Source organism: Desulfovermiculus halophilus DSM 18834, assembly GCF_000620765.1.
Lineage (GTDB): Bacteria > Desulfobacterota > Desulfovibrionia > Desulfovibrionales > Desulfothermaceae > Desulfovermiculus > Desulfovermiculus halophilus.
In genome coordinates this window covers 227,971-271,220 of the sequence record NZ_JIAK01000004.1, presented here as the reverse complement: position 1 = coordinate 271,220, position 43,250 = coordinate 227,971, and the positions used below count along the sequence as shown (strand labels likewise).

The following is a 43,250-nucleotide window of genomic DNA, read 5'->3' as shown; positions in this document are numbered from 1 at the left end:
GGGCTTGGTCCGTGGCCACGATTTTGGCCGACGCATCCAAGGCTCGCTCCGGGCGCTCGGCCCTCACTGCATTATGACCGCGGCTGACTGCTTGTTTGGGGGCTCTTGAATTTGTGAGGACCGACCGCTTATCCTCCACTTCGCCAGGAAGCGTTACCGGCCGTAAATCGAAAGGCTACGGACCAATACCCGGCTTCGACCAAGAGACTCTGCGAGTTCAGGAAAATGTCGCTGTAAAGGGAGAATTCTTTCGAGAATCGGGGTGAGTTTTTATTGACAGGACAGTTTATATCCCACTACATTTTTGTCGATATTCGAATCAGTTGGTTGTGTTCACGAGATCATGATGACCGGGAGGATGAAACGTATGGTGGTTGTTGGCCCGGCTTGTCCGGAAGCTTTCCCTTCGTATCTCATGGAAGACGAGAATGAAGCCTATCGGCTGGAGCAAAAGACAGATTTTGAATCTCTCAAGCAACAGGCCGTTTGGGCTGGTCTGACTCCGGGGATGCGGGTTCTGGATCTCGGCTGCGGCTGCGGCGTCACTTCCAGCATGCTCAAGCAGCTAGTCGGACCGTGCGGAGAGGTGGTGGGCATGGACATTTCATCCCAACGGATTGCCCATGCCGAAGCAAACTACGGGCAAAGCTGGCTCAGCTTTGTGTGTAAGGATGTATATTCACAGCTGGATTCTTTGGGCAGCTTTGACTTCATATGGGCCCGTTTTTTTCTGGAGTATCATGCGCAAAAGGCGCCAGACATTGTAGAAGGGCTGCGATCGCTTCTTGTGCCCGGAGGCATTCTCTGCCTTGCAGACCTGGACAACAATTGTCGCATTCATTATCAGTTGCCGGATCGGTTGGAAAGTTCTCTACAAGACATCCTGGGTATTCTGGCCCAGGATCACGATTTTGATCCTTATATTGGGAGAAAGCTGTATGCGTACATGTTTGATGCAGACTATACGGATATTTCTGTGCAGGTACATGCCCATCACTTGATATACGGCCAGCTGTCAGAAAAAGATGCGTACAATTGGAGCAGAAAGCTGGAAGTGGCTGTGCGGTCCTGCAGGTATGATTTCCCATGCTATCCTGGTGGATTTGATGAATTTAAAAAGGAGTTTATTCATTTTTTCACCGATCCCAGAAGGTTTACATATACACCCCTTGTGCTTTGCCGCGGCAGAACACAAGAGGCAACCAGTTAGAGGCAGACACCGGCAGAGGCGCACGTGGCTTGTTCTCCGATTCGGTTTGCTGCCTGAAAAATATGGTTCTTCGACCTAGCCTGTGGATTTTTTGAGTTTGCCATCTCTTCTGTATGCCCACTTTCGGCCCGGTATTTTCTAAGTCCCGCCAAAGGGGGGATCCCTGCCCCCTCCCGGCTACTCACGTGCAGGTCACTGCTTTGTGTGTGACTGAGCTTATTATACACGTGAGTGCCGGGTGGCGGGACCAAGAAAATGTGCGGGCCTGCCGCTTACGGCACACAGAAGAGACGGCAAACTCTTATATATGCAACTCCACTTTCTGTGTCGAAGAGCCCCAAATATACGGCAAGCTCCTGTCATCCCCAGGCAACATCGAGGTCCCTGCTCTTGGCCAGATAGGCCTTCAAGGCATCAACGATTTCTTCGTCAAAGAGGACATCCTTGCGTTCTTCGAGCATATGCAGGGCCTCCTGCACAGCAATGGGCTCCCGGTACGGACGTTTGGCCGTTATGGCTTCAAAAAAGTCGGCTACGGCGATAATCCTTGCCGGATACGGAATTTCTTCACCCCGCAGGCCTTGGGGGTATCCGGAGCCATCCAGGCGTTCGTGATGTGCCGCAGCGATATCCGGTACATGGGAAAATACACCCTCAAAGTGTATCTGCTGTAAGATGACCCTGGTCTGCTCGGCATGCAGCTGAACGCTTGCATATTCTTCAGCGGTGAGCGGTCCGGGTTTTTTCAGGATGGAATCGGGGACGGCCAGCTTGCCGTAGTCGTGCAGGAGGGCGGCCACTTGGATCATTTCTTGGGTGTCTGGGGGGATATTAAGTTCGGAGCAGATCCCCATACTGTAAAACGCAACCTGTTCGGAATGCCCGGCAGTGTTTGGGTCGCGGGCATCTATGCTGGCTGCGAGGGTCTGGATCAATGACTTGAATTGCTTTTCTTTCGATTCCAATAGATGGGTATTGTGTAGGCTAACTCCAATAAAATGGGCTATACCCATCAAAAAAGACATGTCCCGTTCCACAAGAGGGCGTTTAGATACCTTGTTGTCGACAGCTAGGATGCCGAGAGCTTGCGATTCATACAGAATCGGACAGCAAATAAAGGAACGCGTGCCCAGCTTATGCGCTATCTCCAGGCTGTGTGCCGACAGGTCGTCCTTTATGTCCTGCAGATCGTTCACCAGAATCGGTTCATGGTTGCGAAATGCAAGTACAAAAACTCCTCTGGAGCTTATATTCTGCAAGTTAAAGCTTGACTCTTCTAGAAGGGTGAACTCCTGATCAGTGTACCCAAAGCCAGCCTGAAAGATGAGTCGCCTATGCTGTGTATCCGCCAGCAGGACCAAGCCCCGATCATAATCCAGCCTGCTTTCAAGCAGCTCCATAACCTTGTTCAATATCTCCTGGACCCGGGTCTGCTTGGTGACTGCTGCGCCGATTTCGTATGTAAGAAGACAGTTGCGGTAGTTGATGTCCACCTGTTCAAGCAATTGGTCTCCGGTGTACTGCAGGATATCGATATTGGCCTTTAACTCATTGTTTTCTTGGGCAAGGGCAAGGAGCTTGAGAAGGGATACTGTAAGTACAGATCCCGCAAGATGCCAAGAAACATAACCGGGAAGCCATGCCAGGACTGCGGGGAGTGTGGCGAGAGAAAGAAGCCCCGCACCCAATATCAGCCGCTTGGGGACAGCCTTTCGAGAACTTTTCCAGGATATAAGATACCTGCATTGCCCATCCCCTCTGAAAAGACATTCCGGGTGCTCGATTCGATGTAAATAGCAGCCAAACAAGGAAACTATGGCTTCGAAGAAACCAATCCTGTTTTCGCATTGAAAGGGTTTTTCCTGCACGCCCGGATGCGGGGTGACAGTGATCTCAACCTTCGCACCTGCGATTATATTGGCTTCATACCTGGCAGATCTGGTAAAGATAGAGCTGGCTTTATTCAAAACCCGAAAGACGCTACCCGGAGATAAAAGGCCAAGGGTCCAGTACTTGACTATGCCCAGGGCATTGGCTGAGGCTGCATACCTTCCAGCCTCCCTGGCCAGGTTCTTGTTTTGCGTGAGTTGAACTGCCTTTTCGTAGAAGTCGTCTATTTGCTGTTGGGTGAACCAATGTCCGGGGTCGTTTACCTCGTGGAGCTTCATGCCTCCCCCCAGCAGCATCTCCTTGAGGTTGATATCTGGATGATGTTTCTTTATGTATTTGATATAGATATCGATGATTTTACTGTTGTATAAGTGTCTATTATCCATATAAAATAGCCTTAGAATTTACCAAAAAGTCTGGTGCAGTACTGAAAATACTCGTCGAGATACTTGAGATTGAGTATCCATAAGGTATATCTTTTTTCAGACTTAATGTTCATATGCTTTGCTAAGCATTCGGGGAACAGCATGAGGCTTGTGTCCTTTGCGTTTTCTTTTTGTAATATGTCTAGGACACATTTGTTGATGAGATCTTTATCAATCTCGTTATATTGAATTGCGAAAAAGTACATGCAATGTGTTACGTCAGACATGTTTAAGCCGACATCGGACATAAGCAGCAAGACAATGGCAGCTGGCCCGTTTTCTGTCTGCAGGACGTAGGTCTTCAGGCTCCGATTCAAGTCGTTTGATGCATACGATTGAAACAGTTCGTCGGATTCAATGAAATTGAACGTATGCGGCAAAAGTCCATTCGAGATTTGTTTGTAGATGTGAAAAAAGTCTTCGATATCCTCGGGGTGCGCAATATCGACCCAATATTTCCGCCCTATCGGTCCAGGGTGCATGCCATGTATTGAGGAGATATAGGTAAAGGTGTCCAGGCTGCACTTGTGGCTGTTTCGTAGCTTTCGGGCCACACCTCCAAAAACCCGGGCAGGAAACTTGTTGTCCGGTCGGTAGAAACACATGACGTAGTCCATTTTTGCCGATTCGAAGGTATGGACTTCGTTCACGTAGCGGCTGATTTGACTTAATACTTTTACTCCAGCCAAGCGGGAAGATGCCTTGTCCGCAGCATGGTGATGGATAAGCCAGGAGCGATCAAATATGCGGAGCATGGAAATATGGGCCAAGATATCCCCGTGCTCTTGGTAGGTAAAGTGTTTTGTAATGGTGGGTGTGCCTGAGTAGAGCTTTGCATAAAGCGTTTTCAGCTCTTGGGCATGATTGGACATATGATAATATTTCTGGGGGTATATGAATCCTGTGGAAAAAAAGAACTCCCAGAGCTTTTCAGGGTCAACGTATTGATGCATCACGTAAGCGTTGCTGTCTTGGAGCTGATGCAGGAGATAAAGAATTTTAGTTATGCTTTCAAGGTCAATGTCGATAAAGCATGCGCCGCATCGAATATAGGCATCATGTTCAATACAGTATACGAGATGTGTTGTACAAGTAATTGAAAAATGCAGTCCGAATCGTAATTCAAGACGTGGTATTGTCAATCGAGGGAAAAAGAGGTTCTTGTCCTTGGGAACCAGAAAAGAGAATCCTCTGCCGGATATGTCATGTATCTTGAATGACAAGCTTTCTCTACTTAACGGGTGAGAAAAGACAATATCGGGAGGGGGCGTTATCTGAACTCGCTGACTGCGGAACTTACGCCGTCTGAAGCGAGCATAGGGCTCTTGAGGAAAGCTGAGCAAAATCTGTAGCCCTCTTTCGGTCTCCTGCTCCTCTTGTACCTGACAGTTGCCTGAGAAGTACGTATTGTATTCTGAATACAGGATAAGCCATAGGCTCTCATTTGGGGGAGACCAGTGCAGTATACGATGTTCTTTCCACGGCAGAACAACTTTGATCTGTGATGGGCTGAATTCGAGGGGCTCAACAGTATATAGGCCATGATCGCAGACGATTTGCCCGTGCACATTTGTGCATTTACGGCTGTTTATTTCAGGATCGGATATTTCAAAGCATTCTTCCGGGAGGCCAAGCCGAATCAGGCCGGAGTCTACACGGATGTAAGCAGGGAAAAAATCAAGGTAGGCATTTTTGAGGTGGATACTGACTTTGTGTACTTGAAATCTTTCCAACAACCAAGTTGCATCTTCCCCGCTTTGCGGCTGACAGACGACTTCCGAGCCAATGGTCGGAAAAACTCTGGAGGTCAGCACCTTGAGTCTGTTAAAGACCCTGTGCTTGAGGACAATAGAGATATTTTGCCCTTGGAAGTGGCAAAAGTTCAGCCTATCCGACAGGTAGCGCAGTTTTCGCTGCTTTGTTTCCTGATTTCGGCCCAGTTCAGTGGATAGGTCGGATAGTTGCATATACACCGGAGTCAATAGAAATTGATCCTCACGTCATGGGGAATCGGTTGATGTATCACCCCAAGAAAATACGGCATCAACACGCAGACACGCCCCGCCCTGAATCCTGCCGATCTCGCATGGAGTTCGAAAAAACGGTGGAGCGTCAGCAGTTGAGAAAAACGGGTTGTACGGTAGACAAAAAGAAATGCTCTTGTCCAGCAAAGGGGCCGCCTGTAACTGTTTAATGATAATGAATATTTGTGTCTCAAAACCCGAAGGTGAACCCTCTTCGTTATCCAGGCGAATGCTGAAGGCTCAAAAGAGAGTATACAGGCAAAACACTTTAGGATCATTGTTTATTTGATTGCAGGCGAATGAATTTGCAAATCTACCTTGACTTTGCCTCCCAATCTGCGTATACAACACTTGTCGGCCAACTGGTGGCCGTTGTGTATTTTTTTTTCTTTTTTGGGAGCAGTACAGATATGATCAAGAAGATGTATGTTGGGAATCTGGCCTTTCAGTCCACCGAGGACGACATCCAAGAACTGTTCGGTCAGTTCGGCGAAGTCAAGTCAGTCAACCTGATCACTGACAGGGAAACCGGCAGGTCACGCGGATTTGCCTTTGTGGAAATGGGCGAGGAAGAGGCGAACGCCGCCATGCAGAGCCTGGACGGGACCAGCTTCGAAGGCCGGAACCTGAAGGTGAACGAAGCCCGCCCCCGGACCTAGATTCCCGCTGCTGCCGGCAAGGCAGATAGACAGCACAAAAGCCGCCCGACCGGGCGGCTTTTGTATTTTTGGGCTAGGAGAAATGTCCCTCCGGAAAACCCTTGTACTCCACAGATATGATTTCATAATCGATTTTACCCCGCGGTGCATCGACCACAGCGTCGTCTCCTTCCTCCTTGCCCAGAAGGGCCCGGGCCAATGGTGAGTGAACGGAGATGCTCCCTTTCTTGTAGTCCGCTTCGTCTGGCCCCAAAAGGGTGAACTTTTTGCGTTCTTCGGTGTCTATGTCCTCAATCTCCACAGTGGCTCCAAAGGCGATCTTGCTCCCCTGCATGCTGTGGATATCAATGACGTCGCATTTGGGCAGCCTGGATTCGATGAAGGTGATCCGGGCTTCGAGCATTCCCTGCCTCTCCCGCGCGGCATCATAGCCGGCGTTTTCCCGCAGATCCCCTTCTTCTCTGGCCTCTTTAATGGCCTGGATGACTTCCGGGCGTTCCCGCTTGAGTTCTTCGAGCTCTTCCCGAAGCTTGGTAAAGCCTTCAACTGAAATGGGGATTGTGTCCATGCAGCCTCCCTGGTCTGAATTCTATTCGTCAGGCTCGTTTTCTGTGTCCGTCGACGCTGGCAGTGGATGGTCGACGTTTGCCGTTCATCTTTTGCGGCCCGCATCCTGCGGCTTTGTAACTGGGTATTGTATACGCCGGTGCCGGGCGGAGCAAGAAGGGGTAGCCAGCATAGGGCTGTCTGTCAAGGAGCGTGTCTTTGCACGTATTGACCAGGTGTGCGGAAAGGGTCATAGTTGGCCTAATGCTCTGATAGGGATAATCCGAATCGAAATCGGGATCGCTATCGAAATCGAAAGAATATGTCATTCGGTGCAGGAGGAACCCTCAGCTTATGGATTCGGCCCCGATAGTGATTACGAACCCGAAGAAAGAAAATCACAACAAACGGATGCACTGGATGCACATTCTTCGCGCCAGTGATCCTCAGCGACAGGGATGGGGAACTGTATCCAGGAAAGGAGGCGGGAATGCGGCGTCCGGAGATAACGGGGCCATTGCCGGGCCCCAAGGCTGCGGCCATGATCGAACGGGACAGGGAGTTCGTATCCCCTTCCTATACCCGGATGTATCCCTTGGTGGCCAGAGAGGCCAGCGGGGTGTGGATGCGGGATGTGGACGACAATCTGTTTCTGGACTTTACGGCCGGTATCGCCGTGTGCTCCACCGGGCACGCGCATCCCCGGGTGGTTCAGGCGGTCAAGGACCAGGCCGAACGGCTGATGCATATGTCCGGGACGGACTTTTATTACGCCCCGCAGATCGAGCTGGCCCGCAGGCTGGCCTTCCTGGTGCCGGGAGATGAACGGTACAAGGTGTATTTCGGCAATTCCGGAGCCGAGGCAGTGGAGGCCGCCTTCAAGCTGGCCCGGCACCATACCAGGCGGGAGCTGAACATCGCCTTTTTCGGCGCCTTTCACGGCCGGACCATGGGGGCGTTGTCCCTTACTGCCAGCAAAGCCGTCCAGCGCAGCCATTACAACCCCTTGATCCCCGGGATTACGCATATATTCTATCCCTACTGCTACCGGTGTCCGTTCAAGCTGACCTACCCGGCCTGCGATCTGGAATGCGTGCGCTGGGTGGAGGAGACCCTGTTCCGGACAACCATGCCCCCGGAAGAGGTGGCGGCCATATTCGTGGAGCCGATTCAGGGCGAAGGAGGCTACATTGTGCCGCCCCCCGAGTTCCATCTCCGACTGGCCGCGGTGGCCAAAAAATATGGAATCCTGTATGTGGCGGACGAAGTGCAGTCCGGGATGGGCCGGACAGGAAAGATGTTCGCCATGGAGCATTTCGGCCTGGTTCCGGATATTACGGCCCTGGCCAAGGGCATTGCCTCCGGGATGCCCCTGGGTGCTGCCCTGGCTCCGGCCCGGATCATGGATTGGGAGGCCGGGTCCCATGCTTCGACTTTCGGGGGCAATCCCGTGTCCTGCCAGGCTGCCCTGGCAACCATCGATCTCTTGGAGGAGGAGCTGATGGCCAATGCCCGCCTGCAGGGAGAGCGGCTCATGCACGGACTGCGCACCCTGCAGGACAGGTATGAGTGTATCGGCGACGTCCGGGGAATGGGGCTGATGGTCGGCCTGGAGTTGGTCGCGGACCGGGAGCGGAAGGAAAAGGCGCCTCAGTGGCGGGATGACGTGATCCAGGCCTGCTTTGAAAAAGGGCTCCTGCTCCTGGGCTGTGGAGAAAACACCCTGCGGTTCTGTCCGCCCCTGACTGTTGGGGAGCAGGAGGTGGACACCTGCGTGACCATCCTGGACGAGGTCCTGCACCGTCTGGGAAGGCGGGCGGCTTCCTGGGGGTGAGCAAGGAGGAGAAGGATGGGTCAGCCCTCAGCCGGGGCTGTTTCCGATGCCCTTGCCGCGGCCTGGTATTCGTCAATCAGGGAGTGCATCAGCTCATGAACGGACATGATCCGGTCCACCCGCCAGGCATTGGCTCCGGCAAAGGCGAATCCGTGCTTGAGCCTTCCGGCCCGAGCCTGGTTCAGGGCGCAGGCGATGCAATAGGATGACTGGGTGTAGTCGCAGGTCTTCAGGCATTTCCAGGGGCAGGTGAATGGCTTCTTGTGTCCGGAGGCCACATCCCGCAGGAAGTCGTTCTCGATGGCCCGTCCTGGCAGGCCAACCGGACTCTGGATAATGGTCAAATCCTCCTGTCTGGCCTGGACAAAGGCCTGCTTGAATGCGATATCGGCATCACATTCATGGGTGGCCACGAACCTGGTTCCCATTTGGACCCCGGCGGCCCCGAGGTGGAGGAAGTCATGGATATCGCGGCCGGTATACACCCCTCCGGCTGCAATGACCGGGATCTTGTGTCCCCGGCTTTGTTCATACGGGGCCACAGCGGCCAGGACTTCGGGCAACAAACGGTGCAGTGCGTATCCAGGATCGTCTATCTGTTCCGGGGTGAACCCCAGGTGCCCCCCGGCCATAGGGCCTTCGAGCACAAAACCGTCCGGCACCCGGTTGAACCGCTTGCTCCAGTACTTGAGGATGAGCTTGGCCGCCTTGGCCGAGGAGACTATAGGCACCAGGGCGGTGTGCATTTGACGCATCCGTTCCGGGGACAGCTCCTCGGGGAAATGCAGGGGGAGGCCGGCGCCCAGAAAGATGATGTCCACGCCTTCGTCGACGGCCCCCAGGAGCAGGGTGTCGAAGTCGGACAGGGCTATCATGATGTTCACCCCGATAATTCCGGAGGTCTTGTTCCGGGCCGTCCTGATCTCCCGGACCAGGGCCTCCCGATTGGTCTGGTGGTAATGGGTGCGGGAGGCTGACTCCAGCATACCCAGACCAACGGCGGAGATGACGCCCACGCCGCCCTGGTCGGCAACGGCTGAGGCCAGCCCGGCCCCAGAAATGCCGATGCCCATGCCGCCCTGGACAATTGGAGTTGGAGCGGCCAGCTTGCCGATGTGCAGGCCGGGCATGTTCTGTGCTGCCATAGACTCGAGCTCCTTACGGGATCACGGCTCCTGTCTTCAGGCCGGGGAGCCTCCGGGTTCGGGATCCAGAAACGCGATGGCTTGGGGACCCCGGTTGGGAAACAAAATAACGTTTATCTTTGTGGCATACTTGAACCACCCAGGCAAGAAAAATCGCCTTACCGCCTGGGAAGTAAACTAGGTGCAATCGTTCAGCCCCTCTTCACAAAGTTCAGGAGGCCTTGTCCAGCGAGGCGGTGACCAGCCATTGAGCCCACAGTTGGCGATGAGCCCCGTACTGGGACTGATATGAAAAACAACCACATAGCCGGGGTCAGGAGGCCTTCAGCGCCTGGTTGGACAAGGCCGCTGAACAAATGCGGCTCTTGGACACAGAAAGTGCAGTTGCCTACATAAGAGATGGCAAACTCCAAAAATCCACAAGCTACGTCGAAAAACCACAAATGCGGTCAGATGGAAAGGACGGGAGGATCATGATTCAGGGCGAACAGGTCTGGGACGCACATATCCACTTGTTTCCCGAGCGGCTTTTTGCGGCTATCTGGGGATGGTTCGACCGCTTCGGCTGGGATATCCCCTTCGCAGGCTGGGATCTGGATTCTTATCTAAGCTTTTTGCAGGATATGGGTGTGGACAGGGGGTTTCTGCTCCCCTATTGCCACAAGCCGGGCATGGCCATGGATCTCAACCGCTGGGTCCGTTCGGTCGCCCTGGCCAATCCCTGGCTCATCCCCTTTGCCTCCGTCCACCCAGAGGACGAGGAGATAGCCGATACCCTGGCTCTGTGTCTTGATTCCTGGGGGTTTGCCGGACTCAAGCTGCAGCTGGCGGTGATCAAGTATCCGGCCGACCACCCGGCCCTGGTCCCAGCCTGCCGGGAGGTCTACCAGCGGGACAAGATCCTGATCCTCCACGCCGGGACGGCACCGTACGCTCCGGGGCAGGAGGAATACAAGGCCCTGGGGCTGAGGCGGGTCCTGCCGGTACTGGAGGCGTTTCCCGGCCTGAAGCTGATCATCCCCCATTTCGGCCTGGATGAGCTGGGTCTGATGCAGGAGATCCTGGAGGCTTACCCCAAGGTCTGCGTGGATACCTCCTGGGCCCTGGCCAATCCGAAGCTGGAGGTGCCGGAGTCGGAGCTGGCCGGGTTCATGCTTGCCCACAGGGACCGGATCCTGTTCGGAACCGATTTTCCCATCCTGGAGCACTCGCCCCGGGATATGCTTTCCGCTCTGAACCGGCTTGTCCCGGATGCTGAGACCCGGCGGCTGATCCTGCATGCCAACGCCCAGCGGCTTGTGGCCGGAAGTGATGCAGTAGGTTCTCAACCGGGCTGAAGCGGATTTTTCCAGGCTCCGGCTATCTGGGGGCATCGTATCGGCCCTGCACTCCGCGGGGAGACAGGACCAGTTGCCAGAGCTGGTTGGATCTGGCCCGGAACGCTCCGGCACAGGTGAGCAGATAGTAGGTCCACATCCGGAAGAATCTCTGGTCGTAGGCTTTTTGCAGTTCGTCCCAGCGCTGGGTGAAGTTTTCGTGCCAGGCCATCAGGGTGGGATCGTAGTCCGCCCCGAAGCTGTGCCAGTCCTCAAGGACAAAGAGCCCCTCGAAGGCCGCGCAGATCTGTCGGGCTGAGGGGAGCATGGAGTTGGGGAAGATGTAGCGTGAGATCCAGGGTTCGCAGTCAGATCTGCTTTCCAGGCGGCCGATGGTGTGCAAAAGAAAGAGCCCATCGTCTTCCAGGAGGTTCCGGACCCGGGTCATAAAGGTCTGATAGTTCTTGACCCCCACATGCTCGAACATGCCCAGGGACAAAATGCGGTCGAATCTTTCGCTCACGCTGCGGTAGTCCTGGTAGCGGATTTCCACCGGAAGGCCCTTGCAGAGGGCCTGCCCGTACTCCACTTGTTCCCGGGACACAGTGATCCCGACCACCTCGGCCCCGTAGCGCTCTGCGGCGAATCTGGCCGTTCCGCCCCAGCCGCAGCCGATATCCAGCACCCGCATTCCAGGTTCAAGGCCCAGTTTGCGGCAGACCAGGTCCAGCTTGGCTTCCTGGGCTTCCTCCAGATCCCGGGCCTCTTTCCAGTACCCGCAGCTGTAGGTCATCCGCGAATCCAGCATCTTTTGGTACAGGTCGTTGCCGATGTCGTAGTGGTGCTTGCCCACCTCATAGGCCCTGGTGCTGTCTTGCAGGTTCAAGACCTTGGCCTTTACTGCAAACATCCAGTCCTTCTTCGGGGTTACCTGTTTGTCCAGCTCGGCGCGTATCACCCGGTGGATGAACTGGTCCAGGGCATCACAGTCCCACCACCCGTCCAGGTACGACTCCCCCAGCCCCAACAAGGAACCCTCGGCCAGGACCCGGGCGTAAAAGCGCTGATCGTGGATGCGAATGTCCCACGGCCGGTCCCCGTCAATTGTGACCCCAGCACAATCCAGCAGTTCCTGTATTCTCGTTTTGAGCTGCACGGCCTGCATATTCATCTCCTCCGGTGTTTGCTGCTGAAAGAAGATTCCCGGAGTCTAGCCAAAAAAGGAAGGAATGGACAAGGGAGTCTATGCGGGCGTGGACTTGGGTTGGATGCACAGGGGGCCAAATGCGGGAGGGCAACGACCGGCGGATGCCGGGAGAGCAGAAAAACGGCCCGCGGGCATTGGTTGTGGATCTGCCGCGCGAGCCGCAGGGTCATGGTCTGGGGGCTAAAATGCGAACTCCAGCCTCCTGTGAATATAGTAGGGGTGGTACTGGGTCATCCAGTGGGGGATCGTGGAATAGTCAAAGTCCAGGTTGACTGCGACCTGGCTTCCCGCCAGCGGGGTGTATGTTTTTTCAATCGCCTGACGGAGCTTGGTATCCAGCTCGCTCAGGCTTTTGTCGGCCACTTCCAGGGAGGTATCCCTGGCGATCCAGTTGGTTCCGTCGTGGATGAAGCTCATATTCAGAGTCTGCATAGGGCATCCGTTCCTGGTTGGAGTGGAAGGGGCGAACCAACGACTGGTTGCGGTTCATTTGAGCCCGGCTTGAGGGAAGGGGCGCCCCCTTCCCTCAAGCCGGGGCCTTGGTTTCTACCCGACTGTGGGCGGGACCATGCCGTGATGGAAGATCCAGGCCAGGGCCCAGCCGATGGGGATGATGATGAACAGCAAGGACAGCCCGTAGATCAGGGACAGCTTGCCCATGCCCTCCTCAGCCAGCCGCCTGAAGTCGGTGACCAGGCCGATGCTGGTGAAGGTGAGCATGAAGAACATCTTCCGCATCGGGCCTTCCACCGGATGAATGCCGAAGTTCATGCTTTCTCCGGGGATAATGCTCAGACCGATGAGCATAACGGCAAACCAGGCCACGAAGTACCCGAGGACAAACTTGGGGAACCGCCACCAGACCTCCATCTTCTGGACCCGTTCTCCGGGTTTTTTCTCCACGTAGTAGAGCCAGAGCATGGCCAGGACCAGGGCCCAGACCCCGATGAACATGTCGATCCAGATCTTGGTCATGACCGCGGAAGCCGTGATCCAGCCTTCCTCCCAATGCACGCCGAGCTCTTCAATCGCCCTGGTGCGCATGAGCTGGTCGGTTATCGCTCCGGAGGCGGCGTCGGCTCCGTCCGTTTTCACCGTCAGGCCCAGGCTGGCCCCTGCGGCCATGGGCTCATCAAACCAGGGGGTGTAGGTCAAAACCGGGGGAAGGATGATCAGCTCGATCAGGGCAAAGACCACGATGATCCCGGAAACCATGACCGGGACGATGGGCCTGGCCCGGATGGCCCCGCCGGTGGCAATGGCTGCGGATACGCCGCAGATGGAGATCCCTGAGGCAAGGGTCGCTGCCCATTCCCTGGAGACCTTGAACACCTTGCGGGAGAACGTGTAGACCAGAGGCCAGAACAGGAGATAGGCGGCAATGGTCGCGCAGCACCCGGAGATCAAGAGCTCCATGGCGAACCCGGTGGCGTCGATGGCCTTCATGCCCAGCTTGGTGCCCAGGCAGACGATGGCGATCTTGATGAACCACTCCGGGCGGGCTGCCTGGCGCATGAACTCCCGGAATTTTTGGGGGAACAGGTTCCCGATGATCAGGCCGACCAGGAGGGCGAAGATATAGTGAGCTCCGCCGATGGACAGGCTCCACTCCACTCCGAATTCGGCCCGCTCAATGGACGTGGCCTGAATATAGGCGTTCCGGGAGAGGATGAAGACGATGGCCGTCAACCAGTAGATAACGGTGAAGGAAAGAAAGAACTTCTTCACGTCCATCTTCATGGCTTTGGCCCCGATGCATGTGGCCGCAGTGTAAATCACATAGGACAGAAACAGGGAGGCCACTCCGGACAGCAGCCCGGAATGATCCGCAGTCAGTGAATTGCTGATGTCGGACCATACGGGAAACCAGATCATCCATCCGGTCAAGTCGATGCCGGTGGCTCCGGCGATGATGCCCAGGGCGACAAAGAAGATTCCGATCCAGAACGCCCACCAGTCTTCTGAGCTGAACATTCCGGAATACCAACGCGTGTTTTCGGCCATTCTCCTACCTCCTTGTGCGCATGCTCGCGGTCGCGGTTTGAGTTAATGCAGGATAAAAACATTGATCAGGGTGCCCAGGACGATGAGGGCCCCTACTCCGATGAGCAGGGAATACTTGACCAGCTTCCCTTCCCATTCCTCCCAGGGCTCTGCGTCCCTGGTCGCCTCGTGGCCGTAATTCTTCTGTTCCTCACTCATACCTGCCTCCTTACAAAAGTTATGGATCGATGGTCTTGGACCGAGTTCCAAGATTGGTGCAGGCCTGAGAGCAAAACAGATGCCAAGACGCAGGCGGAAGGCGGATACCGAAACCGCGGGGGGAGAATCCGGGCAGAGGCTGGGCGGCCTGCTAACCCAAGTTTGCAGGTCTGCTGCCAAGGGGCAGCAGGGGGCGGGTACCAGGTCGGTCTGAGACGGCAGGGATCCGGTGGCCGCTGCGGGGCAGTCCCGGGTCCGCACAAAATGCAGTGGGGCCGACGGCCGGCGAGGGAGGGGAATGCTTTCCGGCTCGAAATTTGCTATCTTCCGGGGTGCGGCCCGCCCGGGGTCAGAGGGCCAAAAAAGCAAAAACGCGCAAGACAAACTGCATAAAGCGGGAGAGAGGGATGAGCAGACAATGGATGTTCGGCTGCTGTTGTGCGCTGGTGGCAGCAGTGGTCATGTGCGCAGCGGTGAAGGCACAGGCCAAGAGGTTTTCATTTCCGGAAGCAGGATTTGGTCTCCAGTTGCCGGCCCAGTGGGTCCAGGTGCCCGGAGATGTCCTGCGGAAAAGAATGGAGAGCCTGGCCCAGGCCATGGAGATAGACACGGAGAGCAAAAGGCTGGACTACGACTATGCCCTGCAATTGGAGTCCAAGGAATGGTTCAGCTATCCGTACATCTTGATCAGCCACCGGGAAGGCCTGCGCGTGGACAGCGGCGAGATCCAGGAAATGAACGAGCGGGTGAAGACAAGCCTGCAGAAAGAGCAGCCGGGAGTGAGCAACAACGAACTGGTCTCTGCGCAGTATGATCCCCGGCGGCATGAATACAGGGCTGAAACCAGGTTTCGGATGGGCGAGACGGACATGGTCCTGCTCAAGGCGGTCTGGTACCTAAATCAGGACGTGCTGGTTGCCAGCGCCTATCTGCCGGAGTCCATGTACAGCCGGTATGCCCCGGATGTCCTCCAGGCAATGGACTCTCTGGACATCACTCCGGAGAATGTCTATCGAGCTGAAGACGACTCGGGAAGCACCTTCTGGGAGGCCGTCCTGCCCTACTCCAAAGTGATCATGGCCACGGTCATAGTCCTGCTGCTGGTGGGCATATATTTGTGGAGGCAGCGCAGCAACGGATCCTGATTCCAATCCCGCCAATGCCGAGGATCAGGCGAGGCCGGGGAGCATGCCGTCTATCAGGGACGCCGAACGGTTGATAGCCGAGACTGTGTCCTGGGGGCGGTGACTGACCATGACCATCTGGACCCGGTCCTGGGCCAGGCGGTCGAGGAGGACGAGGAGGTCCTGTCTGGCTTTCCGGTCCAGGCCTGCGCATGGTTCATCCAACAGGAGAAGACAAGGGTTGTGGACCAGGGACCGGGCCAGGAGCACCCGGCGCAACTGGCCTGAGGACAGGGTGGTGATGTCCTGGGCGGCCAGATGCTCGCAGTCCAGGGCCTGCAGCCAGGATCTTGCCTGGTCTTCTTCCTCCGGGGTGAACCGGTCCCGGTGTCCGATTTGCCCCCGCAGTCCGCTGAGCACGGTCTGCAGTCCGGTCTGGGAGCGCTGATGGGCACAGAGCAGCCCAGGGGTGAACAGCCCCACATCCCGGCGCAGGGACTGCAGGCTTGTGCTGTGCAGGGGAGGGTGCCGGGTTATAGTCCCTGCGGACTGGTGGATCTCTCCGGCCAGGAGGTGAAGCAGGGTGCTCTTGCCGGATCCGTTCGGTCCGTGGATCAGCCAGTTTTCCCCGGAGCGCAGGGTCCAGGACAAGGGGCCGAGGATGCGGCGGCCATGGATGGAAAGGACCACGTCCTCCATGCGGATGCGCACGGCCCCGGTCTTGGCGTCTGGGGGATGGGCCACACCCCGGTGGGTGCCGGCAGAGGACACCGGCCGGGCCGCGGGACCTTCAGGGGCCGCAGGAACTCCCTTCTCCCCGGATAGGGCCTCACGGGCCGGCAGCGGTCCATGCAGGCCTTTGTCCCGGATCACGACAACCTGCGGAACCAGGGGAGCCAGCTCATCCGGCCAGTGGGTCGCGGCCACGATTTGAACCCCCCGGTGGATCAGGGTGGACAAGACGCTCGACATCTGTTTCCTTGCCTGGGGGTCAAGGCCGGTGCCCATCTCATCCCAAAAGAGCAGCTGCGGATCACGGATCATGGCCCGGGCAGCCAGGGCCTTTTGAGCCTCGCCGGAGGACAGGGCGGCAAAAGGCCGGTCCAGAAGGTGGTTCAGTCCGAATGCCGCGGCCTGGTCCTGTACCTTTTCAGTCTGTTCCTTGCCCACAAAGCACAGCGGACGCAGGGAGTCGTCCAGCCCGCTGGAGATGACCTGGGCGCAGCTCAGGTTGTGCAGCTGGCGGAAGCGCAGCTCCAGCTCCGGGGATATCAGGGATGTTGCTTCTTTCCACCCCAGGGGGCTGACCTGCCACCTGCCCCGGACCGAAAAACGGCGGGGGGGATGCCCGTTGTGGGCCAGGGGCCAGATGTCCCCGCGCAAAAGGCTCAGGAATGTGCTTTTACCGGCCCCGTTGGGCCCAAGGATCAACAGGTTCTGGTCCCGATGCAGGGTGAAGGAGATCCGGTCCAGCACCGTCCTCCCCTGCCGTCTGACCGAAGCCTGCTCCAGGCAGAGGAGGGCGGAGGAATCACTGTCCGTAGCGGTCGATGTATGCATAGCCTGTGGATACTATTCAGGCAAGTAGTCAAAATCAACCTGGAAGATGGATGCCATGCCGTCTGGTGGAAAGACGAGTTTTCGAAAAGGAAAGGCCTTTAGCCTTCAGACCAGGTTCATAGTCGTCCTGGTGGCTGCTGCCTTGGGCCTGGGGGTGATATTCTTCACTATTTTGTACTTTCACATGCACAGCATCGTGATCCAGGAAGTGCGGTACCGGGCCAACAATATGCTGGATCAGGTCAACGCAGTCCAGTCCTATGTGCGCAACGTGCTCCGGCCCAGGATGTTTGAAGAATTGCCTGATGAGGATTTTATCCTGGAGGCCATGTCCTCCTCCTATATATCCAGGGAGGTGATGCAGACCACGGGTGAGCAGTCCGACCTGCTCTACCGCCGGGTGGCCACCAACCCCAGAAACCCGAAAAGCGCGCCGAACTCCAGGGAACGGGAGCTCATCCGCCTGTTCCAGGAACAGCCCCACCGGACCAGATGGGAAAACGTGGTCACCATGGAGGGGGAGAGATATTACCTGTGCGCCAGACCGGTGGAGTTCACCACCTCCTGCATGCGCTGCCACGGAGAGCCCAGCCGGGCACCCCGGGAACTGATCGAGCGCTATGGAAGCAAGCGGGGGTTCCATCATACCCCGGATTCCATCCAGGGGCTGGTCAGCATCGGTTTTCCGGTCCAGCGGGCGGTCCTGGGCATCAAGGAGGCCACATTCAGGTATCTCTTTTTCTATATTGTGGCCGTGATCATATTTTTCAGCCTGGTGCACATGTACTTCCGCCGCCTGGTGGTCTTTAATCTCAAGCGGCTGACCTCCATTTTTCAGCGCAACTTTCCGGAGCATCATTCCGAGAACCTGGTGGGGCAGAGAACCGATGGTCAGCCCAATGACGAGGTTGATCAGCTGGTCGATGGTTTTGAGCATATTGCCGGGCACCTTTTGGAGGCCAGGGAGCAGCTCAAGGAGTATGCAGCCAATCTGGAGCGGATGGTTTCCGAGCGAACCCATGAGCTGCACACAGAAGTCGGGGAACGCCAGGCCGATGTCCATCTCTTTGTCCATATCCTGGACGCCCTGCGCTCCAGCAGGGACAGCGAGGAGCTGCTGCACAGGACCCTGAGCCTGGTGGGGAGCCGGTTCAAGGCCCATCAGGTCAGCTACTTCTGCACCCAGTTTTCCAATCGGATCTATACCTGGCCCCAGGGGCAGCTCCCGCCGGAGCTTCCGCAGGATTTTCTGGACCTGGCCATGTCCAACCAGGTCCGGTGCACTGAGCACATGTGCTACGTCCCGGTACAGAGCCAGGAACAGATCTGGGGGATCCTGTACATTGATTTTCCGCCCGCGTTTCATCCGGAACGGATGTCGGACCAGGTCCTGCTGGCCCTGGGACAGCAGCTGGCCATCGCCCTGGAGAACATCCAGGCCTTTTACAGCCTCATGCATCAAAAAGAACTTTTGGAGTCGATCTTTGAGGGCATCTCCGACCCCCTGCTCCTCGTGGACCACAATGCCGGAGTTGTCCTGGCCAACCGCGCAGCCACGGACCTGATGCGGGATGAGAGCCATAGCGGGGCCGCGGATGAGCTCTTCCCGGTCCTGGGCCTGGAATCCAAGGACAAGCGCCTGGCCCCCAGGCTGATCAGCAAGAGCTTGACTCGGCAGGAATCCTGGTCGGAAGAGGTCCAGCTGTCCAACAGCAGGTCGTTTCAGATCAGCATCTATCCCATAGTCGGCTCCCACCATCCCCGGGGACTGGCTGTGTGCTACCTGCGGGAGGTGACAGCCGAACGGGCCATGAAGCGCCAGCTCCAGCAGGCGGAAAAGCTGAGCGCCGTGGGCAAGCTGGCCGCCGGTCTGGCCCATGAGATCAACAACCCCTTGGGAACCATCCTGTGCTACGTCAACCTGCTCAAAGGGTCTCTGGATCAGAGCCAGAGCCAGCAGGACCTGGAGGTCATCGAACGGCATACCAAGAGGGCCCAGAAGATCCTGCAGGACCTTCTGGACTTCGCCAGGCCCAAGGCAGCCGGATCCGGGTATTGCCGGCTGAATCAGATCATCAGCAGCAGCGTGCAGTTCTTGCAGGTCCAGGCGGAGAAAAAAGGAGTGGAGATGCTTTTGGAGCTGGATGCCGGCGATCCTCTTGTCGCCTGTGAGGAAAGCGCGCTGGAGCAGATTCTGAGCAATCTTCTGCTCAATGCCCTGGAGGCTGTGCCGGAGTCGGGGTGGATACAGGTGGGGTCGACATTGCATCCAGAAAAGGATGAAGCTGTTCTTCAGGTCCTGGATTCTGGGAACGGAGTGCCCGAGGACCTGCTGGGCACCATCTTTGATCCCTTCTTCAGCACCAAAGAGGTGGGCAAAGGAACCGGGCTGGGGTTGGCCATCGTCTACGGCCTGGTTCAGGACGTTGGAGGACGGATCGAGGTGGACAACGTCCCAGGTGCATGTTTCCGCATCTTTTTCCCTCTTGGAGCCACGAATGAATGATCACCTGCTGACCCTGGTTATAGTCGACGACGAACAGGATTTCGCCCGCGGATTGGCCCGGATGGTCCAGGGGCGGTTTCCGGATCTGGAGTGCCTGGCCGTTCCTTCTGTGGACGAGGCCCTGGAGATCATAAAGGACCGCACTGTCCCTGTGGTGCTCAGCGATTTGCGCATGCCGGGCAAGGACGGCTTTGATCTCGTGCACAGCGCCCTGCAGATCGCCCCCCAGGTGAGCATTATTCTGATCACCGCCTATGGGAGCATTGAGAAGGCGGTCCAGGCCTTGAAAAACGGGGCGTACGACTTCGTGACCAAGCCTGTGGACCACGAGAGGCTGTTCAGCCTGATTCAGAAAGCCCTGGAGCGCTATCACCTGATCACCGAGAACGACCGGCTGCGGCAAAAGGCCAGGGTCTGCGCAGAACACAGTACAATGATCGGGGAATCAGAAGCAGTGCATAAGCTGCAGCAGGCATTGGCCATGGTGGCCCAGAACGAGTACACTGTCCTGGTCCAGGGAGAGTCAGGAACGGGCAAGGAGCTTGCAGCCAGGATCATCCACGACCTCAGCGATCGTTCCAGGCACAAGCTGGTGACCGTGAACTGCCCGGCTATCCCGGACCATCTCCTGGAGTCCGAGCTTTTCGGGCACACCAAGGGCGCGTTTACCGGAGCGGACCAGGAACGGCAGGGATTATTCAAGGCTGCGGACAAAGGGACAATCCTGTTGGACGAGATCGGGGACATCAGCCTGTCCATCCAGACCAAGCTGTTGCGGGTCCTGCAGGAGCAGGAGATCAGGCCGGTGGGGTCGAACCGTTCCCAGCGGGTGGATGTGCGCATTGTGGCCAGCACCAATCAGGACCTGGGGGCGAAGATCCAGGACGGCTCGTTTCGGGAAGACCTGTACTACCGGCTGAATGTGCTGAATATACACCTTCCCCCGCTTAGGGAGCGCAAAGAGGACATCCCCTTGCTGGTCCATACCTTTCTCCACCGCGTCTGCCAGGAAATGGGCATAGAGCACAGGACCATGAGTTCTGAAGCCCTGTCCTACCTGGCGTCCAAGGAATGGCCGGGCAATGTCCGGGAACTGATGAACTTCGTGCGCCGGACGGTGGTCTTCTCTCCCGGGCAGACCATCGACCTGGAGCAGGTGCGTTCAGTGGATCAGGGCGGTCTGGACCTGGGGGGCGGCGGGACCCTGAAGCCGTACAAAGAGGCCAAGGCCAAAGTGGTCGAGGACTTTACCCGGGCCTATGTCCAGGATGTCCTCAGCCGGGCTGGGGGCAATGTGAGCGAAGCTGCCAGGCTGAGCGGGCTGGAGCGGGTCTCCCTGCAAAAGATCATGCGCAGGCTGAATATTCATGCGGAGTGACCGCCCCTTTCCTGTCCTCTGGCCTACCCATCAGCCGTGGCCACGGTTTCCACCGCAACCCTGGCCGTTCCCTGATCGAGAAAGTCCAGCCTCTTGGCCGCCCCGGCACTGAGATCGATGATCCGGCCGGGGACAAAAGGTCCCCGGTCATTGACCCGGACCACAATGCTCCGGTCGTTGGCCAGATTGGTGACCCGGACATAGGAGGGCAAAGGGAGGTGCTTGTGGGCGGCTGTGAGCTGATCGGGATCGAAGGCTTCCCCGTTGGCAGTCATGTGGCCCCCGGGCTGGTTCAGGGTCTCGTTTCCGTACCAGGAGGCAACCCCTGTCTCCCGGTAGGTGCGGGCCCTGGCCACGGACATGGGGTGGTAGCGGCGTCCGCCAACCACGTAGGGAGCGTTCTTCACCCGGCCCTGGGCGATGGCCTCCTTGGGCGACAAGCCGTCGATGGACTCGATGTTGTCATGGGTCAGGGGCCAGTCCAGAGGGGCTGCGGCGATCTCAAAGGTGTACCCGCCCACCTTGGTCAGGATCTTGGCCGTGCCCCAGGCTGTCTTGCCGGTGATCTTGGTCGCGGTGTAGGCGGTCTTCACCGTGGCCTTGGTCAGGTCGTAGGGAAGGGTGACCAGGGTGCAGGAGGAGAGGAGGGCGCACGTCCCCAGGCAGAAGGCGATAGCGAGGACGCCGAGGCGGGATGCACAGCGAAGCTCCATGTCCGATGCTTACCAAATCAGGATCAGGGGGGCAATGGCCAGCCTGTACCAGGCAAAAGGACGCAGGGTGATCCTGGAGAGCAGGTGTATAAAGCTTGTGACCGCAGCCCAGGCGGCGAAAAAGGAGACCACAAAGCCGATGCCCAGGGTCATCCAAGTCCCTGGATCCAGATGATGCCAGCCCCGGGCCAGATCATAGCCGGTGGCGGCGAACATGATGGGCACAGCGGCCACAAAGGAGTACTCCGCGGCCAGTCTGCGCTGAGCGCCCAGGAGCATTCCGCCCATGATGGTGGCCGCTGATCTGGAGAACCCGGGCCACAGGGACAGGCACTGAAAGATGCCCACGCCCAGGGCCAGCCAGGGAGTGATCTGGTCCAAAGAAGAGTATCTATTGCTGCGGGGCATGCGCTCCACCGCCAGGATGGCCAGGGCCCCGACAGCCAAGGCCCAGGCCACGGTCTGGGGGTTGAACAGGTATTCCTTGATCAGGTCACTGGTGGCCAGGCCCAGGACCGAGGCGGGCAGACAGGTCAAAAACAGGAGATACAGCCCCCGGGGTCCGGAAAAGGCCAGGTTCGGATCAGGGCGGACCAGAGCAGCGAAGCGGCTGCGGTACATGACCACAACAGCCAGGATGGCCCCCAGCTGAATGACCACCTCAAACATTTCAGCGGCCGGCCCGGTAAAACCAAGGGCGTGTCCGGTAAGTATCAGATGGCCGGTGGAGGATACCGGCAGAAACTCGGTGAGCCCTTCCACTATCCCCATGATCACAGCGATCACATAGTCGTGCATGCAGGTTCCCCTGGGTGCGGGTTTTCGGTGCCGAGGAACAGGGGTACTTGATCGGGTCCAAAGTTGCAAGCTGGGTGGGCCTCAGGTAGAGTCCCGGGACAGTTTGCCCGGAGAGACCGGATGAGATTCAACGACCATGCGAGGAGGCAGAGCAGATGTCCACGATTATTCCCAAAGACAAGAAGGTCCGCGACGCCCTGCAGCGGGTCAGCGACCGGGTGGCCCAGGGCGAGGACCGGAAGAAGGCCGTGCGGGACGCGGTCTTTACCTTCAATCTGGATCCCAAGCAGGAGGACTATCTCTATCGCCTGCTGGCTGATCAGGATTCGTGAACCCCTTTCTGGCGGCCGGATATTTGAGGGCCCGAGGAGCAAAATGAAGAGGCATCGGGATTGAGAGTCGTCAAACGCCTATATGTAGAAAATGTGCGGGAGCTGATCAGCATCGGGGCCCTGTGTCTGGCTGTCTTCATCACCCTTTTGCTGGTGGGCAAGATGCTCAGGCTCAGAGAGGTCCTGGTGAACATGGACCTCTCCATCCTGGATATCGGTGCCCTGTTCGTCTATCTCGCCCCCTTTTTTCTCATGCTGCTCATCCCCATCGCCGGGATGATCAGCACATTTCTGACCTTCCAGCGCATGAGCGGGGACAGAGAGCTCATGGCCCTTCGGGCCGGAGGCATCTCTTTGTCCCAGATCCTGCCTGCTCCCAGCCTGTTTCTTGTGCTGTGCGCCGGCCTGACCCTGTGGGTGTCCTTCTTCGGCGTTTCCTGGGGCATGGAGCAGTTTCAGCACAAGCTCCTGGATCTGGCCCGGAACAAGGCCCAGCTTTCCTTGCGTCCCGGGGTGTTCAATCGCGATTTTCCCGGACTCGTGGTCTACGCCCAGAATGTGAACCGGGAAACCGGAGAAATAGCCGGAATCTTCATCCATGATATGACCCATACAAAGGACGGGGTGAATATCGTGGCCCCCAAGGGCCGGGTCGCGACGGATCACGCCCAAGGCAAGATATACTTCATCCTCACCGACGGACGCATGTTCCGGGTGGAGCAGGGCAGCATGGATGTGCTCTCCTTCTCCTCGTACAGGGTCTCCCTGGATCTGAGTCGACTGCTGCAGAACGTCGATGTGGAGCAGGACCAGCCCAGATACATGTCCTGGCCGGAGCTGAACAAAGCGGCACAGAGCCCTGAGAGGCGACCGGACAAGGGGGAGGAGTTCTTGCGCAGCGTGCAGGTGGAGCGGCACAAGCGGCTGGTTCTTCCGGCTGCCTGCATTGTTCTCGGGCTTGTGGCTCTGCCCCTGGGCTGGATACTGGACGAGCTCAAGCGCCAATACGGGGCGATCTTGATTGTCGGCGTCTTTCTGGCCTATTATGCCGTTTTTTCTCTGGGCATCAGCCTGGGGCAGCTGGGCATGGTCCCTCCGGCGGTCGGGGCCTGGTCTCCGAATGTCCTGTTCCTGGCCCTGTCCGCCGGGCTGTTCAGGCAGGCCCTGCACGAACGGGGGACACCGGCGGGAAAGCGGATCTTCTCGGCTGTGCAGGGGGTATTCCGGCGATGAAGACCTTTACCCGCCATCTCCTGTGGAACAACATGCTGATCATGGGCATCTGCCTTTTGACCTGCACCGGGATATACCTTCTGGTCGATGTCTTCGACCGCTTGGACCGGATGCTGGAGAAGGGCGGTGCTGCATGGGAGATCCTGGTCTACTTCGGGGCCAAGATTCCCCTCATCCTCTCCGAGATCCTGCCGGCGGTGGTCTTTCTCAGCTTGGTCATTCAGATTGCCGGCATGCGCAAGCGCCGGGAGACGACAGCTCTGGAAGCAGGAGGGGTGTCCTACTTCCGCTTGGTGTGCACGGTCCTTGTGCTCGGGCTGGTCTGGAGCGGGGTCCAGCTGGGTTTTTCCCAGGGCCTCGGGGTTCAGGGACAGCAGGTAAGCGATGCGGTCTGGGACTCCCTGGGCGGTAGAGAGGAGAAGACACAGGAGCGGATCAACGACCTATGGCTCCGCAGCGGGCAGACTGTCCTGCACATGGAGGCGGTGTGGCCCGCACGGCAGGAGGCTCGCGGGCTCACCCTGTACGCTGTGGACCAGGGGTTTACGGAGATAGACCGGCTGATTCAGGCTGAAGCTTTACGTGCCGGGGATGGGGGCTGGCAGCTGCAGGAAGCGGAGGTCCTGGATCCCCAGAGTTTTGCGTATTCCACAGAGGAGACGCTTTCCCCGGATCTGGAGCTCAGCTTCCAGTCCGTGCAGGTCTCCCAGGAGGACAATGAGCCCGAGGATATGTCTCTGTGGGAACTCAGGGCGCACATTGAACGCCTCAAGGATTCTGGAGCGAATGTGGAACTGCTGCGCACGGCCTGGCATCTGAAGATCAGCTATGCAGCCTCCGTTCTGGTGCTGTCCGCAGTGGCCCTGGTTTTGACCCGGAAGTGGGAAAATCTTTTTGCCTCCATCGGGTGCGGCCTGGGGATCATCTTCGGCATGCTGAGCATGCATACCCTGGGAGGCACCCTGGGCGAAAGCGGCGCGCTGCCGCCCTGGCTCGGGGCCTGGATGGGCAATCTCCTGATCGGCGGTCTGACTGCTCTCGGGTTGGGGATTCAGATCCGGGGCCGAGTGACCTGACCCTGGGCAGGCCCGCTGTCCTCTCAGGCTTGGTTCGGTCCGCCGGAGGAGTCCTGCAGCAGGTCCTGTACATATTGGGCGAGTTCTGTATTCCCCTGCCCGTTTTTGGCTGAAAACAGCACAGGCTGGAATGACGCGGCGGTCAGGTCCAGCCAGGTGCGCCGGATCTTGGCCCGCCAGCCCATTTTGGTCTTGTCCACTTTGGTTAAAACAGGCAGAATGGGAATCTGTTGGGCTTTCAAGGAGTTGACCAGATCCAGGTCCAGCTGTTGGGGCTTGAGGCGGCTGTCGATGAGGATCATCACCGCTTTGACCTGCACGGCGTTGCGTTCAAAGTATCTGTTCACCAGCTGAGCCCACAGGTCCCGCTCCTTTTTGGAGCGTTTGGCGTAGCCGTAGCCCGGCAGGTCCACCAGATAGCCGTGGAGCTCAGGCAGCCAGTACAGATTGATGCTTCTGGTCTTGCCCGGGCTGGAGCTGGTCTTGGCCAGGGATTTCCTTCCGGCCAGGGTGTTGATCAGGCTGGATTTGCCCACATTGGAGCGTCCGGCAACCACGATTTGCGGACTGGCCCAATCCTTGATCTGGCCCAGGGTGTAGACGGTATATTCGAGCTCGAGATCCAGTGTCATTGGTGTTTCCAATAGTCGTTTGGGGGGAGCTGTGCGTAGAAGCCTTATTCTTTTTGGTATGCTTTGCTGTCTTGTGGCCTGCACCTCCAAGGGTGAGGTCAGCACGCCGCCGACCCAGGCCCTGCATACTACACAGTGGAAGGAGTCGGCAACAGTCCAGGTCTCCCGGGATGGGCCCGATATCCCGGAGGGCGAGGATCCGGCGTCCTTCCTGCAGGATCGGGGCGCGGTCCGGGGGGTCAGGGAGGTCTTCAACGTCTGGCTGACCAGGGGGCTGCTTTTTGAGCAGAAGGAGGGCATTGTCTCTGTCCCGCGGTCCGGAGACTTTCTGATCCTGGATCAGGATCCGGGGGTGGAGTATGACGCTTCGGCGGACGTCTACTCCGGGTGGTATGCGGTCCAGGTCCGGTTTGCGCCCAGGGCGGGCCTGGAGGGGGAAATCATTGACCTGCGGGGAGAGCGCTCCATGGCCGCTGGATTCGATGATGTCCTTATCCGGGGCGGACAGTGGCTGTCCGGGGCTGAAAACGCATTCTTTCTGGTGGCCAGGCCGGCCGCAGGGGTCGAGGCCCCGGTCATGCGCATGATCGGGACCGGCCGGATCACCCAGGTCCTGGGCACCCTTGCCCAGGGGCGACTGCTGGAGACCAACAGAGAGATCCGGGTCGGAGACGCAGTCTGTCCGGTCCGGGTATCCATCCGGAGGGAAAGGGACCAAAGGCCTGCATCCCGGGACGGCCGGAAAAGGGAGATCGAGGAGGTCATCGTGGAGCCGGAGCCTTTGCCCTCCAGCCCTCAATGGTCCGCTCCGGCGGAACCCAAGTAGGGGGCCGACCCGGATGAACGGAGGAAGCCGCAATGGTCTTCGATCATGAAGTGCAGTTTGATCCGTGCAACGAAAGATAAGAGCCCATGCTGCTGGTTACGTCGTTCCACTATTGCCCGTCTCCAATCGCTGAACACATCTGGACCACGAGAAACGCGTGGTAATCTAGTGAAGAGTCTTCATTATAGCTCCCACGCAGAGCGTGGGAACGATAAAAAAGAGCCAGGATTCCCGCTTGGGCGGGAATAACGGAAATATCTGGAGTTTCGTCGCAGTGTTCATTCGGTTTCTTGCATGCTGAGCACAGGAAAAGGCGACTACCATGAACAGACGCAAGTTTTTGATCCTCAACGGTCCGAACCTCGGGCACTTGGGAATCCGGCAGCCGGATATCTACGGCCAAAAGACCATGGACGATCTTCCCCGGCTCATCCGGGCCACTCTGGGACCGGAGCGGGCGGCCGGGATAGACTGGGACATGGATCAGAAAAACAGCGAGGGTGCGTTGATAGACAGGCTGGAAGAGGCCCACACATCCGGAACGGACGGGATTGTGCTCAATGCCGGGGCCTACACCCATACCAGCCTGGCCCTGGCCGATTGTCTGGCCTGGATCGAGGTCCCGTGCGTTGAGGTCCATCTGAGCAATGTCTGGGCCAGGGCGGAGTCCATACGTCACCAGAGCCTGATCGCCCCCTGGTGCATCGGAGTGATTGCCGGTTTTGGATTGATGGGGTATGCATTGGCGGTTTCGGCCCTGATCGAGCATCTTCAGAACAAGTAACACAAGGCTGGAGGAGGCGCATGTATAATACGTCCAACATCCGCAACGGCTTGAAGATAGAGCTGGACGGATATCCGTACGAGGTCCTCAGTTTTGAGCACTCAAAAGTGGGCCGGGGCGGGGCCCATATCAAGACCAAGCTGCGCAATCTGATGACCGGGGGGGTGATGGACCATACCTTCCGGTCCGGGGAGAAGATCAGCAAGCCGGACCTGATGGCCAAGGATATGCAGTTCTTGTACCGGGACGGCGAGCATTACGTGTTCATGGACATGGAATCCTACGAGCAGGTGGATGTGGATGCGGAGACCCTCAAGGGCAAGGGCGGCTACCTCACGGACGGCCAGGAGGTCAAGGTCCTGACCTATAACGGCAAGGTCATCGACCTGCAGCTGGCTGCATCCGTGGTCATGCAGGTGGCGGATACCGAACCCGGGATCAAAGGGGATACGGTCAGCGGGGCCAGCAAGCCGGCCACTCTGGAAAGCGGAATCACCATCAACGTCCCGCTGTTTATTGAGCCCGGGGACATGATCAAGGTGGACACCAGAAGCGGCGAATATTTGGGACGGCAGTAGACCGGGATCCATGGTAGTCATCGACGGAAACAAGCTGGTCCGGGAGATCAGCGCCCTGGGCTTGGGATGCGTCTCGATCTTTGTGATCCTCAGTCTGGCCACGTTTTCGGCCCAGGATCCGTCCTTGAGCTCGGCGTCCTCGGATCTGTACGCCGTGCACAATGCCGGCGGGGTGATCGGGGCCATGCTGGCCGGGATGCTGGTCGATCTTCTGGGGGTGGGGGCGTGGATCGTCCCCGGGCTGGCTCTCTTGGCCACGGGCCGCCTCCTGTGGCCTCCGCGGGGCGTGGGCTGGACCAGGCTGCCTAGCTGGGGCATCCTTTTCCTGTGCGGACATGTCGGCTTGGAGGTCCTCTCCAGCCATGCCGGGTTCCGGATCGGAGACATGGCCGGCGGGGGATACCTGGGACAGAGCCTGCAGGAGCTCGGCATGCGCTATCTGCATGCCGGCGGGAGTGCGATCTTGTGGGTCTTTCTGACCCTGGTCGGCCTGCAGACCGCGCTGCGCATATCCTGGTCCTCTCTGCTTGGGGCTTTGATTCAGGCCGGAGGCAAAGCGGCGGATGCGCTGGCCGGATTGCTCGGCAGGGTTGCCGGGGCGGGGCGCAGGACGGCCAGGATTCAGCCGCAGGGACAAGGCGCGGATAAAGAGGACCAGGCTGGACTGCGGTCCCGAAAAGCCGTTGCCAAGGCAAAGCCCAAACCCCGCAAGCAGGCAAAGAGCCGCAGCACCCCCCAGCCTGTCCCCGCGGCCCAGCCCCCGGAGCCGGTCAAGCCGATCAAGCGGCTGAGTGCGGAGCACGATCTGCCCCCGGCCGACCTTTTGGATCAGATCCCGGCCCAGGAGGAGCACACTCAGGATGATCTGCAGGGCGTGGCCGACAAGCTTGCATCCTGCCTGGACGAGTTCGGGGTCCAGGGCACAGTGGTGGAGACCAAGCCGGGACCGGTGGTCAGCATGATCGAGTTCAGACCCGCCCCCGGGGTGAAGATCAGCCGGATCGCCAATTTGAACGATGACCTGGCCTTGGCCCTGAAGGCATCGGCTGTGCGTATCGAGGCCCCTATCCCGGGCAAGGATCTGGTGGGGGTCGAGATCCCCAATCAGGACCGCAAGACTGTCTATTTCCGTTCCATCATCGAGTCGGACGCCTTCCAGAAATCCCAGAAGCCGCTGACCATGGCCCTGGGGCAGGACATCCAGGGCCAGGCCCGGGCCGAGTCCCTGGCCCACATGCCGCACCTCCTGGTGGCCGGAGCCACTGGAGCCGGAAAGAGCGTCTGCCTGAACAGCATCCTGACCAGCTTCCTGTTCACTCATTCCCCCCAGGACCTCAAGCTCATGCTGGTCGATCCCAAGCGGATCGAGATGGCCCCTTACGGGGATCTGCCCCATCTTATTCACCCGGTGGTCACGGAGATGGATATGGCCAAGACGGCCCTGGATTGGGCGGTGCATGAGATGGACCGCCGATATGCGGCCATGGCCCGGCTCAGTGTACGCAATATTGAGGCCTACAACTCCAAGCTGGCCAAGATGGGGGACGACCTCCCGGAGGAGCTGCAGGACCTGGAGCGCATGCCCTTTCTGGTCATCATCATCGACGAGCTGGCCGATCTGATGTTCACCGCGGGCAAAGAAGCCGAGGCCAGCATTGTTCGTCTGGCCCAGCTGGCCCGGGCCGCCGGTCTGCACCTGATCATCGCCACCCAGCGCCCCTCGGTGGATGTGGTCACCGGGCTGATCAAGGCCAATTTTCCGGCCCGAATCGCCTTTCAGGTCAGCTCCAGACACGATTCGCGGACCATACTGGACAGCGGTGGGGCCGAGTACCTGCTGGGCAAGGGAGACATGCTTTTTAAGTCCAGCGCTGGCCGGATGGAGCGGATTCACGGGGCATTTATCAGCGACAATGAGATCAATGCGGCCATTGATTTCTGGAAGCACAAGGAGCCGGCGCCAGCCCAGGTGGATCTGGCCGAGTGGAAGCAGGACCAGCAGGGGGGTGGGGGGAACGGAGCCGACGACGACATCAGCCAGGATCCTCTGTACGATCAGGCAGTAGAGTCTGTGGTCACCAGCGGCAAGGCCTCTATCTCCATGATTCAGCGCCAGATGCGCATCGGATTCAATCGGGCGGCCAGGTTTATTGAACAGATGGAGCGGGATGGTATCATCGGTCCCCAGGAGGGGAGCAAACCCAGGACGGTGCTCAGGCAGTAGGATTGCGGGGCAGCCAGGGGCTGCCCCGCAATCTTGCACAGCTGAATCAGAATGTGTCCCAGTGAGTAAACTCCTCGATCTCCCGGCGCTTGGGAGGGGAGGGGACCTTGGCCGGGACCCCGACCGGGATCAGGGTGACCAGCTCCATAGCCTCCGGCATCTTGAGTGCCCGGGCCGCTTGGTCGTGGTCGAAGAGGCCGAGCATAACTGAGCCCAGGCCCATGGCGTGGGCGGCGAGACACAAATTCTGGGCTGCGAGTCCGAGATCAAACATGAACCAATCCCCGAACTTGGTCGGGGCCTGCCCTTTGTAGTATCCGGAGGTCTGTAGCTTGGCACAGAGGGCGAAGACCACAGGGGCCTGGACCACGGCATTGGTCCCTGGATTGCCCTTGGCCATGGTCTCCTGCAGCTGGGACTTGATCTGCTCGTCGCGGACCACGACCACCTCCCAGCATTGGGTGTTGGCCCAGGACGCGGACCAGCGTACGGATTCCAGAAGGGTCTGGATCTGGTCCTCGCTGAGGGGCTGCTCCTCGAACTTGCGCACAGAACGTCTGTCTTTGATGGCCTGAATCCAATCCGTCATAAGGCTTCCTCCACGATGTGGGGCAAAGATGCCCCAGGGCGTTCAATTGAAGTTTTCCGTGGTTTCTGATACCAAAACCTGAGTCTAATCAAGCTGATGTGCATGCAGAATCGAGCACATAGCTTTGATTGTCCGTTGTACCCAAAATGCAGGACGAAGTCCACCAGCCTTTGGCCCGACAACCTGGAACGGGCATGGATACGAAGCCAGGAAACGGCTGAGAGCATAAGAACCTGGGGCATGGATTGTATGCGTGGTGAAATGGAGGGAAAGGAGTTCAAAGATGCAAAAAATCAAAGTGGCTGTAGCCGGAATTGGCAATTGTGCAAGCTCGCTGATTCAAGGCTTTTTCTATTACCAAGACAAGACCCCTGAAGATGCCATCGGACTCATGCACTGGGAGATAGGGGGATACAAGCCCAGTGACATTCAAGTGGTTGCGGCCCTGGATATCGATAAACGCAAGGTTGGACGGGATGTATCGGAAGCCATCTTTGCTCCTCCCAACTGCACCCAGACTTTTTATCCCCACGTGCCGAAGCAGGATGTCGAGGTCCGCATGGGACGCATCCTGGACGGCTTTTCCGAACATATGCAGGGATATGCAGAACACAATACCTTTGTCCCGGCAGACGAGCCTGAGCCGGACAAGGAGCAGGTAGTGGCCTATCTCAAGGAAAGCGGGGCCGAGATGTTGCTCAACTACCTTCCGGTGGGATCGGAACAGGCGGTCCAGTTCTACGCCCAATGCGCCCTGGAAGCCGGGATCGGGTTTGTGAACAATATTCCGGTTTTCATTGCCAGCGACCCAGAGTGGGGCCAAAGATTTGCGGACAAGAACATTCCCATCATCGGAGACGACATCAAATCTCAGATGGGGGCCACCATCGTTCACCGGGTGCTGACAGACCTTTTCCGCCGGCGGGGGGTGCCCCTGGAGCGGACCTACCAGCTGAACACCGGCGGAAACACGGACTTTATGAATATGCTGAACAGGACCCGCCTGCAGTCCAAGAAGACGTCCAAGACCGAGGCGGTTCAGGCCGTGGCCGGCAAACGCCTGAACGAAGACGATATCCATGTCGGCCCCAGCGACTACGTAGCCTGGCAAAAAGATAATAAAATCGCCTTCATCCGTATGGACGGCAAGCTGTTTGGGGATGTGGGGATAAATCTGGAGCTGCGTCTCTCGGTAGAGGACTCCCCCAACTCGGCAGGTTGTGGGATCGATGCCATCCGGTGTATCAAGGTGGCCCTGGAACGCGGCCAGGGAGGGCCCCTGCTCGGGCCGTCCTCCTATTTTATGAAGCATCCTCCGCAACAGTACAACGACGATACCGCCTGGCAGAAGACCGAGGACTTTATCCTCGGTTCGGAATAACCCGGCGCTTGATCTGAGCGGATGGAGCTTTTGAGATAAGCGGTTGCCTTTTCTCACAAACCCACATGCCTGAACTCCCAGAAGTCGAAACCATTGCCCGGGGGCTTTCCCCTCTGGTCCAGGACCGGAGGATTGCCGACCTCGAGGTCCTGGCCCCAGGCAGCGTACATGGCGACCCGCAGGCCTTTGCCCAACGGCTGGCCGGGCGGAGCATATGCAGCGTCGGACGGCGGGGCAAGCTCCTGCTTTTTGAGCTCTCAGCCGGGCAGGTGTTGGCCGGACACTTGAAAATGACCGGCAAGTTCCTGTTTTTTCCTCCAGGCACAGCGGAGCTCACCTCCCATGCCCGGTGCATCTTCCATTTGGACGACGCAAGTACTCTGGTCTTTGAGGATCAACGCAGGTTCGGATATCTGCGATGCATGCACAGCAGCGGGCTTTCGGCCTGGCCGTTTTACGCCCGGCTGGGGCCTGAGCCTCTGCAGATGACCGAGATGGAGTTTGTCGCCTGTCTCGGTTCCAGACGAGCCGCGATCAAGGCTCTGCTCCTGGATCAGACCTGCATAGCCGGAATCGGAAATATCTATGCCGATGAGAGCCTGCATCTGGCCGGCATCCATCCTCAGACCCAGGCGGAAAGGATACCCCGAACCAGGCTCGGCTTTCTGCATCGCTGCCTGCGGGACGTTTTGACCAGGGCTGTGCATGCGGGGGGGAGCTCGTTCCGGGACTATGTGGACGGTCTGGGCAGGCCGGGATCTTATCAGGACACCTTTATGGTCTACGGCCGCAGCGGTCAGCCCTGCCGGCAGTGCAGCACAGAGCTGGCCAGGATTCGGGTCGCCGGCCGGACCACTGTCGTCTGTCCCTGCTGCCAGCCACGGGACGGATAGCCCTGGAGCGGGCCGGCAGCAGGCAGGACCGGGAAGGGCACAATCAGCAACCCGCAATGTGGCAATCTGTATCCAGCGGAGCAAAGAGGACATGAACAACGCATCCCTCTCAAAGGGGTATGAGCCCCAGAACGTAGAAGACAGATGGCTTCGGTTCTGGGATGAGGCGAAGACATTCACCCCGGATCCCGATTCGGACAAGGACCCGTTTTCCATTGTCATTCCCCCGCCCAATGTGACCGGAACCCTGCACATGGGGCACGCCCTGAACCTGACCCTGCAGGACGTCCTTTGCCGGTACAAGCGGCAGCAGGGATATAACGTGCTCTGGGTCCCGGGCACGGATCATGCCGGGATCGCCACCCAGAACGTGGTGGAAAAGGCCCTGGCCCGGGAAGGCACCAGCCGGGAGGAGCTGGGCCGGGAAAAGTTCGTGGACCGGGTATGGGAATGGAAGCAGGAGTACGGAGACAAGATCCTGAACCAGATCCAGCGCATGGGGGCCTCTGTGGACTGGTCCAGGCTGCGGTTCACCATGGACGACGGGTTGTCCCGGGCCGTGCGCGAGGTCTTTGTCCGGCTCTATGAACAGGGCCTTATCTACCAGGGGGACTACATCATCAACTGGTGCCCGCGGTGCCAGACCGCCCTGGCCGATCTGGAAGTGGAGCACGAGGACATGGACGGCGGGCTGTATCACCTCCGTTATCCGGTGGTAGATGGGGACCAGGAGATCATCATCGCCACCACCCGTCCGGAGACCATGCTCGGGGACACTGCCGTGGCCGTTCACCCTGAAGATGAACGCTATGCCCAGCTTATCGGCCGGGAAGTGGAGCTTCCGCTGGTGGGCAGAAAGATCCCGGTCATTGCCGATCCCTATGTGGACCGGGAGTTCGGGACCGGTTGCCTGAAGGTCACCCCGGCCCACGATCCGAACGACTTCGAGCTGGGAAATGCCCACGGTCTGGAGTTTATCCGGGTCATTGACGAGAACGGCCGGATGGCGCCGGAAGCCGGGGAAGCCTACGCAGGGATGGACCGCTTCCAGTGCCGGAGGCAGGTGGTTCAGGACCTCAAGGACCAGGGCTTTTTGATCAAACAGGAGCCCTACCGGCACAAGGTGGGGCAGTGCTACCGGTGCCAGACCGTGATTGAGCCGGCTGTCTCCACCCAGTGGTTCGTGGCCACGTCCACCCTGGCCGCGAAGGCCAAGGCGGCCGTGGACCGGGGGGATACCCGTATATTTCCGGCCAACTGGAAGAACCTGTACGACGAGTGGCTGGACACCATCCGGGACTGGTGCATCTCCCGGCAGATCTGGTGGGGACACCGTATCCCGGCCTGGACCTGCCGCGACTGCGGCCGGCTTATCGTGGCCAGGGAGGATCCCGACCGGTGTCCGTCCTGCCAGGGGAGCGACCTGGTCCAGGACGAGGATGTCCTGGATACCTGGTTCTCCTCCGCCCTTTGGCCGTTCAGCACCCTGGGCTGGCCGGACGAGACCCGGGACCTGCGGGCCTTCTATCCCACCAGCGTTCTGGTCACCGGCTTTGACATCATATTCTTCTGGGTGGCCAGGATGATGATGATGGGCCTGGAGTTCATGGATGAGGTGCCTTTCCGCCATGTCTATATCCACGCCCTGGTCCGGGACGAGGACGGCCGGAAGATGAGCAAGTCCACCGGGAACGTCATCGATCCCCTGGACATGATCGACCGGTACGGCGCGGATGCCCTGCGCTTTACCCTGGCCGTGTTCGCGGCCATGGGCCGGGACATCAAGCTCTCCGAGTCCAGGATTGAAGGCTATAAGCACTTCATCAACAAGATCTGGAATGCGGCCCGCTTCGCCCTGATGAATCTGGACCAGGATGTGCCGGCCCTGAACCGGGAGGACGTCTCCGGGTTCAGCCACCGCTATATCCTGCATGAGCTGGAGCAGGTCAAGAAGCAGGTCTCCCGGGCCCTGGACAGCTACCACTTCAACCAGGCGGCCCAGACCCTGTACCGGTTTGTATGGCACACCTACTGCGACTGGTATCTGGAGATGATCAAAAACGAGCTCTCCAGCCAGGATCCCGCCGCCCGCTCCCGGGCCCAGACCTGTCTGCTGCACAGCCTGAGCGAGATATTGATCCTCCTTCATCCGTTCATCCCCTTTGTCAGTCAGGAGATATGGTCCCATCTCCCGGTCCGGGAAGAGGAGAACCTAGCCGCGGCCGCCTTCCCGGCCCTGCATCCGGAAAGCGAGGATCCCGCCTTGGGAGAGGATATGGAGTTCTTCCAGGGCGTGGTGGTCAGCATCCGGAACATCCGCAGCGAGCTGAACATCGCGCCCTCCACCAAGCTCGAGGTCCTGGTTCAGGCCGAGGGGCGGCCGGCGGCGTTTCTGGAGGAGCAGCAGGAGGTGATCTGCACCCTGGCCCGGCTGCAGTCCCTGACTGTCCAGCCCGAGGTCGTGCCCCCCCAGGCCGTGGCCAGTGCCGTTGTCCAGGGCTGTGAGGTGTATGTGCCCCTGGAGGGGATTGTTGATTTTGAGTCCGAGCTGGCCCGCCTGGACAAGCAGTTGGCCAAGATCGACAAGGATATGCAGGGCCTGGGCAAGAAGCTGGAGAACGAGAATTTTGTGGCCAAGGCCCCGGCCGAGGTGGTGGACAAGGAGCGCTCCCGGCTCAAGGAGCTGCGGGAAAAACGGGAAAAGCTGGCTGAGCTGCAGGGCAGGCTGCAGCAGTGCGTGGCCTGAACCCCTGCATGAAGTCTTATTTATGAGCAAAGTTTATCTCCTTGGGGCCGGACCCGGGGATCCAGGGCTCTTGACCCTCAGGGCCCGGGAGATCCTGGCCGCAGCAGACACCGTTGTCTACGACTACCTGGCCAGCCCCGGACTATTGGAGCACTGCCGCCGGGACGCGGAGCTCATCTATGTGGGCAAGAAGGGCGGAGATCACACCATGGGGCAGCAGGATATCAACGCCCTGCTGGTGGACAAGGCCAGGTCCGGCCGGTGCGTGGCCAGGCTTAAAGGCGGGGATCCGTACGTCTTCGGCCGGGGGGCGGAGGAAGTCGAGGACTTGGTGGCAGCCGGGATCGACTTCGAGGTCGTGCCCGGAGTGACCTCGGCGGTTGCTGCTCCGGCCTACGCCGGCATCCCTTTGACCCACCGGCGGTACTCTTCTTCAGTGACTTTCATTACCGGCCACGAGGACCCGGGCAAGACTGAAAGCGCCCACAACTGGGCGGCTTTGGCCCAGAGCGCCAGCACCCTGGTCTTCTTCATGGGGGTGAAGAACCTGGATTCGATCACAGCCAATCTGGTTCAGGCCGGGATGGAGGAAACCACCCCAGCGGCTCTGGTCCGCTGGGGCACGACCTGCCGGCAGCAGACCCTGACCGGGACGGTGGCGGATATAGCGCCCGCGGCCCGGGCTGCGGGGTTCAAGGCCCCGGCCCTGCTGATCGTCGGCCAGGTGGTCGGCCTGCGGGACACCTTGTCCTGGTTTGAGCATAAGCCGCTCTTGGGCCGGGGAGTGGTGGTCACCCGGGCCAGAGAGCAGGCCAGCTCCCTCCTCCAGCTGTTGCAGGAGCACGGGGCCTGCTGCTATCAGTTTCCGACCATCGCCATCTCCGCGCTGGAAGATACGGGAGAGGTGCAGGAGGCCGTGGACAGGCTGGGCTCCTACGACTGGTGCATCTTCACCTCAGTCAACGGGGTCAGGCACTTCTGGTCCGTGCTGGAGGCAAAAGGGCTGGACTCCAGGGCCTTGGGGCGGGCCAAGGTGGGGGCTATCGGTCCGGCCACCGCCCGGGCCTTGCAGGACAAGGGAATCAATCCGGATGTGGTCCCGGAGAAGTACGTTGCTGAGTCCGTGATCTCCAGTCTGAAGGAGAAGGGGATCGCCGGGAACAGAGTGCTCATCCCCAGGGCGGAAAAGGCCAGGGAGATCCTGCCCAGGGAGCTGATCCGGGCCGGCGCCGAGGTGGACGTGGTCCCGGTCTACCGGACCGGTCTTGCTGAGCAGAACGGGGAGGACATCCTGCAGGCCATGAATAATGGTGAGATCCAGTATGTGACCTTTACCAGCTCCTCCACTGTGGAAAATTTTTTCCGGCTTATTCCTCCGGAACAGCTGCATCCCTTTGTTCCGGACCAGGTCAAGTTGGCCTGCATCGGGCCGATTACGGCCAGGACCCTGGAAGGGTACGGATTTTCCGCCCATGTGCAGCCTGCAGAGTATACCGTGCCGGCCCTGGCCCAGGCCCTGGTGGAGGATGCAGGTTGAGCAGGAAACGGGCGACCCCCGGCCGGCCTTACGATAACGAATACCAATTATGTCCTTGCCTATAGCAGTTCTCATCTCCGGCGGCGGGTCCAACCTGCAGGCCCTGATCGACCGCATCGAGCAGGGTTCGCTGCAGGCCAGTATCCAGGTTGTGGTCTCCAACGTCCCCCGGGCCAAGGGCCTGGAACGGGCAGAGAAGCACGGCATAGCCTGTCGCGTTGTGCCCCAGGCTGAGTACTCTTCCAGGCAGGCCCACGACCGGGCGGTGATCGCCATCCTGCACAGCTTCGGGGTGCAGGCCGTGTGCCTGGCCGGGTATATGCGCCTGATCAGCCCGGAGTTTGTGCAGGCCTTTCCGAATCGAGTCCTGAACATCCATCCCTCCTTGCTGCCCAGCTTTCCGGGCCTGCATGCCCAAAACCAGGCCGTGGACTACGGGGTGCGGGTAAGTGGAGCCACTGTCCATTTTGTGGATCAGGAGCTGGATCACGGTCCGATCATTATTCAAGGCTCGGTCCCTCTGTATCCAGAGGACGCAGAAGAGGAGGCGGCCCGGCGGATTCTGGCCCTGGAGCATCGTATTTACCCCCAGGCCGTGCAGTGGATGGCTGAAGACCGGCTGCGGATAGCACAAGGCCGGGTCCATGTCCTCTCCTCCCACTCGGAGCCAGCGGATACATCCTCTGTTTTCCCCTGTCTGATCAATCCCGGCCTGGAATTAGGCTTTTGACCGGAAATCACTCCGGAGCAAAGGGTACAAAAAGGCTTTTCTGTGGTCCGGACAGAAAAGCCTTTTTTGTAACAGAATTGTCACATTGTTGTGACACTCTTGGCACCTGGGATGCATATGGTGATTGCAGTTGTTTTGGACAGCCCGGCAAACACCACAGCACACCAGGAGGTTAAGAGCCATGAAACGCCTTTTCAATTTGTTCGCCCTGAGCGCGGCGGCACTTCTCCTGATCGCCGGTCCGGCCCAGGCCAGGGACCAGATCAGGATCGTAGGATCCAGCACGGTCTATCCCTTTGCCAGCTATGTGACCGAGGAGTTCGGGGTCACGACCAAGTATTCCACCCCGGTGATTGAATCCACAGGCTCGGGCGGCGGGTTCAAGCTGTTTTCCGAGGGGGTGGGAGCGGATACTCCGGATATCAGCAACGCCTCCAGGAGAATGAAGGTCAGCGAGTATGAGCGGTGCCAAAAAAACGGGGTGGAAAAGATCCATGAAGTCCTCATCGGCTACGACGGCATCTCCCTTTGCGAACATGAGGGCAACCCGCAGCTGAACCTTACCCGGGAGGAGATCCTGCTGGCCGTGGCCGCCAAGGTCCCCCAGGACGGCAAGCTGGTGGAAAACCCCTATACCCACTGGGATGAGATCAATCCCGATCTGCCCCACCGGAAGATCACCATCTACGGCCCGCCGACCACCTCCGGGACCAGGGACGCCTTTGAAGAACTGGTCATGGAAGCGGCCAGCGATGGCCTCGAGGCCTACGGCGGGGAGTACAGCACCATCCGGGACGATGGGGCGTATGTTCCGGCCGGGGAGAATGACAATCTCATCGTGCAGCGCCTGACCAAGGATACGGAAGCCCTGGGCATTTTCGGCTACAGCTTCCTGGACAACAATCGGGACAAGATCCGGGCGGTGCATATCGACGGCGTTGCTCCCAAAGCGGATTCCATCTCCTCTGGAGAATACCCTGTGGCCCGCAGCCTTTACTTCTACGTCAAGCTGGCTCATCTGGACCAGATCCCCGGCATCCAGGAGTATGTGGATCTGTTTTTGAGTGAAAGGATGATCGGGGACTACGGCTACTTGAAAGAGATCGGGCTCATTCCGATGCCCAAGGAAGACCGGGAGGCCGCCCGGGCCGCCTGGAAGCAACGGTCCCTGCTGACCAAGTCCGATTTGAAACACTAACCCGCCGTGCCGTTCGTCCCGCAAGGCCAGGCCCGGCCCGCGGATCAACCCGCGGGCCGGGCTTTGTCCATGCGCCTGTGCCGGAGCCGGAACACAGGCCCCGGAAGATCGATGCGAGAAGACAGAGTGGAGAAAGCAGGGTGACAGACGACAATATGCTCCTCTATTTCTTCGGCGGTCTTGTGCCCCTGGCTGTCATGGCCTATCAGCTGGGCCGCCGAAAGGCACAGGTACAGCAGGCCCAAGGTGGCCGGCTCCATTCCCAACCGGGGTTCTACGGCTGGTATTCCTGCATCTGGCTGGTCCTGCCCGCTCTGACCGCCTCCCTTGCTTTCGCCCTGCTGCATGTCGTGGATGCGTACAGCGCACCGCCGTCCATGCTTGTTGCCGCCGCACTCGCCTGTGCAGCAGGAGGGCTGATAGTGGGCCTGCGGGCCATTCGGCCCGGCCTGGCGGCCAGGAAAAAGGTGGAAACCGTGATCCGCTGGCTGCTGCTTGTGGCCTCCGCGGTCTCCATCCTGACTACCCTGGGCATTGTCTTTTCCATTGTGTTCGAGGCCATCAAGTTTTTCCAAATCGTCAGTCTCTGGGAGTTCATCACCGGAACCAAATGGGCCCCGGATGCCGCGTTTTTATCCGGAGCGGGACGGACCGGGGAGGCTGCCGCCGAACCAAAGTTCGGTGCAGTTCCCATCTTTGCCGGCACATTCATGATTACAGGCATCGCCATGCTGGTGGCCGTGCCCATCGGTCTTCTTTCCGCTATCTTCATGTCTGAGTACGCCTCGCGGACCATCAGGGGCTGGGCCAAACCGGTTCTGGAGATCCTGGCCGGGATTCCCACCGTGGTCTATGGCTTTTTCGCAGCCATCACGGTCAGTCCTTTAGTGGTGGCCGGAGCAGAGATGCTCGGGCTGGAAGCGGATTACACCAACGCCCTGACCCCGGGGCTGGTTATGGGGGTGATGATCATTCCCTTTATCTCCTCCCTTTCTGACGACATCATCAACTCCATTCCCCAAAGCATGCGCGAGGGATCCTACGCCTTGGGGACCACCCAATCGGAGACCATCAAGCACGTCTTGCTGCCCGCAGCCCTGCCGGGCATTGTTTCCGCTTTTCTTCTCGGGGTTTCGCGAGCGCTGGGGGAGACCATGATCGTGGTCATGGCCGCAGGGCTGCGGCCCAATCTGACCTGGAATCCCCTGGAAGGCATGACCACGGTCACAGTGCGCATAGTGGACGCCCTGACCGGGGATCTGGCTTTTGACAGCGCTGAGACCCTGTCCGCCTTTGGTCTGGGATTGACCCTGTTCGTGGTCACCCTGGTGCTCAATGTCATATCCACTGTGGTCATTAGGCGGTTTAAACAGCAATACGAGCTGTAGTACTTCGTGCCATGTCTGGATACAACGTCCAATGAAACACGCGGCAGGCAAACAACGATGACCAAGGACAGTATGTCAGCGGAAAAGCGAACCCGGAAGCGATACCGAGCCGAAAAACGATTCAGGCTGTATTGCGCTCTGGCCCTTGTTCTGGGATGCTCTTTTCTGCTTGTCTTTCTGGCCGATCTGATCGGCAAAGGCTACTCCGCCTTTCGGCAGACCCAGATACAGGTTGAGGTCAGCTATACTGAGCAGAGCCTGGAGGTGCCCATGCTGGCGGTGGGTGAACAGAGCCGTTCCCTGGTCAGCCGGGCCTTCTTCCGCCGCTTGCCCCGGCAAGTGAGCACCCATCCTGAGCTCATGGGCACAGAGCAGACCAAATGGGTGGTGGCCGTGGGAGAGGTGGATCAGTATGTGAAAGGCAAGCCCAGCGGCCTCTCAGCCCAGGAGAAGCAGGTTGTGGAGACACTGAAGGCCCAAGGAGACATCCGCCTGGCCTTTAATACCTATTTTTTCACCAACGGCGATTCCAAGCTTCCGGAGATCGCCGGGATCAAATCCGCTGCCCTGGGAACGGTCTACGTCCTTTTCCTGACCATGCTGTTCAGCTTTCCGGTCGGGGTGCTGACCGCCATTTATCTGGAGGAGTACGCCCCGGACAATTGGTTTACCCAGATCATCGAGGTGAACATCAACAATCTGGCGGCAATCCCTTCCATCCTCTACGGGCTTTTGGGCTTGGCCATTTTCATCAACACCTTCGGGGTCCCCAGGTCCTCGGCCCTGGTCGGCGGGCTGACCCTGGCCCTGATGAGCCTGCCGGTGATCATCATCAGCTCCCGGGCAGCCATACGGGCGGTTCCGGATTCCATTCGGGAAGCCGCCTTCGGAGTGGGGGCCTCCAGGTGGCAGACGACCATCCACCACGTGCTGCCCTTTTCCCTACCCGGGATCCTGACCGGATCGATCATCGCCCTGGCCCAGGCCATGGGCGAGACCGCCCCGCTGCTTATCGTGGGCATGATGGCCTTCATCCCGGAGGCGCCTCCCGGCTTCACCGACGCGGCTACCGTGCTCCCGGCCCAGATATATACCTGGTCCTCAGCAGCCCTGCGTCCGTATGCAGAACGGACGGCCGCCGCCATCCTGGTCCTTCTGGCGGTCCTTATTTTCTTAAACGCCACGGCTGTTTTCCTGCGCAAGCGCTATGAACGTAGGTGGTGATGCATGGCTGAAACTCCGTGTGTGCTGATTGTTGAGGACGACCCGGACATCCTCAATCTTTTGACCTTCACCATCCAGAATCAGGGGTACAGCGTCCTGCAATCCAAACACGGGGAGGAAGGACTGATTACCGCCCGTACACATCGGCCGGACATGATTTTGTTGGATCTCATGCTGCCGGGGATGGATGGGATCGCTGTTTGCCGGGCACTCAAGGACAGGGCGGAGACAGCCCGCATCCCGGTGATTATGCTCACAGCCAAGGGGGAGGAGGGGGACCGGATTCTGGGACTGGAGACCGGGGCCGACGATTATGTGGTCAAGCCTTTCAGTCCCCGGGAGCTGGTGCTCAGGGTGGAGGCGGTCCTGCGCCGGTCCCGGGACCGGCAGGAACAGGAGGCTGTCTGGGAGTACGCCGGTTTGCGGGTCGAGATGGACGCCTTTCAGGCCACCCTGGACGGTCGGGAGCTGGAGCTGACCAGTACGGAGTTTCATCTTTTGGCCGCGTTGATCCGTTCCCGGGGCAGGGTTCTGACCAGGGAGCAGCTTCTGGACCAGGTCTGGGGATACGAGTTCGACGGGTACGCCCGGACCGTGGATACCCATATGCATCGCCTCCGGCACAAGCTCGGGCGGGCGGCGGAGTGGATTCAAACCGTGCGGGGCGTGGGATACAGACTGAAAAAGGCGGGAGAGGCATGAGATTTCGGCAGCGTATTTTCTGGCCTTTTGCTGTGGTCCTGGCCGGGGCGATGGTTGCGGCCTATCTGCTCTTCAGCTCAGTGGTGTCCAAGGAGTTTCACGGGCAAGCGGCTACAAACGCCATGCGCTATCTCAAGCATATAGACTGGCTGGTGCACCGGGAGCTGCAGACAGCGGAGCCCTCCTGGCTGCAGGACGTGCTCAAGGAGATCGGGCAGAACTTGAACCTGCGGGTGACGTATATAGACGCGTCCGGCCGGGTGGTGGCCGACTCCGGTCTGTTGCAGGAAGAGATTGCGGGCATGGAAAACCACGCCGGGCGCCCGGAAATACAGGAGGCGATGCGCACTGGAACCGGGCAGAGTCTGCGGTACAGCTCCACCCTGCAGACCAGCTTCCTCTATGTATCCCTGCGCACCGAGCCCATATCCGGCTCCCGGCCCGCGGTGCTGCGAGTGGCCATGCCGACCCGGCAGGTTCAGACCGCGTTGGACCGGGTGCGGGGGCAGCTCGTCTTCTTTCTGGCCGGGGTGGTGCTCCTGACCGGAGTGCTCAGCTGGCTGATCAGCCGCCGGCTGGGTATTGAGATCACGACATTGAGCGCATCCGCAGAAGCAATCGGGGCAGGCGATTTGAACAA

37 protein-coding genes (1 of these 37 running past the window's edge) are annotated in these 43,250 nt (G+C 58.9%); 24 read left to right on the top strand and 13 right to left on the bottom strand.

Annotated features, from left to right (window positions below; translation table 11 throughout):
* Nucleotides 1–343: 343 nt before the first annotated feature.
* Nucleotides 344–1,210 (top strand): class I SAM-dependent methyltransferase, encoded by an 867-nt coding sequence (locus tag N902_RS0101360; protein WP_341830617.1) that lies wholly within the window; start codon nucleotides 344–346, stop codon nucleotides 1,208–1,210.
* A 359-nt stretch (nucleotides 1,211–1,569) separates the two neighbouring features.
* On the opposite strand, the gene N902_RS0101355 is transcribed toward N902_RS0101360, so the two are convergent.
* Both N902_RS0101355 and N902_RS15850 read right to left on the bottom strand, forming a co-directional pair.
* A complete protein-coding gene (locus tag N902_RS0101355) occupies nucleotides 1,570–3,486 on the bottom strand; it encodes an HD domain-containing phosphohydrolase (RefSeq protein ID WP_027369463.1) in 1,917 nt (638 codons plus the stop codon).
* Nucleotides 3,487–3,497: 11 nt separating this feature from the next.
* Nucleotides 3,498–5,492 (bottom strand): PilZ domain-containing protein, encoded by a 1,995-nt coding sequence (locus N902_RS15850; protein ID WP_034621127.1) that lies wholly within the window; start codon nucleotides 5,490–5,492, stop codon nucleotides 3,498–3,500.
* A gap of 467 nt (nucleotides 5,493–5,959) precedes the next feature.
* Between N902_RS15850 and N902_RS0101335 the strand changes: the two genes are divergently transcribed.
* The gene (locus N902_RS0101335; RefSeq protein ID WP_027369459.1) at nucleotides 5,960–6,208 is read left to right on the top strand and encodes an RNA recognition motif domain-containing protein; all 249 of its coding nucleotides are present in this window, start codon (nucleotides 5,960–5,962) and stop codon (nucleotides 6,206–6,208) included.
* A 73-nt stretch (nucleotides 6,209–6,281) separates the two neighbouring features.
* On the opposite strand, the gene greA is transcribed toward N902_RS0101335, so the two are convergent.
* Nucleotides 6,282–6,776, bottom strand: a complete 495-nt coding sequence (gene greA, locus N902_RS0101330) for a transcription elongation factor GreA (protein ID WP_027369458.1) — start codon at nucleotides 6,774–6,776, stop codon at nucleotides 6,282–6,284.
* A gap of 468 nt (nucleotides 6,777–7,244) precedes the next feature.
* On the opposite strand from greA, the gene N902_RS15845 reads away from it, so the two are divergent.
* Nucleotides 7,245–8,588 (top strand): acetyl ornithine aminotransferase family protein, encoded by a 1,344-nt coding sequence (locus N902_RS15845; protein WP_051564070.1) that lies wholly within the window; start codon nucleotides 7,245–7,247, stop codon nucleotides 8,586–8,588.
* 20 nt (nucleotides 8,589–8,608) lie between these two features.
* Here the strand turns inward: N902_RS15845 and N902_RS0101320 are convergent, their stop codons facing one another.
* Nucleotides 8,609–9,733 carry an NAD(P)H-dependent flavin oxidoreductase gene (locus tag N902_RS0101320; protein ID WP_027369457.1) on the bottom strand — a complete coding sequence of 375 codons (1,125 nt, stop codon included), beginning with the start codon at nucleotides 9,731–9,733 and terminating at the stop codon, nucleotides 8,609–8,611.
* A gap of 473 nt (nucleotides 9,734–10,206) precedes the next feature.
* On the opposite strand from N902_RS0101320, the gene N902_RS0101315 reads away from it, so the two are divergent.
* On the top strand, nucleotides 10,207–11,070 hold the full coding sequence (locus N902_RS0101315) for an amidohydrolase family protein (RefSeq protein ID WP_027369456.1): 864 nt from the start codon (nucleotides 10,207–10,209) through the stop codon (nucleotides 11,068–11,070).
* Between the two features lie 22 nt (nucleotides 11,071–11,092).
* On the opposite strand, the gene cfa is transcribed toward N902_RS0101315, so the two are convergent.
* From cfa to N902_RS19610, 4 genes are all read right to left on the bottom strand, one after another.
* Nucleotides 11,093–12,250 (bottom strand): cyclopropane fatty acyl phospholipid synthase, encoded by a 1,158-nt coding sequence (gene cfa / locus N902_RS0101310; protein WP_279614643.1) that lies wholly within the window; start codon nucleotides 12,248–12,250, stop codon nucleotides 11,093–11,095.
* Nucleotides 12,251–12,436: 186 nt separating this feature from the next.
* Nucleotides 12,437–12,688 carry a DUF5395 family protein gene (locus tag N902_RS0101305; RefSeq protein WP_027369454.1) on the bottom strand — a complete coding sequence of 84 codons (252 nt, stop codon included), beginning with the start codon at nucleotides 12,686–12,688 and terminating at the stop codon, nucleotides 12,437–12,439.
* Between the two features lie 114 nt (nucleotides 12,689–12,802).
* Nucleotides 12,803–14,260 carry a putative sulfate exporter family transporter gene (locus tag N902_RS0101300; protein WP_027369453.1) on the bottom strand — a complete coding sequence of 486 codons (1,458 nt, stop codon included), beginning with the start codon at nucleotides 14,258–14,260 and terminating at the stop codon, nucleotides 12,803–12,805.
* Nucleotides 14,261–14,302: 42 nt separating this feature from the next.
* Nucleotides 14,303–14,458 (bottom strand): hypothetical protein, encoded by a 156-nt coding sequence (locus tag N902_RS19610; RefSeq protein ID WP_153304112.1) that lies wholly within the window; start codon nucleotides 14,456–14,458, stop codon nucleotides 14,303–14,305.
* A 407-nt stretch (nucleotides 14,459–14,865) separates the two neighbouring features.
* Here N902_RS19610 and N902_RS0101285 point away from each other — a divergent pair, with 407 nt between their 5' ends.
* Complete coding sequence (locus tag N902_RS0101285) at nucleotides 14,866–15,603, top strand: hypothetical protein (RefSeq protein WP_153304111.1); 738 nt, start codon at nucleotides 14,866–14,868, stop codon at nucleotides 15,601–15,603.
* 24 nt (nucleotides 15,604–15,627) lie between these two features.
* Here the strand turns inward: N902_RS0101285 and N902_RS0101280 are convergent, their stop codons facing one another.
* Nucleotides 15,628–17,142: an ATP-binding cassette domain-containing protein gene (locus N902_RS0101280; RefSeq protein WP_027369450.1), complete on the bottom strand. Its 1,515-nt coding sequence runs from the start codon at nucleotides 17,140–17,142 to the stop codon at nucleotides 15,628–15,630.
* 55 nt (nucleotides 17,143–17,197) lie between these two features.
* Here N902_RS0101280 and N902_RS15840 point away from each other — a divergent pair, with 55 nt between their 5' ends.
* Entirely contained in the window at nucleotides 17,198–19,648 is a 2,451-nt protein-coding gene (locus tag N902_RS15840) for a c-type heme family protein (protein ID WP_034621213.1), read from the top strand.
* Nucleotides 19,641–21,026 (top strand): sigma-54-dependent transcriptional regulator, encoded by a 1,386-nt coding sequence (locus tag N902_RS0101270; protein ID WP_027369449.1) that lies wholly within the window; start codon nucleotides 19,641–19,643, stop codon nucleotides 21,024–21,026. Before N902_RS15840 ends, N902_RS0101270 begins: the two co-directional genes overlap by 8 nt.
* 23 nt (nucleotides 21,027–21,049) lie before the next feature.
* Here N902_RS0101270 and N902_RS20465 read toward each other — a convergent pair whose 3' ends face one another.
* Complete coding sequence (locus N902_RS20465; protein ID WP_051564069.1) at nucleotides 21,050–21,739, bottom strand: septal ring lytic transglycosylase RlpA family protein; 690 nt, start codon at nucleotides 21,737–21,739, stop codon at nucleotides 21,050–21,052.
* 9 nt (nucleotides 21,740–21,748) lie between these two features.
* Nucleotides 21,749–22,537 (bottom strand): undecaprenyl-diphosphate phosphatase, encoded by a 789-nt coding sequence (locus tag N902_RS0101260; RefSeq protein WP_027369447.1) that lies wholly within the window; start codon nucleotides 22,535–22,537, stop codon nucleotides 21,749–21,751.
* 155 nt (nucleotides 22,538–22,692) lie between these two features.
* Between N902_RS0101260 and N902_RS19605 the strand changes: the two genes are divergently transcribed.
* Genes N902_RS19605 through N902_RS15835 form a run of 3 tightly spaced genes read left to right on the top strand, consistent with a single transcriptional unit; the run spans nucleotide 22,693 to nucleotide 25,178 of the window.
* Nucleotides 22,693–22,869 carry a hypothetical protein gene (locus tag N902_RS19605; protein WP_153304110.1) on the top strand — a complete coding sequence of 59 codons (177 nt, stop codon included), beginning with the start codon at nucleotides 22,693–22,695 and terminating at the stop codon, nucleotides 22,867–22,869.
* Between the two features lie 60 nt (nucleotides 22,870–22,929).
* Nucleotides 22,930–24,102, top strand: coding sequence for an LptF/LptG family permease (locus N902_RS0101250; RefSeq protein WP_051564068.1), 1,173 nt, complete (start codon nucleotides 22,930–22,932; stop codon nucleotides 24,100–24,102).
* Nucleotides 24,099–25,178, top strand: coding sequence for an LptF/LptG family permease (locus N902_RS15835; RefSeq protein ID WP_051564067.1), 1,080 nt, complete (start codon nucleotides 24,099–24,101; stop codon nucleotides 25,176–25,178). The genes N902_RS0101250 and N902_RS15835 overlap by 4 nt, the downstream gene beginning before the upstream one ends.
* A gap of 23 nt (nucleotides 25,179–25,201) precedes the next feature.
* On the opposite strand, the gene yihA is transcribed toward N902_RS15835, so the two are convergent.
* On the bottom strand, nucleotides 25,202–25,810 hold the full coding sequence (gene yihA, locus N902_RS0101240) for a ribosome biogenesis GTP-binding protein YihA/YsxC (RefSeq protein WP_027369445.1): 609 nt from the start codon (nucleotides 25,808–25,810) through the stop codon (nucleotides 25,202–25,204).
* Between the two features lie 31 nt (nucleotides 25,811–25,841).
* Between yihA and N902_RS0101235 the strand changes: the two genes are divergently transcribed.
* The 4 genes from N902_RS0101235 to N902_RS0101220 all read left to right on the top strand — a co-directional run bounded on the left by N902_RS0101235 (nucleotide 25,842) and on the right by N902_RS0101220 (nucleotide 30,222).
* On the top strand, nucleotides 25,842–26,636 hold the full coding sequence (locus tag N902_RS0101235; protein WP_153304109.1) for a hypothetical protein: 795 nt from the start codon (nucleotides 25,842–25,844) through the stop codon (nucleotides 26,634–26,636).
* 322 nt (nucleotides 26,637–26,958) lie between these two features.
* On the top strand, nucleotides 26,959–27,420 hold the full coding sequence (locus N902_RS0101230; RefSeq protein WP_027369443.1) for a type II 3-dehydroquinate dehydratase: 462 nt from the start codon (nucleotides 26,959–26,961) through the stop codon (nucleotides 27,418–27,420).
* 20 nt (nucleotides 27,421–27,440) lie between these two features.
* A complete protein-coding gene (gene efp / locus N902_RS0101225; protein WP_027369442.1) occupies nucleotides 27,441–27,998 on the top strand; it encodes an elongation factor P in 558 nt (185 codons plus the stop codon).
* Nucleotides 27,999–28,008: 10 nt separating this feature from the next.
* The gene (locus tag N902_RS0101220) at nucleotides 28,009–30,222 is read left to right on the top strand and encodes a DNA translocase FtsK (protein WP_051564066.1); all 2,214 of its coding nucleotides are present in this window, start codon (nucleotides 28,009–28,011) and stop codon (nucleotides 30,220–30,222) included.
* A gap of 46 nt (nucleotides 30,223–30,268) precedes the next feature.
* Here N902_RS0101220 and N902_RS0101215 read toward each other — a convergent pair whose 3' ends face one another.
* On the bottom strand, nucleotides 30,269–30,811 hold the full coding sequence (locus N902_RS0101215; protein WP_027369440.1) for a nitroreductase family protein: 543 nt from the start codon (nucleotides 30,809–30,811) through the stop codon (nucleotides 30,269–30,271).
* A 283-nt stretch (nucleotides 30,812–31,094) separates the two neighbouring features.
* Between N902_RS0101215 and N902_RS0101210 the strand changes: the two genes are divergently transcribed.
* The 10 genes from N902_RS0101210 to N902_RS0101165 all read left to right on the top strand — a co-directional run.
* Complete coding sequence (locus tag N902_RS0101210; protein ID WP_027369439.1) at nucleotides 31,095–32,192, top strand: inositol-3-phosphate synthase; 1,098 nt, start codon at nucleotides 31,095–31,097, stop codon at nucleotides 32,190–32,192.
* 65 nt (nucleotides 32,193–32,257) lie between these two features.
* Nucleotides 32,258–33,085, top strand: coding sequence for a bifunctional DNA-formamidopyrimidine glycosylase/DNA-(apurinic or apyrimidinic site) lyase (gene mutM, locus N902_RS0101205; RefSeq protein WP_027369438.1), 828 nt, complete (start codon nucleotides 32,258–32,260; stop codon nucleotides 33,083–33,085).
* Nucleotides 33,086–33,176: 91 nt separating this feature from the next.
* Nucleotides 33,177–35,831, top strand: coding sequence for a valine--tRNA ligase (locus tag N902_RS0101200; RefSeq protein WP_027369437.1), 2,655 nt, complete (start codon nucleotides 33,177–33,179; stop codon nucleotides 35,829–35,831).
* A gap of 22 nt (nucleotides 35,832–35,853) precedes the next feature.
* Nucleotides 35,854–37,368, top strand: a complete 1,515-nt coding sequence (gene cobA / locus N902_RS0101195) for a uroporphyrinogen-III C-methyltransferase (RefSeq protein ID WP_027369436.1) — start codon at nucleotides 35,854–35,856, stop codon at nucleotides 37,366–37,368.
* Between the two features lie 49 nt (nucleotides 37,369–37,417).
* Nucleotides 37,418–38,098, top strand: a complete 681-nt coding sequence (gene purN / locus N902_RS0101190; protein WP_027369435.1) for a phosphoribosylglycinamide formyltransferase — start codon at nucleotides 37,418–37,420, stop codon at nucleotides 38,096–38,098.
* A 181-nt stretch (nucleotides 38,099–38,279) separates the two neighbouring features.
* Nucleotides 38,280–39,296, top strand: a complete 1,017-nt coding sequence (locus N902_RS0101185; RefSeq protein ID WP_027369434.1) for a PstS family phosphate ABC transporter substrate-binding protein — start codon at nucleotides 38,280–38,282, stop codon at nucleotides 39,294–39,296.
* A 140-nt stretch (nucleotides 39,297–39,436) separates the two neighbouring features.
* Complete coding sequence (gene pstC / locus N902_RS0101180) at nucleotides 39,437–40,684, top strand: phosphate ABC transporter permease subunit PstC (RefSeq protein WP_425246315.1); 1,248 nt, start codon at nucleotides 39,437–39,439, stop codon at nucleotides 40,682–40,684.
* A 72-nt stretch (nucleotides 40,685–40,756) separates the two neighbouring features.
* On the top strand, nucleotides 40,757–41,908 hold the full coding sequence (gene pstA / locus N902_RS0101175) for a phosphate ABC transporter permease PstA (protein ID WP_244147352.1): 1,152 nt from the start codon (nucleotides 40,757–40,759) through the stop codon (nucleotides 41,906–41,908).
* 3 nt (nucleotides 41,909–41,911) lie between these two features.
* Nucleotides 41,912–42,610 (top strand): response regulator, encoded by a 699-nt coding sequence (locus tag N902_RS0101170; RefSeq protein WP_027369431.1) that lies wholly within the window; start codon nucleotides 41,912–41,914, stop codon nucleotides 42,608–42,610.
* Nucleotides 42,607–43,250, top strand: the start of a protein-coding gene (locus N902_RS0101165) for a sensor histidine kinase (RefSeq protein ID WP_027369430.1). Its footprint extends 1,156 nt past the window's final position; 644 of the gene's 1,800 nt are visible here — the first part of the coding sequence; it begins with the start codon at nucleotides 42,607–42,609; its stop codon lies beyond the right edge, outside the window. Before N902_RS0101170 ends, N902_RS0101165 begins: the two co-directional genes overlap by 4 nt.

Coding starts and splice junctions, on each gene's coding strand:
- N902_RS0101360 (WP_341830617.1), top strand. CDS start 344: ATGATGACCGGGAGGATGAAACGTATGGTGGTTGTTGGCCCGGCTTGT.
- N902_RS0101355 (WP_027369463.1), bottom strand. CDS start 3,486: ATGGATAATAGACACTTATACAACAGTAAAATCATCGATATCTATATC.
- N902_RS15850 (WP_034621127.1), bottom strand. CDS start 5,492: ATGCAACTATCCGACCTATCCACTGAACTGGGCCGAAATCAGGAAACA.
- N902_RS0101335 (WP_027369459.1), top strand. CDS start 5,960: ATGATCAAGAAGATGTATGTTGGGAATCTGGCCTTTCAGTCCACCGAG.
- greA (WP_027369458.1), bottom strand. CDS start 6,776: ATGGACACAATCCCCATTTCAGTTGAAGGCTTTACCAAGCTTCGGGAA.
- N902_RS15845 (WP_051564070.1), top strand. CDS start 7,245: ATGCGGCGTCCGGAGATAACGGGGCCATTGCCGGGCCCCAAGGCTGCG.
- N902_RS0101320 (WP_027369457.1), bottom strand. CDS start 9,733: ATGGCAGCACAGAACATGCCCGGCCTGCACATCGGCAAGCTGGCCGCT.
- N902_RS0101315 (WP_027369456.1), top strand. CDS start 10,207: ATGATTCAGGGCGAACAGGTCTGGGACGCACATATCCACTTGTTTCCC.
- N902_RS0101305 (WP_027369454.1), bottom strand. CDS start 12,688: ATGCAGACTCTGAATATGAGCTTCATCCACGACGGAACCAACTGGATC.
- N902_RS0101300 (WP_027369453.1), bottom strand. CDS start 14,260: ATGGCCGAAAACACGCGTTGGTATTCCGGAATGTTCAGCTCAGAAGAC.
- N902_RS19610 (WP_153304112.1), bottom strand. CDS start 14,458: ATGAGTGAGGAACAGAAGAATTACGGCCACGAGGCGACCAGGGACGCA.
- N902_RS0101285 (WP_153304111.1), top strand. CDS start 14,866: ATGAGCAGACAATGGATGTTCGGCTGCTGTTGTGCGCTGGTGGCAGCA.
- N902_RS0101280 (WP_027369450.1), bottom strand. CDS start 17,142: ATGCATACATCGACCGCTACGGACAGTGATTCCTCCGCCCTCCTCTGC.
- N902_RS15840 (WP_034621213.1), top strand. CDS start 17,198: ATGCCGTCTGGTGGAAAGACGAGTTTTCGAAAAGGAAAGGCCTTTAGC.
- N902_RS0101270 (WP_027369449.1), top strand. CDS start 19,641: ATGAATGATCACCTGCTGACCCTGGTTATAGTCGACGACGAACAGGAT.
- N902_RS20465 (WP_051564069.1), bottom strand. CDS start 21,739: ATGGAGCTTCGCTGTGCATCCCGCCTCGGCGTCCTCGCTATCGCCTTC.
- N902_RS0101260 (WP_027369447.1), bottom strand. CDS start 22,537: ATGCACGACTATGTGATCGCTGTGATCATGGGGATAGTGGAAGGGCTC.
- N902_RS19605 (WP_153304110.1), top strand. CDS start 22,693: ATGTCCACGATTATTCCCAAAGACAAGAAGGTCCGCGACGCCCTGCAG.
- N902_RS15835 (WP_051564067.1), top strand. CDS start 24,099: ATGAAGACCTTTACCCGCCATCTCCTGTGGAACAACATGCTGATCATG.
- yihA (WP_027369445.1), bottom strand. CDS start 25,810: ATGACACTGGATCTCGAGCTCGAATATACCGTCTACACCCTGGGCCAG.
- N902_RS0101230 (WP_027369443.1), top strand. CDS start 26,959: ATGAACAGACGCAAGTTTTTGATCCTCAACGGTCCGAACCTCGGGCAC.
- efp (WP_027369442.1), top strand. CDS start 27,441: ATGTATAATACGTCCAACATCCGCAACGGCTTGAAGATAGAGCTGGAC.
- N902_RS0101220 (WP_051564066.1), top strand. CDS start 28,009: ATGGTAGTCATCGACGGAAACAAGCTGGTCCGGGAGATCAGCGCCCTG.
- N902_RS0101215 (WP_027369440.1), bottom strand. CDS start 30,811: ATGACGGATTGGATTCAGGCCATCAAAGACAGACGTTCTGTGCGCAAG.
- N902_RS0101210 (WP_027369439.1), top strand. CDS start 31,095: ATGCAAAAAATCAAAGTGGCTGTAGCCGGAATTGGCAATTGTGCAAGC.
- mutM (WP_027369438.1), top strand. CDS start 32,258: ATGCCTGAACTCCCAGAAGTCGAAACCATTGCCCGGGGGCTTTCCCCT.
- N902_RS0101200 (WP_027369437.1), top strand. CDS start 33,177: ATGAACAACGCATCCCTCTCAAAGGGGTATGAGCCCCAGAACGTAGAA.
- cobA (WP_027369436.1), top strand. CDS start 35,854: ATGAGCAAAGTTTATCTCCTTGGGGCCGGACCCGGGGATCCAGGGCTC.
- purN (WP_027369435.1), top strand. CDS start 37,418: ATGTCCTTGCCTATAGCAGTTCTCATCTCCGGCGGCGGGTCCAACCTG.
- N902_RS0101185 (WP_027369434.1), top strand. CDS start 38,280: ATGAAACGCCTTTTCAATTTGTTCGCCCTGAGCGCGGCGGCACTTCTC.
- pstA (WP_244147352.1), top strand. CDS start 40,757: ATGTCAGCGGAAAAGCGAACCCGGAAGCGATACCGAGCCGAAAAACGA.
- N902_RS0101170 (WP_027369431.1), top strand. CDS start 41,912: ATGGCTGAAACTCCGTGTGTGCTGATTGTTGAGGACGACCCGGACATC.